Origin of the sequence: Rhizobium sp. K102, assembly GCF_022385315.1 — a bacterium.
Classification (GTDB): Bacteria; Pseudomonadota; Alphaproteobacteria; order Rhizobiales; family Rhizobiaceae; genus Rhizobium; species Rhizobium croatiense.
This window is the reverse complement of sequence record NZ_CP092437.1, coordinates 516112-571431: the sequence shown is the minus strand read 5'-3', so window position 1 is coordinate 571431 and position 55320 is coordinate 516112. Positions and strand designations below refer to the sequence as shown.

The following is a 55320-nucleotide window of genomic DNA, read 5'->3' as shown; positions in this document are numbered from 1 at the left end:
GAGCGACGAGCGGTTTCACCGGGCGTTCGCTTTGGCGACGAAGAAGACGCCGGCGCCGAAGCCGGCGGCGGCCAAATCCGAAGTCAGCGGCGTGCCTGTGATGATCAAGAAGACAGCATCCGGCGCCACTTTCGTCTTCGACGGCAAGACCGCGCCCGGCTTCGATCAATTCGTCCAGGAAAGGCTGCAGGGCCTGTTCCTGGAGTTCAAAAAGCACAGAGGAGCGTAGCGCGCAAAAGAAAAAGGCCCCCAACGACGCCGTCGTGGAAGCCCTTCTCAGATCTTAAGCACATTGAGAATCGCATTTCCACGAATCACAGTCAAGCGTCTTAGGCACCAAATTGGTGGATGGTTTTCTTTTGCCTGAACGAAGGTGAAGGCAAATGGAGAGTGGATATGTGACGACGCCCTTTGGGCGGCGGCCGATGTCGCTTGGCATGCTGGCAAGCCAGCAGCTGGCCGAGACGATCGAGCCGGGGATGAAGCGCAGCAAGTGGAAGCTGTTTCGGGCGATCTGCGAGGCGCGCCCGGCGCTCGGCGTGACCGATCGGGCGCTGACGGTGCTCGACGCGCTGCTGACCTTCTATCCCGATGATGAAATCTCCGAGGAGAAAGGCCTGATCGTCTTTCCCTCGAATGCACAGCTTTCGCTGCGCGCCCGCGGCATGACGCCGGCGACGCTGCGACGTCACCTTGCCGTCCTGGTCGAGGCCGGTCTGATTGTGCGCAAGGACAGCCCGAATGGAAAGCGCTATGCCCGCCGCGACAGGGCAGGGGCGATCGGCGAGGCCTTCGGTTTCAGTGTCGCGCCGCTTCTCGCCCGCGCCGTCGAAATTGAAAACCTCGCGGCCCAGGCGATCGCGGATCGGGAACTGTTGCGAGCGACCCGGGAACGGCTGACGGTCTGCCGGCGCGATATCTCCAAGCTGATCTCGGCGGCCATCGACGAAGCGGTTCCCGGCGACTGGGAGCAGATGACGATGATGTTTCGCGATCTTGTCGCCAGGATTCCGCGGGTGGCGGGCATCGAAGAACTGACCGCGGTGCTCGACGAGATGGAGCTGCTGCGCGACGAAGCCGTCAACCTGCTGGAAAGACATATTAAAAGAGAAAAAATAGACGCCAATGAGTCTCAAATTGAGCGTCACAAACAGAATTCAAACCCCGACTCCACTTATGAACTTGAACCAAGCTTCGAGACGAAGCGGGGCGAAAAGGCAGTGACAACCAATGACGGGATGGCCGAGCCGTCAGATGAGCCAAGGCTGAAACCGCCGAGGCCTTCCGCCCGACCTGGTGGCAATACGCCGGGTGCGGCCAATCCTGTTGCCGGCCACAGCTTGAAATCCTTCCCGCTCGGCCTTGTCCTGCAGGCCTGCCCCGCCATTCTTGACTACGGTCCCGGCGGAATGATCGGCAATTGGCGCGACCTGATGTCGGCCGCCGTCGTCGTGCGCTCGATGCTCGGCGTCAGCCCCTCGGCTTATGAGGAAGCCTGTGCCGGCATGGGGCCGGAAAACGCCGCCACTGTGATCGCCTGCATCCTGGAACGAGGAGGCCATATCAACTCGCCCGGCGGTTATCTTCGCGATCTCACCCGCAGGACCGAAAGGGGCGAATTTGCGATCGGCCCGATGTTGATGGCGCTCGTCAGGGCGAATGGCGGGGTAAGGCGAAATGCCGGCTAATGGACTTCGGCGACAACGCAGTCGGTTGGCCCGTCCGGCAAACCTTACTCTAATCGCCGGCTTGTTCGCAGATCTGGTGCGAGAGGTGCCGCGCGCGTTGCCATCTCCCGCTGAAGCGGAGTTCCGTATCTGTCAGCGCGGGGCCGCAGTGCTTTCTCGCAGGATCAGCTCGACCGGCCATAATTCGTGGATCTCCTCGGCGGCGCGTCCCGCAATAAGCTGCAGCGTCAGCTCGGCGCAACGTGTGCCCGCAGCACGCATGGAGGATCGCGTTGTCGAGAGTGACGGCACCATATTTTCGGCCGTCAGATAAGGGAAGACGTCGTCATGGGCGATAACGGAGACGTCCCGCCCGACCGTCATCCCAAGCGAGCGGATGGCGCGGTAAACGCCAAGCGCCGTCATCGTGGAGCCGGCGACGATGGCGGTCGGCGCATTCGCTCTCTCGAGGAAGGAGCGGGCATGGCGAAAGCCGCTCTCGTCGGAGAATTTATCGCAGACCATCATGTTGGGATCGGCGATGAGTCCACGCTCCTGATGGGCAATCCGAAAACCCTGTTCGCGATGGATGGAATAGGTCTTGCCCCTGAGGCCATTGATCATGGCGATGCGGCGGTGCCCGAGATCGAGCAGGTGTTCGGTGGACCTGCGCACGGCACCTTCATTATCGATGTCGAGCCAAGCATGAACGTGCTCGGTCTCCGAGCGGCCGTGAACCAGGAAAGGCACGCCGAGGCTGTTCAGCATCTCGATCCGAGGGTCCTGGGGGCGTGGCGAATGAATGATCACTGCATCCACCCGGCGGCTTTCGACCAGGCGTCGATAGGCCTGGATCTCGTCGTCATCATTGTGTGCGGTGATGGGTGTGATGAGAATATCCGTATCGGCCGTTTCCAGGCGCTGCGCCATTCCCGACACGAATTCAGCGAAATGAATTTCTCCAGAACGTCCCATCATAACGCCTATCGCTCCGGCTCGTCCGGTCTTCAGGCGCACGGCATTGATGTCGGGACGATAGCCGAGCCGCATTGCTTCGCTTGCAACCCGGGCGCGCGTGGCTTCGCTCACCTCCGGGTAGCCGCTGAGCGCACGGCTGACCGTCGTCGGAGAAAGCCCAAGCTGCTTTGCGAATTCACGAAGTTTCATCGGTGTCTTCTTTATCTGGGCAATCAATGGACGATGTGTTGGCGGTACGCAACGGGCAAATATCCAATTCAACTATGATTGAAATCGATTTCAAATTTGGCGGCTGGATGCGTCGCGTGCAAAGGCCATAGGTGTTCTTTTAAAGTGTATATAGTGTTTGAATTCGCGTAATCTGCAACTGAAAAGTGTTCAATTGGCGTATTGACGCGGCCAAGGCCTTCTGCAATGTTCTGCGAGCCAAATCGATTTCAATTTCTGGGAGGAGATCATGAAACAGTTTGCATTAGGCTTTTCCGCGCTCGCAGTCGCCATCGCAGTCGCCGGCCCGATCCGGGCCGCCGAGATTTCATTTGCCGCCAACACGACGGGGAAAAACGTCGAATTCCTCAACAAGCAACTGGCAATTTTCGAGAAGGAGACCGGCAATCAGGTCAAGCTCGTCACGATGCCGTCCTCGAGCAGCGAGCAGTTCTCCCAATATCGCCTGTGGCTTGCCGCCGGAAACAAGGACATCGACGTTTATCAGACCGACGTCATCTGGGCGCCGCAGCTTGCCGATCAGTTCATCGATCTCAAGGAGGCCACCAAGGATGTGGCCGGCCAGTTTTTCCCGTCGATTATCGCGTCGCAGACCGTCAATGGCCGGCTCGTGGCCCTGCCGTTGTTTACCGATGCTCCGGCGCTGTTTTACCGAAAGGACCTGCTGGAGAAATACGGCAAGCAGCCGCCGAAGACCTGGGACGAGATGGCCGCAACCGCCAAAGAGGTTCAGGACAAGGAACGCCAGGCCGGACAGAAGGACCTCTGGGGCTACGTCTTCCAGGGCAATTCCTATGAAGGGCTGACCTGCAACGCGCTGGAATGGGTAAAGTCGTCGGGTGGCGGCCAGATCGTCGAGCCGGACGGGACGATCTCGATCAACAACGAGAAGGCGGCAGCAGCGCTTGACCGCGCCAAGAGCTGGATCGGCACGATCTCACCGCCCGGCGTGCTCGCCTATCAGGAAGAAGAATCGCGCGGCGTCTGGCAGACAGGCAACGCCGTCTTCATGCGCAACTGGCCCTATGCCTATTCCCTCGGCAATGGCGCCGACAGCGCCGTGAAGGGTAAGTTCGACGTCATGACGCTGCCGGTCGCGGCCGCCGGCGACAAGCCGTCCTCGACGCTTGGCGGCTGGAACCTTGCGGTTTCGAAATATTCCGAAAAGCAGGACGCAGCCATTGCGCTCGTAAAATTCCTGGCGTCGAAAGAGGTTCAGAAGGCGCGCGCCGTCGAGCTGTCCAATCTGCCGACATTGACCGACCTTTATGACGACAAGGATGTTGCCGCCGCACAGCCCTTCATGCCGAACTGGAAACCGATATTCCAGGACGCGGTGCCGCGTCCTTCGGCGACGGCCAAGGTGAAGTACAACGAGGTGTCTTCGAAGTTCTGGACGGCGGCGCATAACACGCTGTCCGGCAGCGGCTCGGCTGCCGAGAACCTCGAGCTTCTCGAAGCCGACCTGACGACCCTCAAGGGCGAGGCCTGGTGAGGTTTCCGACCGGCGGCCTCAAGCCGCCGGTCCAGTCTTCGGACGAGCGAACGGGGATAGGCGTTTCATGACCGAAATCGTAGTTCCGCAAGCAGTTGAACCAAGGGTTTCCATTCTCAGAGCCTCTACGGAGCTGCGATCGGAGCGCATTCGATCGGCCTGGGTGTTTCTGGCGCCGACGCTGCTGATCCTGGCAATCGTCGCCGGATGGCCGCTGTTCAGAACGATCTATTTCAGCTTTACGAATGCATCGCTCAACGAGCTCGGCAATGCTCGGTTCGTCGGTTTTGACAACTATCTGTCGTGGGTGACGCTGAAGAGCGGCAAGACCGTCTATCGCGGGCTGCTCGCCGATCCGGTGTGGTGGAAAGCCGTCTGGAACACTGCCAAATTCACCCTCCTCTCGGTCGTGATCGAGACCGTGCTCGGGCTGATCGTCGCCCTGGTGCTGAACGCACGGTTCGCCGGGCGCGGCATTGTTCGAGCCGCAATCCTCATTCCCTGGGCGATCCCGACGATCGTCTCGGCCAAGATGTGGGCCTGGATGCTCAACGACCAGTTCGGTATCCTGAACGATATCCTGCTCGGCTTCGGCCTTATCACTGAGAAGATTGCCTGGACCGCCAATCCTGAAACGGCGATGGTCGCGGTGCTGATCGTCGACGTCTGGAAGACGACGCCCTTCATGGCACTGCTGATCCTCGCCGGCCTGCAGATGGTTCCGGTAGACATTTATGAAGCTGCCAAGATCGACGGCGTCAATCCGGTCAAGGTTTTCTGGCGTCTGACGCTGCCGCTGATCCGGCCGGCCATCATGGTAGCCGTGATCTTCCGGATGCTGGATGCGATGCGCATCTTCGATTTGATCTATGTGCTGACGCCGAACAATGCACAGACGAAGACCATGTCGGTCATGGCGCGCGAGAACCTGTTCGACTTCGACAAGTTCGCCTATGGCGCCACCGCATCGACGGTGCTCTTCCTGATCATTGCCTCCGTCACCGTCTTCTATATCTGGCTCGGCCGCGTCAGGCTCGGCGGGGAGGAACGCTGATGCTGCTGTCGATCGCCAAGAATACGCTCTTCTACCTGCTCGTCACGGTCATCGTCATCATTGCGGTCTTTCCGTTCTACTATGCCATCCTCACGAGCCTGAAGACCGGCACGGCCCTCTTCAAAGTCGATTATTGGCCGACCTCGATCTCGTTCGGCAACTATACTTCTGTGATGGGTCAGGGCGGGTTCGTCCGCAGTCTTGCGAATTCCGCGATGATCGCCTGCGTCGTGGTTTCAGCGTCGCTCCTGCTTTCGGTCACCGCCTCGTTCGCCTTGGCACGGGTGCACTTCCGCGGACGCGCGCTGTTGATGCTGACCATCCTCTCGGTGTCGATGTTTCCGCAGATTGCCGTCCTTGCCGGCCTCTTCGAGCTCATTCGCTGGATCGGCATCTTCAACACGCCCTTCGCGCTGATCTTTTCCTACATGATCTTCACGCTGCCCTTCACTGTCTGGGTGCTGACGACTTTCATGCGCGAATTGCCGATCGAGATCGAGGAGGCGGCGATCGTCGATGGCGCGTCGCCATGGGTCATTGTTACCCAGGTGTTCATGCCGTTGATGTGGCCGGCGCTGGTGACAACAGGGCTGCTCGCCTTCATCACCGCGTGGAACGAGTTCCTTTTTGCGCTGACCTTCACGTCGTCGGATACGCAGCGTACCGTTCCGGTCGCCATCGCCCTGCTTTCGGGCAACAGCGAATTCGAAATCCCCTGGGGCAACATCATGGCGGCGTCGGTGATCGTCACCGTGCCGGTTGTGGTGCTTGTTTTGATATTCCAGCGCCGGATCATTTCCGGGCTGACCGCCGGCGGCGTCAAGGGTTGAAGGAGTAAGACATGGCAGAGATACAACTGGAGAACATCCGCAAGAGCTTCGGCGCTTTCGAGGTGATCAAGGGCGTGACGATGGACATCCGCCGTGGCGAGTTCATGGTCTTCGTGGGGCCGTCGGGATGCGGCAAATCCACGCTGCTCAGGCTTATCTCCGGCCTTGAGGACATTACCTCGGGGACCCTCTCCTTCGATAGCAAGATGGTGAACCAGCACGCGCCGTCGAAGAGAGGGATCGCCATGGTGTTCCAGTCCTACGCGCTCTATCCGCATATGACGGTTTTCGACAATATGGCGTTCGGCATGAAACTGTCAGGACGTACCAGGGACGAGTGCCGTCAGCGCGTCGAACAGGCGGCCGGCATGCTGCAGCTCTCATCATACCTCGAGCGCTTGCCGCGGCAGCTTTCCGGCGGACAGCGTCAGCGCGTTGCAATCGGCCGGGCGATCGTCCGCGACCCCAAGGTCTTTCTCTTCGATGAGCCGCTGTCCAATCTCGATGCGGCGCTCCGCGTCGCAACGAGGCTGGAAATCGCTAAGCTTCATCGCAGCATGCACAACACGACGATGATCTATGTGACGCATGATCAGGTCGAGGCCATGACGCTCGCCGATCGGATCTGCGTGCTGCGGGACGGCGTCGTCGAGCAGATCGGTACGCCGCTGGAGCTTTATGAAAGCCCCAATTCGCTCTTCGTGGCCGGCTTCATCGGCTCGCCGAAAATGAACTTTCTGTCGGGCGAATTGGCGCAGCCCTATGGCAGCCATACGATCGGCGTGCGCGCGGAGCATGTTCGCATCGCGCCCGAGTCGCCGGTTTGGAGCGGCACTGTCATTCATTCGGAAATCCTAGGCTCCGATAGCTTCGTCTATGTGGATATCGGGGCGGACGAGCCGCTCATCGTGCGCGAGGCCGGTGTCTCCCGTCACGAGCCGGGCCAGGTGCTTGGCCTTGCCCCGCTCGCCGGCCAGGTCCACCGTTTCGACCGTTCGGGCCGGGCGCTCGAGCGTCAATCCATGCAGGCTGCCTGACCTTCCCAGGATCGATGTTCCTCCCAAGGCTCGATCCGTTTAACGACAAGGAGAGAATGATGACCATTCGCACCATTGTGTGGGGTGAGAACATCCACGAGAATACCAATGAGATCGTCCGTGGCATTTACCCCGAAGGCATGCACACGGCGATCGCCGATGCGCTGAATAGCGATCCCGCCATCTCCGCGACGACGGCGACGCTGCAGGAGCCGGAACATGGCCTCAGCGAAGCCCGGCTTGCCGAGACCGATGTGCTGACCTGGTGGGGCCATAAGGATCATGGTGCGGTCTCCGACGTCGTCGTTGAACGTGTCGCCAGGCGCGTCTGGGAGGGCATGGGCCTGCTGGTGCTGCATTCCGGCCATTTCTCCAAGATCTTCAAGCGGCTGATGGGCACGCCCTGCGCGCTGAAATGGCGCGAGGCGGGCGAGCGCGAGCGGTTGTGGACGATCAATCCGCGCCATCCGATCGCCGCCGGCATCGGCGAGCATTTCGAGCTGGAGAACGAGGAAATGTACGGCGAGCAGTTCTCGGTGCCGGAGCCGCTCGAAACCGTGTTCATCTCCTGGTTCCAGGGCGGCGAAGTGTTCCGCTCGGGCCTGACCTGGCGGCGCGGCGCCGGCAATATCTTCTATTTCCGCCCCGGCCACGAGACCTATCCGACCTATCACGACGCCAATGTCCAGAAGGTGCTGATCAACGGCGTCAAGTGGGCGTATAACCCTGAAGCGGCGTTGACTGCCATTACCGACGCTCCAAATGTGCCGGTAGAAAAGGCGCTGGAGCCGATCGTCGAACGCGGCCCGAAACTGCACCAGGCCGGCGAAGCCGGTTACCGATAAGAGATGAGACGCCGTGGGCGCGGGCGCCGCGTTCGGCTCCCACAAGACGCCGCGATGATCTCGCTGCCGCTCACGCTTCGCTGGACAACCATGAGGACAAAAGAATGCGCTTGATCATTCTCGGAACCGGAGGATGGGCAAATACCCATGCCATGCATTTTTCCGAAATCGCCGGCGTCAAAATTGTCGCCTCCGTCGATACCGACGAGGTCCGGCTGCGGGCTTTCGCGCTCAGGCACGATATCCCGCTGACTTTCACGTCGCTTGATGACGCCCTTGCCTGGGGCGAGTTTGACGCCGTCACCAATGTGACGCCGGATCGCGCCCATTATTCCACGACGATGAAGTTACTCGGCGCCGGCAAGCATGTGCTCTGCGAGAAGCCGCTGGCGGTCAACTACCGCGAGGCCAAAGAGATGGCCGACGCCGCGGCGGCATCCGGCAAGGTCACCATGGTAAACCTCACCTATCGCAACGTGGCGCCGCTTCAGGCAGCCCGCAAGATGGTGCTGGACGGGCGTCTCGGCGCGATCCGCCACTTCGAAGCGTCCTATCTCCAGAGCTGGCTGGTCTCGAAGGCCTGGGGCGACTGGACCAAGGAATCGCAATGGTTGTGGCGGCTGTCGACCAAGCATGGCTCCAATGGCGTGCTCGGCGATGTCGGTATCCATATTCTCGACTTCGCGGTTTTTGCCGCCGGAAGCGACGTCAAGGCGGCGGCATCGCACCTCAAGGTGTTCGACAAGAGCCCCGGAAACCGGATCGGCGAGTACGACCTCGACGCAAATGACAGTTTCCTGATGATGGCCGAACTCGAAAACGGTGCGGCCGGGGTCATCCATGCGACGCGCTGGGCAACCGGCCATCTGAACGAGCTGCGGCTGCGCCTGCATGGGGACAAGGGCGCCCTTGAGGTGGTGCATACGCCTGAGGGTTCGACTCTCAGGGTCTGCGAAGGTGTCGATGCCGACAAGGCGATCTGGCGCACGATCGAGGTCGAACCGGTTATCACCAATTTCCAGCGATTTGCAAAGGCCGTGCAAAAAGGGCAGCCGGATGAGCCGGGTTTTGCCCACGCGGCCAAGCTGCAATTCGTCCTCGATCACGCCGTGAAAACGGCGGGCGCTTTGGTTGAACTTTAGACGTTGGGAACCGGCGGCGTGGTCTGTTCGAAAGGCCTCGCGCAGCTTCTTCGGTAGGCGAAGCACGACAAGCGGCTCAGATTCTCCGGTTCAGCTCGTCTTCGCTGATGCCGAAATGTTCGAGTATGATACCGACGTTGCGGCGATGCGATTTGAAATAGACGTCGAAGAGATCACCGACCAGCGGGACCGTGCCGCCGGCCGCATCGATGCCGAGATTGACGGCCATGCGGGCGAGCTTGTGGTTGGGAACGCCGAGACGCCGGGCCTCATTGAGGATGTAAAGGCCGATGAGCGACGTGGCGACGTCGCCGACGCCGGGGAGAAGACCGAGCACCGAATCGGCGCCGATCCGTACGCCGATGAAAGGCAGTCGGACTGCGGTGTCCATCAGCCGTGCTATGCCCACAGCACGGCGGATCTTTCCGAGTTCGGCAGGGGTGAGGTATGTCGTCTTGGCGGCCGGCATCAGAGACCTTCTGGCGCGACCGGCGGCTTCGCCCCCCTCAAGGCGGCAGAGACGCCCAGATTCCCTGGCGCAACGAATGGCCGATGTGATCGCAACGATTGTCCATGGCCGTGAAACGCCGATACGCCGATAAGGTTCGCCAGCGGCGCGATCGGAACCTCGCCTTATCCTCGGTCGGGCACCACGACCAATTTGCCCACGAAATTCTTCGCCATGAACTCGGTCTGGGCGCGATGGAATTCAGACAGCGGATAGACACCGCCGACGAGAGGCCGGATCTTCCGGCTTTCGATATAGCCGACGAGGCGGCGGAAGTCGACGCGGCTTCCCTGGCTCGATCCGTGCAGCTCCAATTGCTTCAGATACATGGTCCTGAGATCGAGCTGGACGACCGGGCCGGCAATGGCGCCGGCCGTTGTATAGCGGCCTTCGGGGCGTAGGATCTTCAGGAGATCGTTGAACAGCGGCCCGCCGACGAGGTCGGCAACGACATTGATCGGTTGTCCGCGGCTGGCGGAATGAACGGCTTCGACCAGATCGCTCCTGCCGCGCGTTACGACCGCTTCGGCGCCGATATCGAGCATCGCCGCCTCCTTGCCAGGTCCGGCGACGGCGATCGGCATGGCGCCGCGGGCGCGGGCGAGCTGGATGATCGCCGAGCCGACACCGCCTGAGGCCCCGGTGACGAGGACGCGTTCGCCGGCGGCAAGCCGCGCCCGTTCCAGCATGCGCTCGCCGGTCAGATAGGCGCAGCAGAAGGTGGCGAGCTCGATATCGGTCAGATCGGTTGCAACGACATGGGCGTTTTCGGCCGGCAGCGCCATATATTCGGCGTAGCCGCCGTCGCGGCCATGACCCATGTAGTCGATGTCGGCGAGACTGTCGTCGTCGCGATTATAGATCGAGAAGTCGACCATGACGCGTTCGCCGATGCGCGCGGGGTCGATACCGCGGCCAACGCCGACAATGTGGCCAACCGTATCGGTGCCCTGAATGCGCGGAAATGTCAGCGTATTGCCCTGCCTGCGCCAGGTCGAGACGGCGGAGGGGTCGTCCTCGGTGCCATAGGCGCCTTCACGGACCCAGACGTCGGTGTTGTTCATGCCGCAGGCGGTGACGCGGATCAGCACCTCGCCCTCCGCCGGCGCCGGAACGGGGACGTCGGTGCGGTAGACGAGCTTCTCCAATCCGCCATGGCCGGTGAGCAAAACGGCTGCCATCTTTTCCGGGATCGTCATGCGGCCTCTCCTCAGATGTCCTTGAAGACGCTTTCGATCGCATCCGCTGTCGCCTTGACGACAATGTCCGCCTCCTCACGCGTCAGGCAGAGCGGCGGCGCAAAGCCGAGGATGTCGCCCTGTGGCATGGCGCGGCCGATGACGCCGCGTTCGAGAAGGGCGGAAGCGACCTGCGGACCGATTTTGCGGCCGGGATCGAAAAATTTCCGATCATCCCTGTCCTCGACGAATTCGACGGCTGCCATCAGGCCGTCGCCGCGAACGTCACCGACGTTGCGATGGCTGCCCACTGCCTTCTCCAGTTCCGAGCGGAAATAGGCGCCGGTCTCACCGGCATTTTCGACGATCTCCATTTCGTCGATCAGTTCGAGGTTGGCGATGCCGGCGGCGGCGCAGATCGGATGGGCGGAATAGGTCCAGCCGTGGCCGATCGCTCCCAATTCATCGGAACCCTGCACCAGCACCCGCCACATCTTGCTCGAAACGATGCTGCCGGAAAGCGGGGCATAGGCGGAGGTCAGGCCCTTGGCGATGGTGATCAGATCCGGCTTCATCCCATAGTGATCCGAGCCGAACATCGTGCCGAGACGGCCGAAGCCGGTGACGACTTCGTCGGCAACAAGCAGGATGTCGTATTTGTCGAGCACGGCCTGGATCTTCTGCCAGTAACCTTGCGGCGGCGGCACGATGCCGCCGGTGCCGAGGATCGGTTCGCCGATGAAGGCGGCGATGGTATCGGGGCCTTCGGCGAGGATCATCTCCTCCAGTCTGTCGGCGCAATATTGCGAGAACTGTTCCTCGTTCATCGAGCGGTCGGGGCGACGGAAATAATAGGGCGCCTCGGTGTGAAGGATGGGCGCACGCGGCAGGTCGAAGGCATTGTGGAAGAGAGCAAGACCGGTGAGGCTGCCGGTCATGACGCCGGAACCGTGATAACCGCGCCAGCGCGAGATGATCTTCTTCTTCTCCGGCCGGCCGAGGATGTTGTTGTAATACCAGATAAGCTTGATGTTGGTCTCGTTGGCATCCGAGCCGGAAAGGCCGAAATAGACGCGGCTCATGCCATCGGGCGCGCGGTCGATGATCATCTTCGACAGCGTGATCGAGGCTTCCGTGCCGTGGCCGACATAGGCGTGGTAATAGGCGAGGTTCTTCGCCTGTTCGGCGATCGCATCGGTGATCTTCTGGCGGCCGTAGCCGACATTGACGCAATAGAGCCCGGCAAAGGCATCGAGGCTTTTGCGGCCGCTCGTGTCGGTGATGTAGACGCCTTCGCCGCCGGCGACGACGCGGGTCGGCGTCTCGCCGCGGGCATGCATGCCCATATGGGTCGAGGGGTGGAAGAAGTGATCGCGGTCCCAGGCGGTGAGTTCGTTGCTTTTGTCGAGCATGTCCTGTCCTCTTCTTGAAATTGGGTGCTCAGGCGGCGGTGTCGATGCAGAGATATTTGAGCTCGGTGAAGGCCTCGAGTCCGTGGCGGGAACCCTCGCGCCCAAGGCCGGACTGCTTCCAGCCGCCGAAGGGAATGGGGCCGCCGGTGATCTTCACGCGGTTGACCGCCACCATGCCATATTCCAGCGCGCGGCCGAGACGCATCTGACGGGCGCCGTTCTCGGTAACCACATAGGCGACGAGGCCGTATTCGCTATCATTGGCGCGGGCAACGACCTCTTCTTCGGTGTCGAAGGTGGTCAGCGCCGCCAGAGGCCCGAAAGTTTCCTCGCGCATGATCAGCGCATTCGCCGGCACATCCGTCAAAAGCGTCGGCTGATAGAAGAGCCGGCCGGCCTTGTGGCGGCTGCCGCCGATGACGAGCCGGGCGCCCTGCGCCAGCGCGTCGGCGACCTGCTGCTCGACCTTGACGACGGCCCGTTCATGCATCAGCGGCCCGATCTCGCTTCCATCCTCAAGCCCTGCGCCGACCTTCAGCTCGCCGATGCGGGCGGCAAAGGCCTTGGCGAAGGCATCGGCGATGCGCCGCTGGACGAAGATGCGGTTGGCGGCAAGGCAATCCTGGCCGGATGTGGCGAACTTGGCGTCGACGGCGATCTCGACCGCTTTTGCGACATCGGCATCGTCGAAGACGATCAGCGGCGCGTGGCCGCCGAGCTCCATCACCAGCCGCTTCATCGTTGGCGCGCATTGCGCGGCGATTAGGCGGCCGACCTCGGTGGAGCCGGTGAAGCTCATCGCGCGCAGGCGGACATCGCTGCACATGCGTCCGACGATCGTTGCAGCATGGCCGGTGACGACGTTGAAGACACCGGCGGGAATGCCGGCGCGTTCACCGAGTTCGGCAAGCGTGAGCGCAGAAAGCGGCGTTTCCGAGGAGGGGTGGGCGACGACGGTGCAGCCGGCAGCAAGTGCCGCGGCCGCCTTTCGGGTGAGCATGGCGGAAGGAAAGTTCCACGGCGTGACGATGCCGACGACGCCGAGCGCCTCGCGCCGGACGATCATTTCCGCCCCGGCCAGATGGCTGGTGACGCTTTCGGCGTTCAGCCGCTTGCCTTCCTCGGCATACCACTCGATGAAGGAGGCGGCGTAGTCGATCTCGCCGCGCGCTTCGGCAAGCGGTTTGCCCTGTTCCAGCGTCATGATCAGCGCCAGATCCTCTTTCGCCGCAAGCATCAGCGCGTGCCATCTGCGCAGGATCGCCGCACGGTTCTGCGGCAGCATCGCGCGCCAGGCGGCAAGGGCCTCCGACGCCGCATCGATCGCCATTGCCGTCTCTTCGGCACCGAGGCTCGCAACCCAGGTGAGCGTCGCCGAAGAAGCCGGATCGGTGACGGCGAAGCTCTTGCCCGTGGTCCCGGCGATCCACCGGCCGCCGACATAGGCGAGATCGCGCAGGAGATGACGATCGGCGAGCCGCGACAGCGCGTCGTGATAGGCGGGGCGGGCAAAAACGGCAGTCATGTCCAATCTCCTCGTTGCGGTGACATGCAGTCTCCCACAGGAGCGGACGAGAGATTGTCCTTTGGCGATGGCGAAAAGAGAGAAACGGGCTAAAGCACAGCCGCCGGATAGAGAGATTGTCTAGAGCATGATGCCGAAAAGTGTGAGCGGTTTTCGGACGACATCATGCTCTAACTCTTTAACTTAGAACAGGATTCAGATTTTAGACCGGGTCGGCCTAAAATCTGAATCCTGTTCTGAGGAAGCGCTTTCCTCATCGCCGGACGCGGCGAAGGAAGAGACCGGAACGACTATTTCCTCCTTCACCGTCTTGGTGACGATATAGGTGAAGTAGCGGTCGATGCCGAGTTCGCGGTCGAGAAGCCCATCGACCAGTCGCTGGTAGGCGTCGATATCGGCCGTCATGATCTTCAGAATGTAATCGACGCCGCCACCCACCGACCAGCAGGCGACGACCTCGGGGATTGCGGCAATGGTACGTTCGAAGCGCTCGAAATCGGCCTGGCGATGATTGGCGAGCGTCACTTCCATCATCACGCTGGCAACCGGCGCGATGCGCCGCGGGGCGAGGCGGGCGTGGTAGCCGGTGATCACGCCGGCCTTTTCGAGCTTGCGCAGCCGCATCCAGCACGGCGTCGGCGACAGTCCGGCCTTTTCGGCCAGCGCCAGCTTGGTGATGCGGCCGTCGCGCTGGACGGCGTCGAGAATGCGCAGGTCGATGGCGTCGAGCTTCATGGTGCTTTCTTCAGAAAGAAATCATTTCAAACGCAGCGAAAAGACAATGAAAGCGCATTTTGGCATTGTCAATTGAACTGATTTTCAGCACTGTTGAAATCATGACAAATTGGCGCCCCGATCCCTCGCAACTCCGCCGGCCGGCCTATCTTTCACTCGCCGAGCAGATCGCCAACGCGATCACCGACGGCAAGCTCTCCGACGGGGCGCAATTGCCGCCGCATCGCAAGCTGGCGGATGATCTGCATCTTTCCGTGCAGACGGTCAGCCGCGCCTATGACGAGCTGAGCCGCCGCGGGCTGATCTCAGGCGAGATCGGCCGCGGCAGTTTCGTGCAGACGCGGCCGCCTGAGCCGGAGCCGCCCTATCTGCCGGAACGGCTGGGCGAGGTGATCGATCTGTCGATCCTGAAGCCGGTCTGCGAGCAGATCCATCTGGAAAAAATGCGCCAGGCCTTCGGCTGGCTTTCCGAAAACCTGCCTTCCAGCTCGGCCCTGTCGTTCCGGCCGAATATGGTGTTTCCGCGTCACCGCGTTGTCGCCACCGAATGGCTGGCGCGCTGCGGGCTCGACGTGTCGCCGCTGAACATCAGCCTGACGAATGGCGCGACCTCCGGCATGACGGTGGCGCTGATGAGCGTCGCACCGCCCGGCTCGACGATTGCGACCGAAGCGGTCAGCCACCATACGCTGGTGCCGCTCTGCGGCTATCTCGGCCTGCACCTCGAAGGGTTGGCGATCGACGAGGAAGGCATGATCCCCGAAGCGCTGGACGAGGCCTGCCGGACCGGGCCGATCCGGGCAATTTTCCTGCAGCCCTCGGTGATCAATCCGATGGCGGCGCTGATGAGCGCCGAACGCCGGCAGGCGCTTGCTGCCGTCGCCGCCAAGCATGACATAGCGATCATCGAAAACGACATTCTCGGGCCGATGATCGAGGACCGGGCGCCGCCGATGGCGGCCTTCGCGCCGGAGCGCACGCTCTACGTCACGAGCTTTACGAAGATCACCGTTCCAGGCCTCAGGATCGGCTACCTCGTCGCGCCCGACCGCTATGTCGCCGCCGTCGCCAACCGGCATCTCGTCTCCAGCTGGATGGCGACGCCTGCCATGGCCGAGATCGCCAGCCGCTGGGTCAGCGACGGTACGGCGATGGAACTCGTCAACTGGCAGCGCCGCGCCCTTGTCGGACGCCACGCGATCGCGGCGGAGATGCTGGCCGGCCTGTCCTATCGAACGCACCCGCAAAGCCTGCATATATGGCTGCCGCTGTCCGGCAGCCATACGGAGGATGGTTTCGTGTCGCAGGCAAGGCTGCGCGGCGTAGCGATCGCGCCGGGCAAATCCTTCCACACCACCGATCACGGCTGGACGCCGGCGGTGCGCATCTCGCTCGGCTCGACGACGGAAGGCGAGCTGCGGACAGGGCTCGGGATCGTTGCCTCGCTGGCGCAGGGAAATCCGGAGGAACTGCTGCTTGCGATTTGACGCTGCCGCCGCATTTGCCGGCAGGCGCAGAATAATTGTCATGATATTATTTTACGAATTGACATGATTTTCGTGGGCCGTCATCGTTAGGTCATTGCTTGTCTCAACAAGGAGAGACATGAATGCCTGCGCCCATCATCCGCATCGACAACATCGTCAAGAGATACGGTCCGCTGACCGTGCTCGACGGCCTGTCGATGAATGTCATGCCGGGCGAGAAACTGGCGCTGATCGGGCCGTCCGGCTCCGGCAAGACGACGATCCTGCGCATCCTGATGACGCTGGAGACGATCAGCGGCGGCCATATCGAGGTCGACGGCGAGCAGCTCTACCACATGCCTGGTGGCAGCGGGCTGGTGGCGGCCGATGAGCGGCACCTGCATCGCATGCGGGAAAAGATCGGCATGGTCTTCCAGCACTTCAACCTGTTCCCGCATAAATGCGTCCTCGACAACGTGACGCTGGCACCGATGCTGACCAAGGGCATCAAGCGGCCGCAAGCCGAGAAGCGGGCGATGGAGCTTCTCGATATGGTCGGCCTTGCCGACAAGGCGAAAAGCGTGCCGGCGCAGCTTTCCGGCGGGCAGAAGCAGCGCGTCGCCATTGCCCGGGCCTTAGCGCTGTCGCCGAAGATCATGCTGTTCGACGAGGTGACCTCGGCGCTCGACCCGGAGCTGGTCGAGGAGGTGCTGAACGTCATGCGGAAGCTCGCCTCCGAGACCGATATGACGATGCTTCTCGTCACCCACGAAATGGGCTTTGCCCACGACTTTGCCGACCGCGTGCTGTTTTTCGATCGCGGCAGGATCGTCGAGGAAGGCAGGCCCGGCGACATCTTCCGCAATCCGACGCAGGAAAGGACGCAGACCTTCCTGCGCAAGATCATCGCGGCAGGGCACCGCGTCTGACCTCAGACATTGCCCGCAAAGAACAAAACGCAAAGAGAAAACCAGAGGAGTTGGGAACGATGAAAGCAGGATATGTTTTGAGCGCCGTCAGCCTGTCGGTGCTTCTGGTTACGGCGGCCGCTCCGGCATCCGCCGCCGATGACAAGCTCGAACAGCTGAAGGAACAGGGTTTTGCCCGCATCGCCATCGCCAACGAGCCGCCATTCACCGCCGTCGGTGCCGACGGCAAGGTTTCGGGCGCTGCCCCCGACGTGGCCCGCGTGATCTTCGAAAAGCTCGGCGTCAAGGAAGTGGTCGCCTCGATCTCGGAATACGGCGCGATGATCCCCGGCCTGCAGGCCGGCCGCCATGACGCGATTACGGCGGGCCTTTTCATGAAACCGGAACGTTGCAGCGCCGTTGCCTATTCCGAACCGATCCTGTGCGATGCCGAAGCCTTCGCTCTCAAGAAGGGCAACCCGCTGAAGCTGACGAGCTACAAGGATATCGCCGACAATCCGAACGCCAAGATCGGCGCGCCGGGCGGCGGCACGGAGGAGAAGCTGGCGCTGGAAGCCGGCGTGCCGCGTGACCGCGTCATCGTGGTTCCGGATGGGCAGAGCGGCATCAAGATGCTGCAGGACGGCCGCATCGACGTCTATTCGCTGCCGGTCCTGTCGATCCACGATCTGATGGCGAAGGCGAAGGATCCGAACCTCGAAACCGTCGCCCCCGTCGTCAATGCACCGGTCTATTGCGACGGTGCCGCTTTCCGCAAGCAGGACGTCGCGCTGCGTGACGCCTTCGACGTCGAGCTGAAGAAGCTGAAGGAATCGGGCGAATTCGCCAAGATCATCGAGCCCTACGGCTTCTCGGCCAAGGCGGCGATGTCGACGAGCCGCGAAAAGCTCTGCGCCGCAGCCAAGTAACCTGATGCGAGCACACCGGCCATGCGCCCTGCCATGGCCGGTCCGCCCCGCACGATCTCCAGAGAAGTGAGTTGCCGATGTCGGTATGGTCCGGCTATCTGACACTGATCCTTCAGGGCGCCCTGGTGACGCTCGAACTGACGGTCATGGGCTCGGCGCTGGCGCTCGTCATGGCCTTCATGGCCGGCCTCGGCCGCCTGTCGCGCTTCTTTGCCGTCCGGGCTCTGGCGACCGCCTATATCGAATTCTTTCGCGGCACCTCGATCTTCGTCCAGCTCTTCTGGGTCTATTTCGTCCTGCCTTTTGCCGGTCTGACGCTGACGCCGTTGCAGGCCGGCGTGCTGGCGCTCGGGCTGAATGTCGGTGCCTATGGCGCGGAGGTGGTGCGCGGCGCCGTCAAGGCCGTCGGGCGCGAACAGTCGGAAGCCTGCATCGCGCTCAACCTGTCGCGCTACCAGCGCATGCGCCACGTCATCCTGCCGCAGGCGCTGCCGCTGATGCTGCCGACCTTCTGCAACAACGCGATCGAGCTCTTGAAGGGCACGGCCGTCGTGTCGTTGATCTCGCTGACGGACATGACCTTCCAGGCGCAGGTGGTGCGGGCGCAGACGGGCAATACGCTGGTGCCTTTTGCGGCGATCCTCATCCTCTATTTCCTCATGGCTTCCGCCATCTCGGCGGCGATGCGCCTGCTGGAGCGGCGGATGACACGCGGCCTCGACGGCATGAGGACCTGATCATATGGAATGGGATTGGGAGTTCGTCTGGCAGATCATGCCGACCCTTCTCGAAGGGTTCAAGATCACTATTCTTGCCACCATCCTCGGCGCTGCGGTCGCCATGGTCGCCGGGCTGGGACTTGCCATCGCGCGGCGATCCCCGGTTGTCGCCATTTCCCGGACGGTCGGCTTCGTCTCGGAATTCATTCGCGGGACGCCGCTGCTCGTACAGCTCTACTTCATCTTCTATGTGCTGCCCGATATCGGCATCCGGCTGTCGCCGCTCACCGCCGGCGTCATCGGCATCGGCATTCACTACGCCACCTATACCGCGGAGGTCTATCGCGCCGGCATCGAGAACGTCTCGCGCGGACAATGGGAAGCGGCCAAGGCGACCAATCTGACGACGCGCCAGGCCTGGATCCACGTAATCTTGCCGCAGGCGATCCCGCCGATGATCCCGGCACTCGCCAATTATTTCATCGCCATGTTCAAGGAAACGCCGCTGCTTTCGGCGATCACCGTGCTGGAATTGATGAACCAGGCCAAAAGCATCGCCAACAGCAACTATCGCTACATCGAACCGATGACGCTCGTCGGCGTCTTCTTCCTCGTCATCAGCCTGGTCTCGGTTGTCGGATTGCGCTGGCTCGAGGAGCGTTATGCCAGGATGGATGATTGATATGACCGCAGGAATCGAGATCATTCCCGCCGGCCGGCGGCCGCGACTGGACGACCGGCCGTTGGAAAAGCGCATTGGCCTCGTCATCCTGGCGACCGACCACACGAGCGAAGTCGATTTCCAGCGTATGGTCGCCGGCGACCGCATCGGCGTCTATGTCAGCCGCATCCGCTATGCCAATCCGGTGACACCGGAAAACCTCTTGAAGATGCAGCCGTCGCTGACGGAAGGCGCCGGGCTGATCCTGCCGGATGAGGCGCTGGATGCGATCATGTATTCCTGCACCTCCGCTTCGGTCGTCATTGGCGACCGCAATATCGAGGCGGCGATCCACGCGGCCAAGCCGGGTGTTTCAGTGGTGACGCCGACGGCGGCGGCGGTGAAGGGCCTGAAGGCGCTCGGCGCCCGCCGGATTTCGGTGCTGACGCCCTATACGATCGAGACCAGCCGGCCGATGGCGGATTATTTCACGGATCTCGGCTTTGCGATCGACCGCTTCACCTGCCTCGGCCTGAGCGACGACCGCGAGATGGCCCGGATCGCGCCGGATGAGATCGCCCTCTTCGCGCGTGAGGCGCTGGCGCCGCAGTCCGACGCGCTGTTCATCTCCTGCACGGCTCTGCGCGCCGCACAGGTCGCCGCCCGCATCGAAGGCGAGACCGGCAAGCCGGTGGTGACCAGCAATCTCGCAACCGCCTGGGCCTGCCTCAGGCTTTGCGGCGATGATCGGGTGCGGCCCGAGCTCGGCCGGCTGATGACCATGCCCTATGGGGAAGGCTGAGATCATGGTCAGCGCCTTGCCGGTTTCGCTGGAGGATATTCGCGCAGCGGCGCGGCGGATCGCCGGCCGGGTCGTCGAAACACCGATGGTGCAGTCGGCATCGCTTGCCGAGATTGCCGGCGTTCCGGTCTGGCTGAAGCTCGAACATCACCAGACGACGGGCAGCTTCAAGCTGCGCGGGGCGACCAACGCGGTGCTGTCATTGTCACCGGCAGAACGCGCGCGCGGCGTCGTCGCCGCCTCGACCGGAAATCACGGCCGGGCGCTTGCCCACGCGGCGAGGGCGCAAGGCGCGGTCGCGACGATCTGCATGTCGCAGCTGGTACCGGAGAACAAGGTTGCGGAAATCCGCCGCCTCGGCGCCGATGTGCGCATCGTCGGCCGATCGCAGGACGAGGCGCAGCAGGAAGTCGACCGGCTGGTGCGAGAGGAGGGGCTGGTGATGATCCCGCCTTTTGACCATCCCGACGTCGTCGCCGGGCAGGGGACACTCGGGCTCGAAATCGTCGACGCCGTGCCTGCGGTGGCGACGGTGCTGGTGCCGCTTTCGGGCGGCGGCCTTGCGGCGGGCGTCGCCGCCGCGGTCAAGGGCGTCAATCCGAAGACGAAGGTGATCGGCCTGACGATGGAACGGGGCGCGGCGATGAAGGCGAGCCTCGATGTCGGACGGCCGGTGCAGGTCGAGGAGGTGAGGAGCCTTGCCGACTCTCTCGGCGGCGGCATCGGTCTCGACAATCGCGTGACCTTCGCCATGTGCCGCGAGCTTCTCGACGGCGTCGTCCTGCTGACGGAGACGGAGATCGCCGCCGGCATGCGCCATGCCTATGCCTGTGAGGGCGAGATTATCGAGGGGGCGGGCGCAGTCGGCATCGCAGCACTGCTGGCCGGAAAGATCCGCTCCGGCGGCCCGGTTGTTGTGATCCTTTCGGGGCGGAATGTCCATATGGAACAGCACCGCCGCGTGATCAACGGCGAGGATGCGGCGTTCGCAGAGGATAACCCATGAGCGGCATGATCATTCTGACGGAAGCGGAATTGCGCAAGGTTGTGGGGCTCGATGCCGACGCGGTCGCTTGCGTCGAGCAGGCCTTCGCCGCGCTTGCGACGAAGGCGGTCGCCATGCCGCCAATCCTGCGGCTCGACATTCCCGAGTATCGGGGTGAGGTCGATGTGAAGACCGCCTACGTGCCCGGCATCGAGGGTTTCGCGATCAAGATCAGCCCCGGTTTCTTCGACAATCCAAAAATCGGCCTGCCGAGTACCAATGGCATGATGGTGCTGCTGTCGAGTCGGACCGGCCTGGTGCAGGCGCTGCTCCTCGACAACGGCTATCTCACCGACGTGCGCACCGCCGCGGCCGGCGCCGTCGCGGCAAAATATCTGTCGCGGCAAAATTCCAGCGTGGCGGCGATCTTCGGCGCCGGCATGCAGGCGCGGCTGCAGCTCGAAGCGCTGACGCTGGTGCGGCCGATCGGTGAAGCCAGGATATGGGCGCGGGATGCGGCCAAGGCTAAGGGCGTGGCTGCGGAACTGGCGGCTAGGCTCGGCTTTCCCGTCAAGGCGATATCCGACCCGCGGCAAGCAATGTCCGGCGCCGACATCATCGTGACCACCACGCCGGCGGAAAAACCGATCATCGACGCCGGCTGGCTCGAACCCGGGCAGCATCTGACGGCCATGGGATCGGATGCCGAGCACAAGAACGAGATCGATCCCGCGGCCATCGCCGGCGCCGGCCTCTATGTCGCCGACAGCCTGAAGCAGACGCGCCGGCTGGGCGAGTTGCACCATGCGATCGAAGCAGGCCTCGTCGAAAGGGAGGCCGATTTCGCCGAACTCGGCCGGATCGTCGCCGGGCGGATGCCGGGCAGGACGAGCCGCGACCAGATCACCATCGCCGACCTCACGGGAACCGGCATTCAGGACACCGCCATCGCCACGCTCGCCTTTGCCCGCGCCGGCGCGGCGAATGCCGGCACCACATTCGAAAGCTGACCGGCGCGGCGCCGGACAAGAAGGGAAGAGATATGACCCAGCCCCATCTGAAGTTCTCGCTCGGCGAATATGCCGCGCGCCTGGAAAAGACACGGCGTGCCATGGAGGCGAAAGGCGTCGATCTGCTTATTGTCAGCGACCCCTCGAACATGGCCTGGCTGACCGGTTATGACGGCTGGTCCTTCTACGTGCATCAGGCGGTGATCGTGCCGCCGCAGGGCGAGCCGATCTGGTTCGGCCGCGGCCAGGACGCCAACGGCGCCAAGCTCACCGCCTATCTCAGCCACGACAACATCGTCGGTTATCCCGATCACTACGTGCAGTCGACCGAGCGCCATCCGATGGACTACCTCTCCGGCGTCCTGACGGAGCGCGGCTTCGGCAAGCTGACGATCGGTGTCGAGATGGACAATTACTGGTTTTCAGCGGCCGCCTTCGCCGCGCTGCAAAAGCACCTGCCGAATGCGCGCTTCGTCGACGCGACCGCGCTGGTGAACTGGCAGCGCGCGGTCAAGAGCGACACCGAAATCCAGTACATGCGCAATGCCGCCCGCATCGTCGAAGCGATGCATGCCCGCATCTTCGACAAGATCGAGGTCGGCATGCGCAAGTGCGACCTGGTGGCGGAAATCTATGACGCCGGCACCCGTGGCGTCGACGGCATCGGCGGCGACTATCCGGCGATCGTGCCGCTGCTGCCGTCCGGCGTCGAAGCATCGGCACCGCATCTGACCTGGGACGACCGGCCGTTGAAGAAGGGCGAGGGTACCTTTTTCGAAATCGCCGGCTGCTACAATCGCTATCACCTGCCGCTGTCGCGCACCGTCTTCCTCGGCAAGCCGACGCAGGCGTTTCTCGATGCCGAAAAAGCGACGCTGGAAGGCATGGCAGCCGGTCTTGCGGTCGCCAAGCCCGGCAACACCTGCGAGGATATTGCCAACGCCTTCTTCGCGGTCTTGAAGAAATACGGCATCGTCAAGGACAACCGCACGGGTTACCCGATCGGCCTTTCCTATCCGCCGGACTGGGGCGAGCGCACCATGAGCCTGCGGCCGGGCGACCGGACGGAATTGAAGCCCGGCATGACCTTCCATTTCATGACCGGCCTCTGGCTCGACGACATGGGGTTCGAGACGACGGAAAGCATCCTCATCACCGACAGCGGTGTCGAGTGCCTCGCCAACGTGCCGCGCAAGCTGATGGTCAAGGATTGAGGCTGTCATGACAGAGACCCGTTTGCGGCCGTCGCCGATCAGCGCGACGGTGGATTTCGCCGCCGAGGGCGTCCAGCACGGTTTCCTCAGGCTGCCCTACAGCCGCGACGATTCCGCCTGGGGATCGGTGATGATCCCGATAACGGTCGTCAGGAACGGCAAGGGGCCGACGGCGCTTCTGACCGGCGGCAACCACGGCGACGAGTATGAGGGACCGATCGCGCTCTTCGATCTCGCCCGCTCGCTGAAGCCTGGTCAGGTGAGCGGCGCCGTCATCATCGTGCCGGCGATGAATTATCCGGCGTTCCTGGCGGGCACCAGGACGTCGCCGATCGACAGGGGCAACATGAACCGCAGTTTCCCCGGCCGGCCGGACGGCACGGTGACCGAGAAGATCGCCGACTATTTCAGCCGTGTGCTTCTGCCGATGGCGGATATCGTCCTCGACTTCCATTCCGGCGGCAAGACGCTCGATTTTCTGCCCTTCTGCGCCGCGCACATTCTGCCCAACAAGCAGCAGGAGCAAAAAGCCTTCGACTTCGTCACGGCGTTTGCCGCGCCCTATTCGATGAAGATGCTGGAGATCGATGCGATCGGCATGTACGACACGGCGGCCGAGGAAATGGGCAAGATCTTCATCACCACCGAACTCGGCGGCGGCGGCACCGCGACCGCCAAAAGTGCGGCGATCGCCAAACGCGGCGTGATAAACGTGCTGCGACATGCGGGGATCGTCGCCGGCGCCGTCGATACCGGTCCGACGACCTGGCTGGACATGCCGGATGGCCGTTGTTTCTCCTTCGCGGAGGAGGGTGGATTGATCGAAGCCGTCATCGAGCTCGGTGACGTCGTCACCGAGGGTGCGGTCATTGCTCGCATCTATCCGACCGGGCGGACGGGTGAGGCGCCGCGCGAGATCCGCGCCGCCATGGACGGTATTCTCTGCGCCCGGCATTTTCCGGGGCTTGTCAAACCAGGCGACTGCGTTGCAGTGATGGCGACCGTGACGAGCTGAGATGACGGGCAGGCGCGGCGAGATGCGTTTCGCCGGCCGGCCATCTCAAGCCGCTTTCGGCGATCTCGACCCGGCAGCTGCCGCATCGATCTGGAAGCGGCTGACAACGCCTTCCAGCGTCTGCGTCTGGCCGCCGAGCGCGCGGCAGGCCGAGACGGTTTCCGCAGCCATGGCGGCGTTGCGCTGCGTGACCTCATCGAGCGCATTGACGGAGGCGTTGATTTCCCCGATCGCCACGGCCTGCTCGGAAGAGACCGAAACGATGCGGGCGATCAGGCCGGCGACCTGCTCGACCTGGCCTTCGATTTCCATAAGCGCCTTGCCGGTGCGGTTGACGAGTTCCACGCCGGTGGAAACTTCAGACGATGACGTGGAAATCAGAGATCTGATCTCCTTGGCGGCGTTGGCCGAACGGAGGGCGAGCTCACGCACTTCCTGCGCCACGACGGCGAAACCCTTGCCGGCTTCGCCGGCGCGGGCGGCCTCGACGCCGGCATTGAGCGCCAAGAGGTTGGTCTGGAAGGCGATCTCGTCGATGACGTTGACGATCGCGCCGATCTGGGCGGACGAGCCTTCGATCTTTTGCATGGCGGCGATCGCATCGCGCACGACGGCGGCCGAATGTTCGGCGCTGCTGCGGGTCTCGGCCATCATGCCGGTCGCCTTGCCGGCATGATTGGAAGCGTCCTTGGCCTTGGCATTCATTTCGCCGAGCGCGGCGGTCGCCTCTTCGAGCATTGCGGCCTGCTGTTCGGTGCGTAGTGCCAGGCTGTCGGCGGCATTGGTGATGCCGGCAGAGGAACTGCCCACCTGTCTGGACGTGTGGGCAATCTGCGCCATCGAGGCGCCAAGCGCATTCATGCTGTCGTTGAACTTGGCCCGCAACATTTCGTAGGCAGGGGCGAAGGCGGTCGTGATCCGGCAATCGAGATTGCCGTGCGACAGCTGGTCCAGGCCGTAAGTCAGCTGATCGATGACCGTCTCGCGTGTCTGTTCCTCGGCCGCCTTTTCGGCCATCTGGCTGCGTTCACGTTCGAATTCGGCATCGCGAAGCGCGGTCTCGCGCTTCTGCGCGTCTTGCCGTTCCAGCGCGTTGCGGCGGAACACCGCCACCGCCTTGGACATGGCGCCGATCTCGTCGGAGCGGTCGGAATAGGGAACCTCGGTCGAAAAATCGCCTTCGGCGAGGTTGCCCATATAGGCCTTCATGCCATCCAGCGGCACGATGGCCCGGCGGCGCAGAAGATAAAGCCCAACCAGCAGCAGGGCCAAGGAGCCGAAGCCTGCGGCGCCGGCATAGATCGTCCACGTGACAATCTCCGAGGCTGCATTGCTCTCTTCGCCCTTCAGGAAAGCGTCGGAATTTGCGACGAGCTTCTCGACCGCATCCTGATGTGCTTGGAAGGCGATGCGCAATTGCCCGATCGCACCATGCGCCTTGTCTTCGTCCTTGGCATTCAGGGCTGGGATAATCGCTCGGTTCATCACCTCCCAGAAGACATCGCCCTTGGCAAGCACATCGTTCTCGAGCTCGTCTTTCAAAGCCTGCGGCAGCCGCGTCGATTTCCAATAGGCGCGCCGGTCGTCGTAGGCGGCCTTGAGATTTGCGATTTTGGCAAGATTGGTCTCGGTCAGTTCGGGAAATTTACTGGCTTCGAAAGAGAGCATGTAGGATTCGACCACGAACAGCGGCGGCGGCAGAATATCGGCGATCAGATCCTTGCCGTAAACCACCTGCTCGTAAACCGGACCGTTGACCTTCAGCCGTTCGAGCGCCGATTGCTGCAACCCGATCGATACGAGAAGGCCGGTCGAAACAGCAACGCCGAAGGCCACCAAACTGCGGGCAATAGTAAATGCCAAGATCGTCTCCAAATAACTTTGCGGCGTCTCTTCTTCGAGATGCCTGATGTACGTGGATCATTATTTCGCAAGAACGCTGCGATATGGTTAATTCTTTTAGATCTCAGTTGCCCGGCGAACTATTTACAGGCCCTGTCAACTGTCCAAAATTGGGTCCATTTCCCGCATTGCGGTGGCAAGCCATCACCTGCCATCTTGATGGCTGAGACCCCGGGGTTTATATTGATTGCGAAGGAGATCTGAGCCATGGCCGAACCACAGCTTTCTGTACGAAGCGCAAAGGCGCGGGATCTCGCACACCGGCTTGCCCGCCGTGAAAATCGCTCGATAGCCGACATTGTCGAGCGGGCTCTTGAATCCTATGAAATACGCGAAGCCGGGCGAGAGCCGGCTGCGTCCTTCTATAACAGGCTGACGCAGCAAAGCGGGACGGACATCGACCTTGAAGCCGTCATCAAGGAGGGTAGGCAGGTTCATAAGGGCATCGAGCTTTGATTTTTCTCGATACCAACGTCGTTTCGGAAACTTTGAGAAAATCTCCCAGCGAAGCCGTAATCGCCTGGCTCATCCGTCATGATTCCGAATTGGCGCTGCCGACGGTGACGATTGCCGAGATCGCTTTTGGTATCCAGAAGATCCGGCCCGATCAGCGCGCCGAACGCCTGGAGCAGGCACTCTCCGACTGGCGGCGCCGCTTCGCGGACCGAATTTTTGGTCTGACCGAAGAAGCCGCTCTTGCCTATGGCGACATCATGGGCGCCGCGGCGCGTCAGGGACGCGGAATGTCGGCGCCGGATGGCATGATCGCGGCAATTGCGCGGGTCAATGGCGGTCGGCTGGCAACGCGAAATCTGGGCGACTTTGCCGTGACAGGCCTTGATTTGATCTCCCCTTGGGAATTCTGACGTCCTTCATCAGCCGGTTTGCAGCATCGGCGCCTTTCAGGCCAATCGCATCAGCATTTCATTCAGGTCGCCGATGTCCCGAAGCAGTTCGACCAGCTTGTCCGTATCGTCCTGGCTGAGCCGGCCCATTCCGCCGCTCTTGTTCCAGAGATCCTGAAGTTCCTGGCTCATGCCGCGGGCGCTACGCATAATGTCGATGATTTGCGCGCGGTTTTCCCAGGTTGCAACGACGGCCGATCCGTCCGTCTCCATCGATATGCGTTCCAGCAAAAGCAATGTCTGTTTCCTCTTGGGCGAAGCGAGTTTTGGTTCGGATGGCGACATCGAGCAGACGAGGGGCCTTCACGGCGCGGTCCTCTGCAGTGCGGTATTGACGGTCGCAAGCGACGGGAAATCAAACGATTGGCTAGCGGGTGTGGGGCGAACCCGTTAGCCAGTCGGCAAGCCCTTCGTCGGAATCACCCGAAGCAGGGATCGCAACAGCAATAAATGGGAAATTTTCCCATATGTCAATTGGGTTTGATGACGCGCTCAGGGCTGGCCGGGAAAATCCGGCGGCGGCCCGGGCGGTGGGCCGTCGTTCGGTGGCGGGCCGCCGGGCCGGTTCGGACCTGGAGAATCTCCGCCATGCCCACCTCTGCCGAACGGCGAGTGGTCCGGCCGCGGCCCATCTCCGCGACCGTCCGGCGAGCGAAGGCCGAAGCCATCGGGACCGCGCCCTCCGGGAAATCCCGTCATGCGGCTCGAATCCCGAACGCCGAAATCGACGAAGCCATGACCATCCGGAGATGGTGGCGCCGATCCGTAACGTCCCGAACCTGTCCCGTCTCTGTCCGTCGGCCGGAAGGTCTCGACGTTGACGACGCCGCGTTTCAGGCCCGGCACCACGGGCTCGGCCTGGATGCGCGTAATGACCAATCGATCGGCGGTCGCCTTCAGGCGCACGAGCGTCTGCTTGCCGGCGAGATACCCGTGCGTGGTGCCAAGCGAAAGGCCGCCGATCAGAACGCGGTTGCCGCGCTTGGCGGGCACGCCGCGGACGTGGGCGCCATCGGAAACGGAGCGGGGTTCGATGCGCCGGGCAAGGATTGTACCGTCAGGCTTGCGGATGCCGAACACGGCGACCCGCTTGCCCTTCCGCAGGCCTTTCGTCGCCAAGCCCGATGTGTCGACGGTTTGCGACAGGATTCTTATCCCGCCCTTGGCAATCTGGTCGATGCGGCCCTGGACCTCGCTGACGATCGTTATGCGGGCGGCGCGCTTTCCTGTGAGCAGCACCCGGGCGACATGGCCGACCTTCATTGCGCTCGCCGGGACGCGGCGCCCGTCGATCTCGACCGGCGTCGTCTGGCTGAACGGAATGTGGATGTTGTTGACGATAATGCTGCCGAAACCCTGGATGGTCCCGACGATGCCGGTGCCGCCGATGCCGTGATCCTCGTTCTCTCCACCTCCCTGAATGGAAAGACCGGACCCGCCGATGCCGTGATCGCTCGTCCCGGTCGGTTGGGCGGCGGCAAACTCCGGTCTCAAGACCTGAAGCGCTATGCCGCCCAGCAGAAACTGCCTTCTGGAGATCATCGACGGGCTCATTCGTCCGTCTCCGTCTCGGGAGCGGCGTCTGCCTCCTCGGTCATGACATACAGTCCCGCGATCCAGCGGCTGTCGCCGCCGGGATCGTCCTTAAGGGTTTGATGGGCGATCTTGTTGAGCTTGAGAAGCAACGCCATGCCTTCCTCGCGAGCGATCTCGTCGAGGCGGTTGGCCAGCGCTTGTGAGATCCCGTCATAATGAACGGCGCGTTCGAAGTAGGGCGGAGGGTCGTTCATCAGGTTCACGACCGACGCCTGCACATGGTCGCGAAGGTTGCGGGTAAAATAATGTCGGCGGGCGTCGTCGCCGGCATTCGGGACGATCGAGGAAAGATTGAGCCGGACCCAGCCATTGTCGTCGACAACGACGAGACCCCTGTCCAGCCACTCGTCGAGGATGGAACGGGGATGAACATCCTTGGTGATCTCAGTCACCAGGCTCTCAAACGACGGGCCGCCATCGCCGGACGTCCGGGGCAGGGCGCTCGGCTTGTCCTCGGCATCGCAATACAGCGGATCGGCAAGCCATCGAGCGAGAATGCGGCTTGTCTGCGAGACGCTCACGGTCAGGAATGATGGATCGAGCGCCTGCCCGCGCAGCCGGTTGACGTCCTTGCGGTGGATGCCGGTCAGAAGCGAGATGCGGCTATCGGTCTGGTGCTTGTTCGGCAGCGCGAATTCTTTCTCGGCGACTTCGATATAAAGCCGGCGAAGAACGGCCGAAAAAGCGGTGAAGTTGAAACCGGAGGCAAGAGCGAGCCTGACCAGCGGGCGCAGCACGCGGATCAGCATGGCCTGCAAGGTCTCTTCGGAGAAGGGTAGCTTCGCGCGCGGCTTCGACATCAAGAACACTCGGTCTCTGAAGACCATTGCCGGCAGACCTTCGACGATCGCCTTCGATCTCCCTATGGCAAAGTCCAGGTTGGCGCAACGCGATGGCTACATGCAAGACCGGTCTATGCCGTGCCCCCGCCGGTGCGGCCGTGGCCGCACTGCGATTGGAAAGATATTTTACGCGGTCTGTCAATGCGTTACCGGATGCGGCTCGGGTGACAGCACCGCGCCATGGCTCCAGTCGATCAGCCGGTCGATGCGCGCAATCTTGTGGAAAACCTCGAAGACGTCGAATGACGAGCCCCTCTCGATATGGCCTGCCAGGAGCTCGCAAAGCTCGAATATCTCAGGCGGCGTGCCGGTCATCTCGATGCCGTCGTCGGTGAAGACGCCGGATCGCGGCCAGGCCCGCGCCTGCTGCTCGTCAAGCTTGCAGCCGATGAAGGGGATGGTGTCGATAATGCCGGAGGCCAGCGCGAAGGCTGCCTCCGCGACGATTTCGGAGCACGACGTGTTGGGCTCTCTGGTTAAGGCCGGTATTTGCAGCTTGAATTCCCGCATTTTCAATCCGTCAGAGGTAGTTGACCAGGCTCAGGCTCTGGAGTTTCGAGACGAGCGTGTAGGCCGTTTCCAGCTGGGTCTGCAGCTGGTTGACGAGCGTCGACGCCTCGTAGGTGTCGACCCCCTGGAGATCGACGAGCTTTCCCTGCAGCAGGCTCGATTGGGCATCGAGGGCGTCATCGGCCTTTTCGAGCCGCTCTTGCGAGAGGCCGAGCTGGCTCTGCTGCGTGACGATGCCGGACGTCGCCTGGGCGGCATAACCGATCGCCGTTGATGCGACCGTACTCTTCGCGTCGTCGCTGAGATCCTGGCCGAAGAGGGCCGAGACGACGACGGAGGCAAGTGCGAGATAACGCATGCCGTCGGAATTGGCGTTGGTCGAGGAGGTAATGGTCTCCGATCCGCTGATCCGGCTGGTCATATCGGTACTGGATGCCGTCGACCAACCTGACGAAGCATCGGTCCAGGCGCTCTCCGAGAACATCGGCTCGACGGTGTCGGTGATGAAGCTGCCGATCTCCTCGCCGGTCAACTCATTCACGTCTTTTCCGAGGCCGGTTGCGTAATCGGTGAGCGCTGTCACGATCGTATCCGAAACCGTGGCGGATTGATCGGTCAGCGGCTGGTTGTCGAGATTGGTGCCGCCAAACAGAAACTCGCCGTTGACAGAGGTATTGGCCGTCGAGATCAGTTGCGAAATCGTGGCACTTGCCGTCTGCAGCGCGACGGCAATGCTCGTGGTATCCTGGCTCGCCTGGAGCGCGGTCAGGTTCGAGACTAGGCTGTCGCCGGCATCCTTGAGGCTCGATAGGGCAGTTTGCGATGCTTCCATGCGCAATGCGACCACGGCGTTGCCCGCTTTGAACGAGGCGGCCTGGTCGATGGCGCTGGTGAGATTGATCGATTTGGCGGCGCCGGCACCGAGCGACACGCCGATATCGGCGTAGGTTCCGGTCGTCGCCTCGGTCGAGGCCTGCTGCAGCTTGGTCTGTGACTGGCTGATGGTGAGCCTGAGGACGTTCTGCATCGCCGAGGATGAGACAAAAGAGGCTTTCATGACTAGCTCGCTATGTCGAGGAGCGACTGAAACATCTCGTCGATGACGTTCAGGATCTTCGTCGCCGCTTTGTAGGATTGTTCGATGTCGAGAAGGAGCGTCAGCTCCTCATCGAGGTTGACGCCGGCTTCGTTGGAATAGGCCTCGTCGGAGCGTGACAAGGCGGCGGCCGTGGTTTCGGAGGCCGACGTCGCGTCGCTGCGATATTGTTCGAGCCAGCCGATGGAGGCGCTGGCATAGTCCGTCAGGCTCTGGTTCGTGGACAGACCCGCCTCGGAGGAGAACGCGCGCTGTTCCGTCAGTGCCGTATAGAGAGCATCGAGGTTGTCGGAGAAGCCGCTGTCGCCTGAGGTGTTGAGATCGGTGATGCCGCTGATCGTTCCGTCGCGCAGCTTCGTCGCATCGCCGCCTTCGCTGGTGACAACGGCAAGATTGACCGAGATGGTGGACGCGATGCCGGTAATGTCGTCGGATTCCGACGGTGTACCTCCTGATGTCCCCGACGCCGTCGTCCAGACGAAAAACCCCGGTGCGCTGGTGCTGCCGTCGGTTTCCGAGAAGACCTGAACGAGGGCCTTGGCGATCTGATCGAGCTGGTCCTGGAATGTCGGAGCGATCTCGTCGCGCAGCTGCAGCAGCCCCTGCAGGCTGCCGGTGGCAGTTGTCGTCGATCCCTCGCCGGCATCAAGCCCAACGCCATCGATATAGATGGCGTTGCCCTCCGTTCCCGCGACGTAAGTTGCCGTCGAAGCGAATGTGACGGTGCGCGGTACGGTCTCGAACAGCACAGTGCCATCCGAAGTGTAGAGCGCCATGTCGTTATTGTCGCGCACGACGGAGGTGACCCCGGCGATCGACGAGATCTGCTTCAAGAGCTTTTCACGTTCGTCGAGCGCCGAGGACGTATCCGCGCCGGTCGCTGTCGCCAGCTTGACGGCATTGTTGGCCGTTTCGAACTGCGACAGCAGCGTATTCAGCGAAGAGACCTGAGTGGCGATCTCGGCATCGGCCTCGGCTCTGATCGACTGGACGCCGTCGCTCGCCGTATTCAGCGAATTGGCGAGATCCTGTGCGGCGGTCACGGCCGATTGCGCGGCGGTCGTGCTGATCGGGGAGGTGGCGAAAGTCTGCAGCGCCTGCTGAAATGCCGAGAGATAGGTGCTTGGCGAGGTCTCGTAGTCGTTGCCGCCGACCAGCGACTTGAGGCTTTCGAGGCCGGTGACCAGCGTCTGCTGGGCACTGTCCTTGGCATTCGATTGCAGATATTGGGCCAGAAGCGCAGTTTCCTGCGCCCGGCTGATGCTGACGACCTGCGCTCCGGAAAGCGACGTCGTGATCGACGCTTCCCGTCTGACATAGTCGGAATTGCCGACATTGGCGATGTTTGTCGAGATGACGCTGCTTTGCTGGCCGGTGTTGTTGAAAATACTTTGGACGCTGTTCAAGGCGGAGGTGAGCGACATTCAGCTGCTCCCTCTATCGCTTCAGATTGACGAGGACATCCATGATATCGGAGCCGGTCTGAAACACCTTGGAATTGGCGGTATAGCTGCGTTGCGCTTCGATCATCTCCGTCAGTTCGCCGGCGAGATCGACGTTCGAGCTTTCGAGAGCGCCGGACTGGATGGAGCCCAGCCCGTTGGTCTGCGGGAAGCCGGTGACGGTAACGCCGGACCTGCCATTGGCGGTATAGACGTTGCCGCTGAGCAGCGTCAGATTGTCGGGACTTGCGACGGTCGCAAGCGGAATCTGATAGAGAGCCTTCGTCGTCCCGTTGGCATAGGAGACCGACACCACTCCGTCGGTGTCGATGGAGACCGAGCTGACCGAGCTTGCCGCCTGACCATCCGCCGAGCCCGTCGCCGAGAAGTCGGAGGCGAGCTGGGTGAAGCTCGAATAGTCCATGCTGATCGTCTGCGCGGTGGTCGGATCGACAATGTCGGTATCCGTCGCAGATGTCAGCTGGCCATCGGCGTCGAAGGAGAGCGTCGCGACGCTGACGGCGTCGGAGGAATAGGGGAAGGACGTCGTGCCGCCGGTGGCTGCATCGGCATTGCGGTAGACCGCAACCTCCCAGGTGCTTCCGGTGACGGCGCCGTTGGCATCCGTCGTCACGCCCGTCTTGGTGAAATAATAGTCGTATTGAACGGTAGCGCCCAGGCTGTCATAGGCGACCAGCGACATTTTCTGGGTGTCGTCGGTGACACCGGTCGTATTGGTGCTCGGCAGCGTCGTCGTATCGGTGACGACGGTGGCTTCAGAGTTCAGGTTGCCGCTGAAATAGGCGCTGGTCGACGCGATCGCGCTGAGGCCCGATTGGGCGACGTTGACCGGCACCAACCCGTCGAAGCCGTTGACGACGACCGCCGGCACGCCGGAGTCATAGGAATAGCCCATGAGGGTGTATCCGGCGCTGTTGACGAGGTTGCCCTCGCTGTCGACCGAGAAGTCGCCGGCCCGGGTCAGGACCGGCGTACCGTCGGCGCTTTCCACGATGAAGAAGCCGTCTCCGGAGATGGCGAGGTCGTAGGCCGAGGTCGTATAGGAGATGTCGCCCTGTTCGGAAATGGCTTGGCGCACCGATGTCTGGACGCCGCCGGAATTATAGTTGCCCGATGAGGAGGGCAGCACCAGCGATGAAAACGAGGTGGAAACGGCCTTGTAGCCGGTGGTGTTGGCATTGGCGATATTGTCGGAAACCGTGCTCAGCCGGTTTGCCTGGGCGCTCATGCCGGAGACGGCGGTTTTCATGCTTCCAAAAATGCTCATGGCTCGATCCTTTCAGGTTTGGGAACATGCCATGTGAGCTTCCAGGGCCGGATTGCGGGCGCGCGCCATCTCTCGCGCCCGCACGAAGGCCGGCGGTCGATGATTTGCGTGTCTGGATTGCCTCGTGATGGCGATAGGCGCTGCGGCTCATCCGTGCGCTGGCGTCGTGCGCCGGTTACGGCGCACCATTCGTGAAGAAGCGGCCCGGCAGAAAGCTCTGCCGGCTCAACTGCCGGGCCGCTTTCGGACCATCGCCTTGCAGCTTCTCCAGCAACTGCAAGGCGACGAGCCCGTATCGATCGTCAGCGTGCGGCGGACTGGACGGACAACGAACCGGTGCCTGAGCTATCGAGCAGAGCAAAGAGCTGGCTCGCCTGGCTTTCGGTGACGTCATCAGGCTTGCCGGCCATGAACTCTTCCAACGACACCAGCCCGTCCCCGTTCGTGTCGAGATCGGAGAGCAGGGATGCAGACTGATCATCGTCGGCTGACGGGGGCGGGGGCGGTGGTCCGTCGGCACGGTCGGATTGTTGCGCGGACATGGCTTCGGTCAGCCAATCGACCGAGAGCGAGCCTGCGCCTTCGCGGTCGAAGCTGTCGAACAGCGTGCCGGCCTGATCCTCCGTCACATCCGACGGCCGGCCTGCGACGAATTCAGCTTTGCTAATCAGCCCGTCTCCGTCGGTATCGAGATCGGGGAGCATGGACGACAGCTCTTCATCATCGGCAGGCGGCGGCGGTGGCGGTCCGTCGGCACGTTCCGATTGCTGGGCGGACATCGCTTCGGCGAGCGCGTCGACCGAGAGCGAGCCGGTGCCTTCGCTGTCGAAACGGTCGAACAGCGTTCCGGCCTGGTCCTCCGTGACATCGGACGGCCGGGCCGCTACGAATTCGGCCTTGCTGACATAGCCGTCGCCATCGGTATCCAATTGGGAGACATCCATGCCTTCGCCGCCATCCTGCTCCCCGCCGGAGCCGGATTGATCCGAGAAGCGGTTCATCGACAGCGTCATCAGCTGCGACAAAAGTTTGTCGGCGCTGCTGGAGGCGTCTTCGTCGGACTGCTGGGTTGTGGTTGATTTTTTTGCTGAAACCGTATTACACGAAAGGATGTCCTCGGATGCGGACGTCGAGCTCCTGCTATAAGAATAGGAAGAGATTGATGTTGCAGCAGAAATGGTCGTCATAAGCGCTCCATCGCTATGGGGGTGGGGATGTAACGCATTACAGAACTGATGAGTTCTCTAAATCGAAATCGCTAATGCTACAACCGAAGAAATTATCCCTCAGAAATCGTAGTACGTTTTCTCAGGTCGTCGGCATGCGCTTCGACAGGGCGGCTTAGACGATCATGAAAGTTATCGATGAGCCCGCAGACGAGCCGCGCAGACGAGGCCGGCCGAAAGTCTCCACCGACGAAGACAAGCGGCTGCAGATCGTCGAAGTCGCCCGCCGGGTTTTTGTGAAATATGGATATGCCGGAAGCACGACCGCGGTCGTCGCCTCCGAAGCGGGCGTTTCCAAGCAGACGCTCTACCGCCTATTTGAGAGCAAGGAAGAGCTGTTCGCCGCCGTCGTCGCTGCGCATCGGCGCCTGATGCTTGATCTGCCGCGGCCTGCCGAAGATTGTTCGATCGCAGAAAGCCTTGAACGGATCTTCATGATCGACATGGACGAGGACAAAGATGCGGACCGCGCCGGATTCCTGCAGCTCGTCTTCCGTGAAGCCGCGCAATTTCCCGAGCTGGTCGATATCCTGCAACGGGAAGGCATGCTTGCCAGCCGACAGGAACTGGCCGACTGGCTGAGCGATCGCCGGGCCGAGGGCCGGCTCACCCTGGACGATCCGGTGAGCGGAGCCCGGATGCTGATGGACATGATCTTCGGGGGCATGGGACCGCCGGAGGGCCGTGCCCAGGCCTGGCCCGATCGGGCGGCCCTGCTTGCCCATCTTCGCCGCTCAATTGCGATTTTTGCCGCCGGCATAAGCGCCGCCTGAGCGAACCAGAGACATTTCTCACTCCTGGCTTCCAATTCACGATTGGATGAATTATAGAACTCCTTAGTTCTATTAAGTTGATTCGGCCACATGTCAGTGGCTGTGCCTCGCCATGACCGGCGACGATATTCCCGCAGAGATGAGAAATTTCAATCGTGATGGCCGCAGGCTTTCGCGCGGCATCGCCGCGCCAGGCAAGCCAGCGAAACGCGTGGCGGTCTTGCATAAAACAAGTGTGAGAGGGACAGACGTTGGTTTCCACCTATGTAAGCTATCTCGCGGTCGCGCGAAATCTGGGCGCCAGTCTCTCGAACGTCGCTTCCCAGGCAACGGTCGCCCGCGACAGCGCCTATTACAAGGAGAACATCGACCAGGTCACGACGGTCGACGAGCTCATGGTCGATTACAAGCTCTACTCCTATGCCATGAAGGCCTATGGCCTCGAGGACATGACTTATGCAAAGGCCTTCATGAAGAAGGTGCTGGAGAGTGACCTCAGCGATTCATCGAGCTTCGCCAACTCCTTGAGTGACGGCCGTTATGCCGAGTTCGCCGCCGCCTTCAAATTTTCCGGCGAGACGAAGACCGCCCAATCGGATGTGCAGCGCGACAACCTGCTGGATGCCTATGAGGAGTCCTTCGAGACCGAGGCGGACGCCATCGAAGACGAGACCGATTATTTCGAGGAAAACATCGCGTCGATCACCTCGGTCGACGATTTCCTGTCGAGTTCGCGGCTGAAGAACTATGTGCTGACGGCCTTCGGCCTCAGCACCGAATACACGTCGACCAGCTTCCTGAAGGACGTTCTGGCGAGCGACCTCGACGATGCCGACAGTTTTGTCAACCAGCTCGGCGACGACGTCTATGTCAGCCTCGCAAAGGCCTTCAACTTCAACGAGGACGGCTCGGTCGACGGCGATCTGATGTCGGAAGACCAGATTTCGCTCGTGACCAGTGCTTATGCGGTGGCCTCGGCGACAATTGCTTCTTCCGAAACCGGAGAGGCTTACGACACCTATTTCGCCGCGGAAATCGGCAACATCACCTCGGTCGATCAGCTGATGAGCGATGACAAGCTCGTGTCCTATCTGAGGACGGCTTACGGCCTCACTGACGACGAGTCCGACACCTTCATTTCCGCAGCATTGAAAAGCGCCGACATCGCCGATGCGATCGGCCTGTCCGATCTGCACGACGCCTTCAATTTCGACGAGGACGGCGCGCTTGCCGATGGTGACACGGCCCAGACGTCGGACCAGACCGCCGCGACCACGGCGGCCTTCGATGAGAATTATCAGGTGTTGATCGCCAACACCGACACGGAAGATGCCGTCGACAATTATACGACGCGCATCGCCAGCGTCACTTCGATCGACGATTTCCTCGTGTCGAATGCCGATGACGACGATGATGACAACGACGATCTCCCGGAAATGTGGGAGATGGCGTTGCGCGCCTTTGACATGGATCCGGACAGCGTTTCGAGAAGCGAGGTACGAAAAATTCTCGAAAGCGATCCCACGGACTCGAAAAGCTATGTCAACAGCCTGGACGACGATCGCTTCGTCGCCTTTCGCAAAGCATTCAATTTCGACAGCGATGGCGACGTTACCGTTCCCTTGCAGGCCATGTCGGAATCGGTCGTCGACGACTATGCCGCCTATTACAAACAGAACAAAATTCGATACCTCGAGGGCGACGAGTTGACCGAGGCGACCGATGCGGCGGATGACGAGATCACCTATTTTCGCGAGCAAATGGCGACGATCACCACGGCGAGCGAATTTCTGGCCGATGATCGCCTCGTTGCGTTCGTGCTCGAGGCAAAGGGGCTCGACCCGGACGATGTCACGTCGGACCAACTCGAGAAGATGTTTTCGTCCGATCTCGACGATGAAGATAGTTACGTCAACAAGCTCGACGACAATCGTTTCGCCGAACTCGTCGGCGCGTTCAATTTCGACCAGGACGGCAATATATCCGCGGATCCCACCGGTACGGTGCAGCAGCGCGGCGATGTGCTTGAGACGGTCGATGCCTATGTCAGGCTGACGCTCGAGGATGATCAGGGCGACAGCAACACCGGCGTGCGCCTTGCCCTCTATTTCGAACGCAAGGCGCCGGAGATCTCGAGTGCCTACGACATTCTGGGCGACAGCGCGCTTTTCGAATTCTTCACGACGAGCTTCAACCTTTCCAGTTACGTCTCGAACATGGACGTCGAGAAGCAGGCCGAGATGGTCGAAAATTTCATCGACATCGAGGATCTGTCGGATCCCGACAAAGTCGACGACCTGATCAAGCGCTTCACCGCCATGTATGACATGGCCAACGGCACCGGCACCACATCGACTGCGCTTTCGATTCTGACCGGTTCGGCGGCGATCAGCGCCGATACGCTGCTAGCAGTGGCGCAATTAAAAAGCGGGTAAGTGATCCTACTCCGTTCCTGAGGCCGCCTACCACCGCCCAACGTCGTTCGGCAGCCGCCACCCCCGGACTGATCGGGAACACTTCTTGTAGGAGAGTTCTCCAGAAGTCGCTTGGGCGACCTCTTTGGAGTCCACATAATCGCCGCGCATTTTGCTTCGACTATCTTGGCAACCCCGAGCGGTCAGAACGCAGCCAGTGGTCCGCTCGGAAGCGGTCGAAAATGCTGCACTGCCAAAAAAATCACCACGCGCACTGCTGCGCGTTTTTTCGGCATGGGCCATTGACAATTCATCCTTGATGGCACTTGATACATTATTCCAGTAAAACAGACATGCGTCCATTATACTGGAATAATGGGAACCAACCATAAAGGGGAACGCCATGACCATTTCCTTTCGCACCGGCGTGATATCGCTGGTCGCCGCCGCTTTGTTGTCCACGCCTGTGCTCGCCGAGGGCAGCAAGCTCGATGAAGTGCTGGCCCGCGGCCATCTCGTTCTCGGCACGGGCAGCACCAATGCGCCTTGGCACTTCAAGAGCGCGGACGACAAGCTTCAGGGCTTCGATGTCGACATGGGCCATATCATCGCCAAAGCCCTGTTCGGCGATCCGGAGAAGATTGAATATGTCAACCAGTCCTCCGACGCCCGCATCCCGAACATCACCACTGACAAGGTCGATATTACCTGCCAGTTCATGACCGTTACGGGCGAACGCGCCCAGCAGGTGGCCTTTACCATTCCTTACTATCGCGAGGGTGTCGGCCTGATGCTCAAGGCGGACGGAAAATATGCCGACTATGCCGCTCTGAAGGCGGCAGGCTCCTCGGTCACCATCTCGGTTCTGCAGAATGTCTATGCCGAGGCGATGGTGCATGCGGCATTGCCGGAGGCGACCGTCGACCAGTACGAATCCGTCGACCTGATCTATCAGGCACTGGAGTCGGGGCGCGCAGATGCCGTCGCAACGGACCAGTCGTCGCTCGCCTGGTACATGACGCAGAACCCGGGCCGCTACAAGGACGCCGGCTACGGCTGGAACCCGCAGACCTATGCCTGCGCCGTCAAACGCGGTGATCAGGACTGGCTGAACTTCGTCAACACCGCGCTTCACGAAGCCATGACCGGCGTCGAATTCGACTTCTATGCCAAGTCCTTCAAGACCTGGTTCGGCAAAGACTTGACGCCGCCGCAGATCGGCTTTCCCGTCGAATTCAAGTGACGTCATGCGAGGCGGGACTCAAGCCCGCTCCGCTGGAACAGGATGATCTTAGGCCGGGTTCGGCCTAAGATCGGAATCCGGTTCTGAAACGAAGAGTTGGAGCATGACGTCGTCCGGACCGCTCGCGCGTTCGGCATCAGTTCTGGTCTGAAAGGACCCGCATGGGTTACACGCTGAATTTCGCTGCCGTCTGGCGCAACTTCGACTTTCTCTTAAGCGGGCTTGCCCTCAGCCTCGGGCTTGCGGTGATCTCGATTCTGATTGGGGCCGCAATCGGTCTTATCGTAGCCTTCGCGCTGACATCCAAGAGCCGCTTCGCACACGTGCCGGCGCGCGTCTATGTCACTGTCATTCGCAACCTGCCGATTCTCGTCCTGGTGCTTTTCGCCTTTTTCGCGCTGCCGCAGATGGGCTTGCGCCTCGACAAGATGAAAAGCTTCGTTCTGGTCTTATCCCTCTATTCCGGCGCCTATCTGGCCGAAGTTTTCCGTGCCGGCCTGCTGTCGATTCCGAGAGGACTGACCGAAGCGGGTCTCGCCATCGGCCTGACCGGGATGCAGATCCGCAGTTCCATCATTGCTCCGCTGATGCTGCGCAACGTGCTGCCATCGCTCTCCTCGACGATCATCTCGCTCTTCAAGGACACCTCGCTCGCCGCCGCCATCGCCGTGCCTGAGCTGACGTTCGCCGCCCGCAAGATCAATGTCGAGAGCTTCCGCGTCATAGAAACCTGGATGGTCACATCAGCCCTCTATGTCGCCACCTGTTTCCTCATCGCCGCCTTGATGCGCCTTGTCGAGCGCCGTCTGGCCCTGCCGAGATAGTCCGATGTCCCATACTTTTCTCGAACAACTCTGGATCGCTCGCTACGTCATCATGAACGGCGTCGCCATGACGGTGTCGATCTCTCTGCTGGCCATTCTCGCAGGCTCCGTCCTCGGCGTCTTCGTCGGTCTGGCGCTCGTTTACGGCGGCGTGGTTTTACGCCTTCTCGTACGCGCCTATACGGATATCATCCGCGGCACACCGGTGCTCGTGCTCGTGCTGGCAAGCTATTACGTCTCCGCCGCGGTCGGTCTCGATCTCGGGCCGTTTTCCGCCGGCGTGCTCGCTCTTGCGATCTTCTGTTCTTCCCATGTCGGCGAAATCGTGCGCGGAGCGCTTCAAGCGATCCCGAAGGGGCAGACCGAAGCCGCCAAGTCGATCGGCCTGACCTTTACCCAGACCTTCACCTCCGTGCTGTGGCCGCAGGCCATGCGCCAGTGCCTGCCGGCCTGGGTGAATACGGCGGCGGAGATGGTGAAGGCCTCGACGCTGCTCTCCGTCATCGGCGTCGCCGAGCTTCTCCTGCGCACGCAAGAGATCATTTCCCGGAATTTCATGAGCCTCCAGTTCTATTTTCTGGCCGGTGGACTCTATTTCATCGTCAACTACGGCATCGAGCACTTCGGCAAATATGTCGAGCGCAAGACCGCCCTGCCGTCCTGAGGAGACTTCCCGATGGCCAAGATCATTCTCGACATCAAGGGTCTGCGCAAGGCTTACGGCATCCATGAGGTTCTCAAGGGCGTCGATTGCGCGGTAGAGGAGGGCGAGGTCATTTCGATCATCGGCTCGTCCGGCTCCGGCAAGACCACCTTGCTGCGCTGCGTCAACATGCTCGAGGAATTCCAGGGCGGCACGATCAGCCTCGACGGCGAAGAGATCGGCTATCGCGTCGACGGTGCGAGCCGGCGGCGCAAGAGCGAGAAGGAGATTGCCCGCCAGCGCGCGTTGACCGGCATGGCTTTTCAGCAGTTCAATCTCTTCCCGCATATGAGTGCCGCCGAAAACGTCATGCTTGGCCTTATCAAGGTGAAGAAGATGACGAAGCCGGAGGCCCGCACCATCGCCGAAAAATGGCTCGACCGCGTCGGCCTCGCCGCCCGCACCAACCACTATCCCGGTCAGCTCTCCGGCGGCCAGCAGCAGCGCGTCGCAATTGCCCGCGCCATCGCCATGTCGCCGCGGCTGATGCTGTTCGACGAGGTGACCTCGGCGCTCGACCCGGAACTGGTGGGCGAGGTGCTGCAGGTGATCAAGGGGCTTGCCGCCGACGGCATGACCATGCTGCTCGTCACCCACGAGATGCGTTTCGCCTATGAGGTTTCGTCCCGCGTCATCTTCATGAACCAGGGCGTCATCTGCGAGGAGGGCGATCCGAAGGAAATGTTCGTGCGTCCGAAGACCGAACGGTTGGCCGAATTTCTCAAAACCTCGAGCTTCAACTAAGACGGGGCGAAGCGTGCGGCACTCGGCGTCTTCAGGAGCCGGTGCCTTTATCAGGTCGATCGGAGATCGAAAGGTCCATGTCGGCGAGGGGGCCGCGCTCGCTTAAATTACGTTCAGTCTGCATTCCCGGCAGGCATATTTTCCGCAAAGCATCCGAGTCATGCCGAAAATCCTGAGCACAGGATTCTGGCATGCGCTTTGCTTTCTGTCTTGTATGCAAGATAGCCACACATCCGAGACCAACCAGAAGTCCATCGAGGCGACGATCGTCTCCGGCATCCTGTCCGCCAAGATCAGGCCCGGTACGCGGCTTGGCGAAAACCAGCTAGCGGCACTATTCGGTGTGTCCCGAACCCGCGTCCGTGAAGCCATGATGCGCCTGGAGACGCGCGGCATCGTGCATGTCAGCCCCCGGCGGGGCTGGTTTGTCGTCGAGCCGTCCGCCGAAGATGCGATTGCGGTTTATGAGGCAAGGCGTATCGTCGAGGCCGGATTGCTGGGCAGCATGCGCATGCTGACGGAGGAGGGTCGCAAGGCTCTCGACGCCCATCTGAACGAGGAGAGGAATGCGATGGCGGCGGGCGACCGCCAGCGCCTGACCTATCTGATGGGCGATTTCCATATCCGCGTCGCGGAGCTGAGCGGTAACGCCATCATCGTCGATATCCTTCGCGACCTGACCGCGAGGACTATCCTCATTTCGATGCTCTATCAATCCGAATTTCATGCGGCACAATCCCACGAGGGGCACTGCCGCATTTTCGAGGCCATGCAGGCAGGCGATTTCGGCAGAGCTGCGGCCCTTTCCGTCGAGCATCTTGATGAAGTCGAAATGGGCCTCGACCTCACGGCGCGCCCGGATCCGCTTTCGGATCTGCGCAATTCCCTGTCGCTGCCGCCCAAAGCCGCGTCCGCCGTCTCCCGACAGTCAGACTTGAAAACCACAACCTCAAAGGAGCAATGAACACATGCTGACAAGACGAGTCTTCTTCGCAATCGCGGCCCTGGCCGCGACCTTCGGCTTCAACGCGCCGTCGCACGCCGATGCCCTCGCCGATATTACGGCGCGCGGGACGCTGCGCGTCGCTGTCCCGCAGGATTTCCCGCCCTTCGGCAGCGTCGGCACCGATATGGCGCCGATGGGCTATGATATCGACGTGGCCAATCTCATTGCCGAAAAGCTGGGCGTCAAAGCCGAGCTGGTGCCGGTCACGAGTGCCAACCGCGTCCCCTATCTGCAGACGAACAAGGTCGATCTCGTCATATCAAGCCTCGGCAAGAATCCGGAGCGCGAAAAAGTGATCGATTTCTCGGTCGCCTATGCGCCCTTCTTCAACGGCGTTTTCGGACCGGCCGATCTTGCGGTCGCCAAGGCGGAAGATCTCGCGGGCAAGAGCATCGGTGTCACGCGCGGCGCCGTCGAGGATCTCGAGCTGACGAAGATCGCGCCAACCGATGCGACGATCAAGCGTTACGAGGACAATAACGGCACCATCTCGGCGTTCCTCTCCGGCCAGGTCGACATCATTGCCACCGGCAACGTCGTTGCGGCTGCGATCCTCGCCAAGAATCCTCCCAAGCGCCCTGAGCTGAAATTCCTCATCAAGAACTCGCCCTGCTACATCGGCCTCAGCAAGGAACAGTCCGGCCTGCTGGAGAAGGTGAACGGCGTTATCGCCGCCGCCAAGACCGACGGCACGCTGAACGCGATATCGCAGAAGTGGCTCGGCGCCGATCTGCCGTCCGATCTGTAAGCAAACCTGGATCTTGCGCATGTCTCCCGCGCGCCTCGCGGGATGACATGCGCTCCGTCACCGCAAGAGGGGACATTCCTTGAGCTACCATTTCGAATTCGGCTGGCTGCTTCAATATTACCCTGACATCATCGAGGGCATATTCGTCACCTTGGAGCTTATCGCGGTCGGCGGGGTGCTCGGCATTTCGCTCGGCATTTTCTGCGCCTGGGTGCGGGCACTCGGCCCGGCCTGGCTGAAGCCGGTCGTTGCGGCCTATGTCGAGCTGATCCGCAACACGCCCTTCCTGATCCAGCTCTTTTTCATCTTTTTCGGTCTGCCGTCGCTCGGCCTCCATCTTTCCGAACTGACGGCGGCCAACCTTGCAATGGTTGTCAACCTCGGCGCCTATAGCTGCGAGATTATCCGTGCCGGTATCCAGGCAACGCCCAAGGGCCAGTTCGAGGCGGGCGAGAGCCTGGCGATGACGCGCTTCGAGACCTTCCGGCATGTGGTCCTCGTGCCTTCGCTGCAGCGCATCTGGCCAGCGCTGTCGTCGCAAGTCGTCATCGTCATGCTCGGCTCATCGGTCGTGTCGCAGATCGCCGCCGAGGATCTGACCTTTGCCGCAAACTTCATACAGTCGCGAACCTTCCGCGCCTTCGAGGCCTACTTCGTCTCGACGGCCATCTATCTCGCGCTGGCGATCCTGCTCCGGCAGGCCCTGGCGGTCGTCGGCGGGTTGATTTTTTCAAGGAGAGCGGCGCGATGATCGAGTTCACCCTCTGGGATATACTGCGCAACCTGCTGCTCGCCACCCGCTGGACGATCCTTCTTTCGCTCGTCTCCTTCATCGGCGGCGGCGCTGTCGGGCTGGGGTTGCTGTTCCTGCGCATCAGCAAGAACAAGGCGTTCAGGATATTCGCGAAATATTATATCGAGCTCTTCCAGGGCACACCGTTGCTGATGCAGCTCTTCATCGCCTTTTTCGGTCTCGGTCTTTTCGGCATCGATGTGCCGGCCTGGCTTGCCGCGGGCTTGGCGCTCATCCTGTGGACCGCGGCCTTTCTCGCCGAAATATGGCGAGGCTGCGTCGAATCGGTCGCCAGAGGTCAATGGGAGGCCTCCGCCAGCCTTGGTATGGGGCGGTTGCAGCAAATGCGCTACGTCATCCTCCCGCAGGCGCTGAGGGTCGCCATACCGCCCACGGTCGGCTTTTCCGTCCAGATCGTCAAGGGAACGGCGCTGACCTCGATCATCGGCTTCGTCGAACTGTCGAAAGCCGGCACTGTGGTCACCAACGCCACTTTCCAGCCCTTCACCGTCTATGGCCTCGTCGCCCTCATCTACTTCGTCCTTTGCTGGCCCTTGTCGAAAAGCAGCCAGATCCTGGAGAGGAAGCTCAATGTCGCTCATCGAAATCACTGAAGTCCGCAAAAGCTTTGGCGCCACCGAGGTGCTGAAAGGCATCAATCTCGATGTCGAGGCGGGGGAGGTCATCGCCATTATCGGCAAGAGCGGTTCGGGGAAATCGACCCTGCTTCGCTGCATCAACGGACTGGAGACCATCACCAGCGGCTCGATCTCCGTGGCCGGTGCGCAGCTCCTCGACGACGAGGTGCATCTCAAGGCACTGCGTCTCAGGGTCGGCATGATCTTTCAGCAATTCAACCTTTTCCCGCACTTAAGCGCCGGCGGCAATGTCATGCTGTCGCAAACCGTGGTGAAGAAGACCCCGAAGGCCGAGGCAGAAGCTACCGCCCGCAAGATGCTGGAGCGGGTGGGACTGGGCCACAAGTTCGACGCTTATCCGGATGAGCTCTCGGGCGGCCAGCAACAGCGCGTCGCCATCGCCCGCGCGCTCGCCATGCAGCCGACGGCGCTTCTCTGTGACGAGATTACCTCGGCGCTTGATCCGGAACTGGTCGCCGAAGTTCTGGCCGTCGTGCGCGAGCTTGCCGCCGAGGGAATGACGCTGCTGATGGTCACGCATGAGATGAAGTTCGCCCGCGACGTCTGCAGCCGCGTCGTCTTCATGCATCAGGGCAGGGTCCACGAAGCAGGCCGGCCGGAGGATGTCTTCGCCAATCCGCAGACTGCCGAGCTCCGGCAGTTTCTCGGTGTCGGCTAAAGCGTCGCATCAAATTTGATTCATGCGACGCGCTTTAGCTCTTTGTTTTTATGCATGTCGTTGTCCCGGAACCGCTGCACACTTCCGGGCGGCATGCATGAGAGTCGTCATGGTGGCCGCGTGATTGGGCGGCGAACAGCTACCGCCATCTCTTGATGAGAAATCCCGACGGACCTTGAACGGGATCGCTGTGGGGGAGGGGTACGGACGCGATTTTTGCCAGCATGTCGCTCGATGCAGCCGAAGTCTGAATGTCGGCATGCTGTCCCTTGGGATAAGCGCCGACGACCTGGAAGTCCGACGTGCAGCCGAGATTTTGGTGCCCTGTCCCGGCCGGAAGCACCAAACAACCCCCGCCGCGACCTTTATGGCTTGACCGCCGGGACCGCCAATCAGAAGGGTGGCGCTACCCCGTGCAACTCCGAGCACCTCATGTGCGCCGGCATGGTAGTGCTGATAGTCGAAAACCCCGTTTGTCCAGATGCCTGTCCAACCGCTTGCCGCGAAGCGATCTTCGAAATCGCAAGGTCCGTCGTCGTCAACAAGCCCCTTGTAAAGCAGCACAGGAAGGCGCTGATTGTTCGGGACCCAGTCGCTCGGCTCGAAAATTGTCGCTTCGACGTGCATTTGAATTCCCACGTTGTCATCGATTGCCGCGGCGCGAGCAGCGCGAGCCATTGCAGCTGTTCACACCGGTCTTTTGAGGCGCTCTCACCGAAGGCATCCGCGCTGGCGGCTGCAAAAACCAAACTTCGGTGATTGCCAAAGGTTCCTCGACACGCCCGGCGGAAGGTTGCCTGATGCTCCGCGCCGAGCCAAGACAAGAGCGAGGGCGCTCTGCGCGCCCCGAGCCGGCGACGTGCGGTCGCCTCGGCTCGTCAGTGGGCCAGCATCTCTTCGACGATCTGCTTGCCATTCAGGTTCGCGGGGTAGTAGGTCGGCCAGTTGGTGACCTCATTCAACAGCGCGGCGCGGTCATTGCCCCAATAAAGGTGGTAGTGGTCGGCCTTCTCGGGGGCGACGATGTGGTCGCTGAACTGAATGAACCGAGGTGCGGCGTCATCACCGGCGCTTTTCCTGAAGACGAAACGAACCCCTCGATTACCCTTCTTGTAGGTGAGGATTTCGTGCCCATCCGTCTCGTAGTCTCCGGTCACGGAGTCCTTGCCGCGGAAAAACGTAACCTTCTTTCCGTTGACGACGATCCGGTCGACGTCGGTCTTGTATCCCGTGTCATAGTAGGCACGATACTCCCCAGCGCTCTTGTCGCCATGTTTCGCCTTGTCGGCCATCACCGGATCCAAGGTTCCGTCGACAAGATAGGGGTAGACCGACTGCCAGTCGCCTTCCCAGTCCGACAGTTCACGCGCCTTTACCTGATCGTCATCGAAATACCCATCATGCTCCGACCCCTTCTTATCGTGCGAATGGCTGTGGCTGTGATTATTTCCCGAAGATGTCTGGGCGCCTGCCGTTCCCGCAAAAGTCAATGTTGCGGATACAGCCAGGGCGTAGCTGAGTTCTTGTGATCGCCTTGTTCATTCACTGAAACCTTTCGATTGCCGGCACGCCTCGTGCTCGAGCTGTGATGTAATAACATTACAGATGCCAACTAGCGTGATTTGACTGCAAGCGCAAGGGGCTTGGACGGGACCTGCGCATCAACACCGCCAAGGCAGAAGCGATGTCGCAATGGCAGCCGCGCCCTGAGGAGGAAACAATCCGCGCCTGCGGTCAGAGCCTGATAGACAACGACCTGGTGACCGCCGGTCGTCAAAATTGACCTGCTCGGCGAAGAGCAAATGCATCCAGGAGATGAGAATGACAAGCAATGATCAAACTGCAGCAGACCGCATCCGTGAAATCGAGCGCACCCGGCTGCGTGCACTGGTCGCGGCCGATATGTCCGCGGCCAGGCCTCTTCACGCCGATGATTTTCAATTGATCACGCCAATCGGTGTAGCCCTCTCGCGTGAGGAATATCTAGGCGGTATCGCAGCCGGAGGCATCAAGTATCGGGCTTGGGAGCCGGGTGACATTGCGGTCCGCCTCAATGGCTCCGCTGCCGTGATACGTTATCGTGCGCGCCTCGAAGTCATCTTCAACGGGCTCGCCGTGCCGCCCGGGGAGTATTGGCATACAGATACTTATGAACTCCGCGACGGCGAATGGATGGTTGTCTGGTCGCAGGCAACAGCCGTCGGCCGCCAATAGCCGCGAGATCGGCGCCCCGCGACGCAAAGAGATCTTCGCCTTTGCGAGATCCATCGAAGTTCCACGTGCGGCCGCTCCGTCTTCGGGAATAAAAATCCCGACAGGGCGGCCGCTCCGGGAATTATCGGTCCTTGTTGCCGGCAGGGGCGGGCAGGAAGACTGGCTCGGCTGAGCGTGTCGGCGCCATCAGCTGTGCAAGGACGTCGTCGGCCGACTGGCTCGAACTGCCGATGCCGGCCTCGCGCAGCTGGCGGTCGAGATCGCTGCCGTTTTCCAGCGCGGCCAGTTCAGCCCCGGCTTCGATACGGCCGGCGGTGATTTCCTGGCGTTTCTTGATGCGTTCGAGACTTTCCACGGCGCTGCCGAGACGGGTGTTGATGCCCGACTGGTTATGGGCGATCGCCGATTGGGCGCGCAGCAGCGACTCGTTGGCTTTGACGTTCTCTACCTCGCGCTTCATCTGCGCGATGCGCGACTCGGTTTCCTGGATCGTGCGCAGCATCTGCTGCTGGCGGGGAAGCAGCCGATCGAGCTCTTCCTGGTCGCGCTGCACTTCGGCGCGACTATTGGCAATGCGCTGCGCCAGACCCTGCGCGAGATCCGTACGGCCCGCGGAGATCGCAGCGCGGGCGCTGTCGGTATCCTTGGTTTCCTTTGCGCGGTTTTCTTCAAGCCGGCGCATGACGCTCTTGTTCGATGCCATGATGCCGGCCAGATCGGATCGCGCCCGTCGCAGCGACTGTTCGGCGTCGCGAATTTCCTGGTCGAGAATGCGCATGGATTGGCTGTCGGCGGCTGCTTCTGCTGCCTCGTTAATGCCGCCGCGAATGGCGGTAAAAATCTTTCCCCAGGTGCTCACGCTTCAATCTCCCCGCTTTTCCATTCTTCAATCATATGCGCTGCATCGACGGCGTTGGCAGCCAGAATTGCGACTTCCTCGACGACGGTCTCGGCCGGCGAGCGTGCTGAAAGCGAGCCAAACAATTCGTACCATTCCTCACCGTCGATCGTGGTGATGCCGAAACTGGAGAGTGGCACGAACTTGTGCGTCTTCAGAACCATGCGTTCGAAGGCCTCTCGGTTGGGCACCTCCTTGCATGGCGTCAGAACAACGCTGACGAGGATGTCACGCTCGCCGCTCACCGTGACGAAAACGTCAAGATCGCCTCTTTCCTTCAGCGTTACGCACAAGACGTCCCCGTGTTCGGGTACGGCTACATCAACATCGCCCAGCGCCTCCGGATCGGCGGCGAACAGGCGCGTTAAAGTGGTGAGGTTCCAGGTCTCCAAAAAGTCCTCCATCGGTTAGAGCGTCAAAAATATCTGGGTAGTCGGTTTACAACTTAAAGGTCTGGCGCGCGAAATAAATTTCGGTAGGGTGCACGTTAGCAACGGGGGTGAATCGCTTGCCATTTATCGCTTCATTTCTGCGGCGTATATATCTTTCGCTCGGCGAATTGGCATGGTCAGCCGTTTTTCTTATCCTCGTTCTCCATCTGATCGTGTCTTACCTGCTCTTTATGCTGGCGGGCGAGGGCGATCTCGTCGGCAACCCGGTCGACTTCCTTTATTACTATATGGTCACTGCAACGACTGTCGGCTATGGCGATCTTTCTCCAAAGTCGGCGCCCGGCCGGATCATCGCCGTCCTGGTCGTTCTTCCCGGTGGCATTGCCATCTTTACTGCAGTTCTTGGCAAGTTGTTGACAGCTATCGGTACGATCTGGAGGAATCGCATGCGCGGATTGGGTGATTACAGCGAACGCGCCGGCCATATCATCGTTCTAGGCTGGCAAGAGGGGCAGACATACCAGACGCTGCGGCTGCTGCATTCCGAACGCCACGCCAACGAGCCGATGAGCGTTCTGGTCGCCAAGGATCTGCCGGAAAATCCCGCCGCCGACTACGCCGACTATATCAGAAGCGATCGGCTTGCCGATGCCGACGCTCTGATGCGGGCCGGTGTGGCCCAGGCGCGCGCGATCATCGCGCGCGGCGCCAATGACGACGAAACACTGGCCGCAGTCCTGATTGCCGAGGATCATGCGCCCAATGCCCATATCGTGGCCTATTTCGCCGATGACCGCACGGCACAGATGGTCAAACAGCTGCGGCCGCGCGTCGAGGCGGTGGGCTCGCTCGCTGAGGAACTTCTGTCGCGTTCGGCGCGTGACCCGGGCTCCTCGGAAATCGCCGCACGGCTGCTGTCGGCCGCCTCTACAGACACGGCCTTTTCCCTGCCGGTACCGCCTTTGCAAACGCCACTACTCTATGGCGACGTATTTTTAAGGCTCAAGCGTCGGTACAATGTGACACTGGTGGGCATGCTGAGCGAGGGCGTGACCGATCTTAATTGCCGAGACGAGACGCCGATGCGCGGCGGGGAGACTCTTTACTACATCAGCGGAATGCGGCTAGATCCCGGTGCCATCGCCTGGGCTAGAATGGGAGACGAAACATGATCGGCTGGTTCGGCGGAAACAAGGACGAAAAACCCCTGCCAAAAGAGCTCGGTCCCTTGACCGTGGCCATCGGCGGGGCGTTCGAGATCGATTTCCTCTCTCTGAAGCCGATGCTTTGGGCGGCGAGCCGGCCATGCCGCTGCCACGGAGCGGGCCGTTCATCGTTGCCGGCTACGGTGAGGTTTCGCTCGATGCCGCCACGGTTCTGTCGCGCTACTACGATGAAGAGAACCGGATGATTCAGGTGATGTCGGCCTCGGGCAAGCCGGGTGATGCGATCGACGATATCAGCTTTTATCAGCCGTGGGACAGCGTCGTGCCGGCCAGTCAGAGCGAATGGAGCCGCTGGACCGGTCCGGCCGGCCTGATCGGCCAGCCATCCTATGATGCCGACGGGATCCTCTATAACCGATTCTGGGGCGACGGCCCGGAACGCGCCCAACTGGTGGAATTTATCGAAAAGGTCGACGACGGCGAAGCGCATCGCTCCATTCACCAGACCTGCATGTTGTATTACCGCCCACTTGGCTCGACGCGCGAAATGCTTCTGATCAATGTCGAGCGCGACCTCGACCTCGGCCAGAGCCAGGCGGGCAGTTCAGTGGAATTTCTGATCGGTTACGGTCTGGCTCCAGCCGATGTTCGCCGCGTCTGATGGACCCTATCAATTTTAACGGAGGAATTTATCGATGCTCGATTACGTGGCGGGCCTGCCTGCCTTCCTTGGCTATTTCGCCGTCGGTCTAGCCGCATACGCTGTTTTCGCGGTGATCTATACCTGGCTGACGCCGCAGCAGGAGGTTCAGCTCATCCGCGCCGGCAATCTTGCGGCCGTTACGGCATTCTTGGGCGCGCTTGTCGGTTTCAGCCTGCCTCTGGCTTCGGCGGCAGCCAATTCGGTCAGCATCGTCGATTACGTCATCTGGGCGGTGATCGGCACGCTGGCGCAGATTCTGGCTTTTTATATTGCGAACTTCACCATGAAGGATCTGCATGAAAAGATCACCGCCGACAATATCGCCGCCGGCATATGGGGCGGCGGTATCGCCCTCGTCGTCGGTATTCTCAACGCCGCCTGCATGACCTATTGAGGGAGGAAAAGATGCGCAGACGCATGAGCGGGCACAGGCGACCTTTCCTGGCCCTTGGCACCATCGCTGCCTCGACCCTGGCACTGTCCGGCTGCGGCGATGACACTCCTTCGGAGATAATGTTCACGTCCGTCGACCAATGCGTGACCGCCGGGATGGACCGGCAGGTCTGCCAGGCCAGCTATCAGGATGCGATGCGCGCCCACCTCGCCGCCGCGCCGCGTTTCGACGGCATGGCCGCCTGCGAAGCCGAATACGGTAAGGGCCAGTGCACGGAACAGCAGGCCAACGCTCTCCCCAACAATGCCAGTGGGAGCGGCAGCGTCTTCATGCCCTTCCTGGCAGGCTACATGCTGTCTTCGGCATTGAACAACGTCAGCGATTATTACGATTATCGCCGGCGCCAGGAAGCGGCCGGTTACTACTACGGCTCGACGCCGATCTATCGCAATCGCTCGGGGCAGACAGTGACGACCACCGTTCGCTCGGGCGGCAGCGTGACGGCGCCTTCGCGTCAGAGTGTCAAGCCGGTCAATGTCAATACCCGCACCGTCGCCCGGCAGGGCTTCGGTGGCCGTTCGTCCTTCAGTTTCGGCGGCTGACATGAAGCGCATCACTCTTCCCGCGCGTCCTGATTGGCGTGACAAGGCGCGCGCCGTCGGCTTCGGATTTCACGTCATGTATGGCGAGCCCTACTGGCTCGACGATGCCGCCTATACGTTCACGCTCGATGAAATCGAGACGCAGATCGAAGAACCGAGCCAGGAACTGCATGACATGTGCATGGATCTGGTCGGTGATATCGTCGGCAGCGAAGAGTCGCTCGACAGGCTGGCCATCCCGGAGGACCTGCGCGATGTGGTGCAGCGCTCCTGGCAGCGTCGCGACCAGCACCTTTACGGCCGTTTCGATCTTGCTTACGACGGCAGCGGCCCGGCCAAGCTGCTCGAATACAACGCCGATACTCCCACCTCCGTGTTCGAGACCGCCTATTTTCAGTTCAACTGGCTGACCGACCAGATCGCTTTGGGTGTTCTGCCGAAGGAAGCGGACCAGTATAATTTCCTGCAGGAGAGCCTTGTCGAGGCGTTCGACCAGTTTCCCAAGGAATCGATCTTCCACTTCGCGGCGATAACCGACAATGAGGAGGATCGTGGCACGACGGTCTATCTTATGGACTGTGCGGTACAGGCCGGCCATCGCGTCGAGCTTCTCGACATTCGCGAGATTGGTATCGACGCCGAGGGCCGCTACACCGATCTCAAGGATCGGGTGATCGACCGCTGCTTCAAGCTGTATCCATGGGAATTCATGCTGCGCGAGCCGTTTGCCCGCGAACTCGCGCGCTCGGGCGATGTTTTCGTCGAGCCCGCCTGGAAGGCCGTGCTTTCCAACAAGGGGCTTCTGCCTTTGCTCTGGCAGCGCCACCCCAATCACCCCAATCTTTTGCCGAGCTATTTCACCGATGACCCGGCGGCTTCCACCCTGACCGACTATGTGCGCAAACCGCTGTTGTCGCGAGAGGGTGAGAACGTCACGATATTTCGACAGCGACGGGAACTGGTTTCTGCTCCGGGCGATTACGGCGACGAAGGTTTCATCATCCAGGCCTACGCCCCGCTTTTCGAAAGCGACGGCGGCTTCGCCGTGCTCGGCAGCTGGGTCGCCGGGGATCGCGCCTGCGGTCTTGCGGTTCGCGAAGATCGGACGCGGATAACGGCCAATCTATCGCGCTTCGTGCCGCACGTTATAATGGAATAAGATGTAGTTATTTCCCGCAGTGAGAGCGGAAGTGGCGTAAGATAGCTTATGGAACTCGGGCCAGCGGCTACCTTGTACCAACTGCTAACATGCCGCATGGAAGTGGCTATTCTCGATGAAATAGCAGCGCACACTGGTGATGATGAGACTACTAAGTCCATGTCGAACAAATACGCAAACTCCGAGACGCCTGGCGTTCCGCAGACCTCGGTCTGCCTAACTGGCGGGATCTTCTGAAACCGCGCGCTTTGTCGAAGCGCCGCGCATTGGGAAGCCGGGCTGTGCCCGGCACTTGAAGATCAAGCCGGCAGAGCGCCGCTCCTTTTCGCCGTCCAAGTGGCGATATAATCCATCAGCCCGGGAGCCAGGCAATCGTAAGGTTCGAGGCCCAGTTGGTGAAGACGGGCACGGACACCGTCCATTTGAGCCGGCTCGAAACCGTTCTCGATGATCGAGGACACGAAAGCCGCAAAACCGGGCTCTGCCCAGCCGTCCTCCTCGAAGCGCTCCGGATGCAGGAACGAGAGCCCCTGGAACGGGTGATCGCGCTCGACGGGTCCGTGCATGTGGACGCCGCATTCCTTGCAGGCATGCCGCTGGATGAGAGCATTGGCATCGACGACGACAAGCTTGTCGCCATTCTCGATCACCTCAACGCTTTCAGAGGGAGCAACGGCAACGATCGAGAAGGCTGCGCCCTCCGGCTTCCAGCACTTTGTGCAGCCGCAGGCGTGATTATGGGCGATATCACTTTTGATCTTCACTTTCACCGGATTCGTGGTGCATTCGCAGACCAGCGTTCCGCCCGCAAAGGTCGCCGCACCCTTCTTCAATCCCCCATCGAGATGGGGATGTATGCCGATATCTGCCATTGCTTCTTCCTTCGATTTTGCCGGGCACCATGCCCGGCCTTCTGACGGCATTGCGACAGATCAGCGGTTGAGCCGCTCAGCGTGCCACTTCAAATGGTCTTCCATGAAAGTCGAAATGAAATAGTAGGAGTGGCCATAGCCCTCCTGCATCCGAAGGTTCAGCCGGATACCGGCTTTTTCGCAGGCTCTCTGCAGTTCAGAGGGATGCAGTCCGTCCTCGATGAACGCGTCGGCCGTTCCCTGGTCGACAAGGAGTTCGGGGAATCGGAAGCCGTCTTCTATGAGCGCACAACTGTCAAATTGCCGCCAGGCGCCTTCGTCGATGCCAAGATACCGTTCGAAAGCCGGGCGGGACCAACCAGCCACCGTGGGCCGCGAGATCGGCGCGAATGCAGAGCAGCTGCGGAAGCGATCGGGGTGCTTCAGGGCAAGCGTGATCGCGCCGTGGCCGCCCATGGAATGTCCGAACACGCCCTGGCGTGCCATGTCCGCCGGGAATTCCGAGGCAATAAGACGGGGAAGCTCCTCCGAGACATAGGAATACATGCGGTAGTTCACATCGAACGGTGAGCAGGTCGCGTCGAGGTAAAAGCCAGCGCCGCTTCCAAACTGCCAGTTATCGGAATCGTCCGGCACATCGGCGCCTCTGGGGCTTGTATCGGGACACACGACAATCAACCCCAAGAGTGCGGCGGCCCGCCGATACTCACCCTTTTCCATGACATTGACATGGGAGCAGGTCAGTCCCGACAGATACCAGACCACTGGGCACGGACGTTCTTGCGCTTGCGGCGGCAGATAGACGGCGAAAGTCATGTCGCAGTTGCAGATGTTGGAGCGGTGGGCGTAGACACCTTGGGTTCCGCCATACGACCGTTCGAACGAAATTGTCTTCATCTCATTATCCTCGATTGCCTCCGGTTGCGCCGCAGTCGGAACGGCTGCGGCGTCAGCGTTTCAGGGACTTCATGAAGCTGCCGATATGCGGGAACAGTTCTTTGAAAGGCGTATCCGCTCGGTGTCTCATGAGAACCTCTGTGAAGAGCTTCAATCCAACGGTGAACTCTGCTGCCTCATCGTCGGGCAACAGCTGCTTTTGGCGAACTGCCGAGAGGATTTTGAACAGATCGTCGTGGTTGGTGGTTTGGAAAATGAGAGCTTCGTCGGCAGCCGAAGGGACGTCGCCCTCCAGCCGCTCCACCGTG

58 protein-coding genes and 2 pseudogenes (2 of these 60 cut by a window edge) are annotated in these 55320 nt (G+C 61.3%); 37 read left to right on the top strand and 23 right to left on the bottom strand.

The window, feature by feature from the left end:
• Together repB and repC are read left to right on the top strand one after the other, a co-directional pair.
• Positions 1-229: the end of a plasmid partitioning protein RepB gene (gene repB / locus MHI61_RS30240; protein ID WP_239793122.1), read on the top strand. The gene continues 773 nt to the left of window position 1, outside the view; the window shows 229 of its 1002 coding nt (coding positions 774-1002); the start codon falls outside the window, past its left edge; it ends in the stop codon at positions 227-229.
• 154 nt (positions 230-383) lie between these two features.
• Entirely contained in the window at positions 384-1688 is a 1305-nt protein-coding gene (repC, locus tag MHI61_RS30235) for a plasmid replication protein RepC (protein ID WP_239793121.1), read from the top strand.
• A 132-nt stretch (positions 1689-1820) separates the two neighbouring features.
• On the opposite strand, the gene MHI61_RS30230 is transcribed toward repC, so the two are convergent.
• Positions 1821-2834 (bottom strand): substrate-binding domain-containing protein, encoded by a 1014-nt coding sequence (locus tag MHI61_RS30230; protein WP_239793120.1) that lies wholly within the window; start codon positions 2832-2834, stop codon positions 1821-1823.
• Between the two features lie 268 nt (positions 2835-3102).
• On the opposite strand from MHI61_RS30230, the gene MHI61_RS30225 reads away from it, so the two are divergent.
• The 6 genes from MHI61_RS30225 to MHI61_RS30200 all read left to right on the top strand — a co-directional run bounded on the left by MHI61_RS30225 (position 3103) and on the right by MHI61_RS30200 (position 9276).
• On the top strand, positions 3103-4368 hold the full coding sequence (locus MHI61_RS30225; protein ID WP_239793119.1) for an ABC transporter substrate-binding protein: 1266 nt from the start codon (positions 3103-3105) through the stop codon (positions 4366-4368).
• A gap of 67 nt (positions 4369-4435) precedes the next feature.
• Positions 4436-5422, top strand: a complete 987-nt coding sequence (locus tag MHI61_RS30220) for a sugar ABC transporter permease (RefSeq protein ID WP_239793118.1) — start codon at positions 4436-4438, stop codon at positions 5420-5422.
• Complete coding sequence (locus MHI61_RS30215; RefSeq protein ID WP_239793117.1) at positions 5422-6252, top strand: carbohydrate ABC transporter permease; 831 nt, start codon at positions 5422-5424, stop codon at positions 6250-6252. The genes MHI61_RS30220 and MHI61_RS30215 overlap by 1 nt, the downstream gene beginning before the upstream one ends.
• A gap of 11 nt (positions 6253-6263) precedes the next feature.
• Positions 6264-7289 carry an ATP-binding cassette domain-containing protein gene (locus MHI61_RS30210; RefSeq protein WP_239793116.1) on the top strand — a complete coding sequence of 342 codons (1026 nt, stop codon included), beginning with the start codon at positions 6264-6266 and terminating at the stop codon, positions 7287-7289.
• A gap of 59 nt (positions 7290-7348) precedes the next feature.
• Positions 7349-8134, top strand: coding sequence for a ThuA domain-containing protein (locus MHI61_RS30205; RefSeq protein WP_239793115.1), 786 nt, complete (start codon positions 7349-7351; stop codon positions 8132-8134).
• Between the two features lie 104 nt (positions 8135-8238).
• Positions 8239-9276, top strand: a complete 1038-nt coding sequence (locus MHI61_RS30200; protein WP_239793114.1) for a Gfo/Idh/MocA family oxidoreductase — start codon at positions 8239-8241, stop codon at positions 9274-9276.
• Between the two features lie 76 nt (positions 9277-9352).
• Here the strand turns inward: MHI61_RS30200 and MHI61_RS30195 are convergent, their stop codons facing one another.
• The 5 genes from MHI61_RS30195 to MHI61_RS30175 form a co-directional block, all read right to left on the bottom strand.
• The gene (locus MHI61_RS30195; RefSeq protein WP_239793113.1) at positions 9353-9745 is read right to left on the bottom strand and encodes a DUF4112 domain-containing protein; all 393 of its coding nucleotides are present in this window, start codon (positions 9743-9745) and stop codon (positions 9353-9355) included.
• A gap of 164 nt (positions 9746-9909) precedes the next feature.
• The gene (locus MHI61_RS30190) at positions 9910-10983 is read right to left on the bottom strand and encodes an alcohol dehydrogenase family protein (RefSeq protein WP_239793112.1); all 1074 of its coding nucleotides are present in this window, start codon (positions 10981-10983) and stop codon (positions 9910-9912) included.
• An 11-nt stretch (positions 10984-10994) separates the two neighbouring features.
• Positions 10995-12374 (bottom strand): aspartate aminotransferase family protein, encoded by a 1380-nt coding sequence (locus MHI61_RS30185; RefSeq protein WP_239793111.1) that lies wholly within the window; start codon positions 12372-12374, stop codon positions 10995-10997.
• A gap of 28 nt (positions 12375-12402) precedes the next feature.
• Entirely contained in the window at positions 12403-13899 is a 1497-nt protein-coding gene (locus MHI61_RS30180; protein ID WP_239793110.1) for an NAD-dependent succinate-semialdehyde dehydrogenase, read from the bottom strand.
• 195 nt (positions 13900-14094) lie between these two features.
• The gene (locus MHI61_RS30175; RefSeq protein WP_239793109.1) at positions 14095-14634 is read right to left on the bottom strand and encodes an Lrp/AsnC family transcriptional regulator; all 540 of its coding nucleotides are present in this window, start codon (positions 14632-14634) and stop codon (positions 14095-14097) included.
• A 101-nt stretch (positions 14635-14735) separates the two neighbouring features.
• Here MHI61_RS30175 and MHI61_RS30170 point away from each other — a divergent pair, with 101 nt between their 5' ends.
• The 10 genes from MHI61_RS30170 (at position 14736) to doeB (ending at position 24343) form a co-directional block, all read left to right on the top strand.
• Positions 14736-16121 carry a PLP-dependent aminotransferase family protein gene (locus tag MHI61_RS30170; RefSeq protein ID WP_239793108.1) on the top strand — a complete coding sequence of 462 codons (1386 nt, stop codon included), beginning with the start codon at positions 14736-14738 and terminating at the stop codon, positions 16119-16121.
• Positions 16122-16243: 122 nt separating this feature from the next.
• Complete coding sequence (ehuA, locus tag MHI61_RS30165) at positions 16244-17029, top strand: ectoine/hydroxyectoine ABC transporter ATP-binding protein EhuA (RefSeq protein ID WP_020919732.1); 786 nt, start codon at positions 16244-16246, stop codon at positions 17027-17029.
• 59 nt (positions 17030-17088) lie between these two features.
• Positions 17089-17937: an ectoine/hydroxyectoine ABC transporter substrate-binding protein EhuB gene (gene ehuB / locus MHI61_RS30160; RefSeq protein WP_097607685.1), complete on the top strand. Its 849-nt coding sequence runs from the start codon at positions 17089-17091 to the stop codon at positions 17935-17937.
• Positions 17938-18014: 77 nt separating this feature from the next.
• The gene (ehuC, locus tag MHI61_RS30155) at positions 18015-18674 is read left to right on the top strand and encodes an ectoine/hydroxyectoine ABC transporter permease subunit EhuC (protein ID WP_239793107.1); all 660 of its coding nucleotides are present in this window, start codon (positions 18015-18017) and stop codon (positions 18672-18674) included.
• Between the two features lie 4 nt (positions 18675-18678).
• On the top strand, positions 18679-19338 hold the full coding sequence (ehuD, locus tag MHI61_RS30150; RefSeq protein ID WP_097607683.1) for an ectoine/hydroxyectoine ABC transporter permease subunit EhuD: 660 nt from the start codon (positions 18679-18681) through the stop codon (positions 19336-19338).
• Position 19339: 1 nt separating this feature from the next.
• Positions 19340-20119, top strand: a complete 780-nt coding sequence (gene eutA / locus MHI61_RS30145) for an ectoine utilization protein EutA (protein WP_239793106.1) — start codon at positions 19340-19342, stop codon at positions 20117-20119.
• 4 nt (positions 20120-20123) lie between these two features.
• On the top strand, positions 20124-21125 hold the full coding sequence (gene eutB / locus MHI61_RS30140) for a hydroxyectoine utilization dehydratase EutB (RefSeq protein WP_239793105.1): 1002 nt from the start codon (positions 20124-20126) through the stop codon (positions 21123-21125).
• Positions 21122-22114, top strand: a complete 993-nt coding sequence (eutC, locus tag MHI61_RS30135) for an ectoine utilization protein EutC (protein ID WP_239793104.1) — start codon at positions 21122-21124, stop codon at positions 22112-22114. The genes eutB and eutC overlap by 4 nt, the downstream gene beginning before the upstream one ends.
• Before the next feature lie 32 nt (positions 22115-22146).
• Entirely contained in the window at positions 22147-23328 is a 1182-nt protein-coding gene (gene doeA / locus MHI61_RS30130) for an ectoine hydrolase DoeA (RefSeq protein ID WP_239793103.1), read from the top strand.
• Between the two features lie 7 nt (positions 23329-23335).
• Entirely contained in the window at positions 23336-24343 is a 1008-nt protein-coding gene (gene doeB / locus MHI61_RS30125; protein ID WP_239793102.1) for a N(2)-acetyl-L-2,4-diaminobutanoate deacetylase DoeB, read from the top strand.
• Between the two features lie 45 nt (positions 24344-24388).
• Here the strand turns inward: doeB and MHI61_RS30120 are convergent, their stop codons facing one another.
• Positions 24389-26206 (bottom strand): methyl-accepting chemotaxis protein, encoded by a 1818-nt coding sequence (locus MHI61_RS30120; RefSeq protein ID WP_239793101.1) that lies wholly within the window; start codon positions 26204-26206, stop codon positions 24389-24391.
• A gap of 246 nt (positions 26207-26452) precedes the next feature.
• On the opposite strand from MHI61_RS30120, the gene MHI61_RS30115 reads away from it, so the two are divergent.
• Positions 26453-26701: a type II toxin-antitoxin system VapB family antitoxin gene (locus MHI61_RS30115; protein WP_239793100.1), complete on the top strand. Its 249-nt coding sequence runs from the start codon at positions 26453-26455 to the stop codon at positions 26699-26701.
• Positions 26698-27111: a type II toxin-antitoxin system VapC family toxin gene (locus MHI61_RS30110; protein ID WP_010032283.1), complete on the top strand. Its 414-nt coding sequence runs from the start codon at positions 26698-26700 to the stop codon at positions 27109-27111. The genes MHI61_RS30115 and MHI61_RS30110 overlap by 4 nt, the downstream gene beginning before the upstream one ends.
• Before the next feature lie 36 nt (positions 27112-27147).
• Here MHI61_RS30110 and MHI61_RS30105 read toward each other — a convergent pair whose 3' ends face one another.
• The 8 genes from MHI61_RS30105 to MHI61_RS30070 form a co-directional block, all read right to left on the bottom strand.
• Positions 27148-27387 carry a hypothetical protein gene (locus MHI61_RS30105; RefSeq protein ID WP_040112128.1) on the bottom strand — a complete coding sequence of 80 codons (240 nt, stop codon included), beginning with the start codon at positions 27385-27387 and terminating at the stop codon, positions 27148-27150.
• A 255-nt stretch (positions 27388-27642) separates the two neighbouring features.
• Entirely contained in the window at positions 27643-28704 is a 1062-nt protein-coding gene (locus MHI61_RS30100) for a DUF5666 domain-containing protein (protein ID WP_239793099.1), read from the bottom strand.
• Positions 28701-29573 (bottom strand): DUF6502 family protein, encoded by an 873-nt coding sequence (locus tag MHI61_RS30095; RefSeq protein WP_239793098.1) that lies wholly within the window; start codon positions 29571-29573, stop codon positions 28701-28703. The genes MHI61_RS30100 and MHI61_RS30095 overlap by 4 nt, the downstream gene beginning before the upstream one ends.
• 153 nt (positions 29574-29726) lie before the next feature.
• On the bottom strand, positions 29727-30098 hold the full coding sequence (locus tag MHI61_RS30090; RefSeq protein WP_239793097.1) for a hypothetical protein: 372 nt from the start codon (positions 30096-30098) through the stop codon (positions 29727-29729).
• 10 nt (positions 30099-30108) lie between these two features.
• On the bottom strand, positions 30109-31155 hold the full coding sequence (locus MHI61_RS30085) for a flagellar hook-associated family protein (protein ID WP_239793096.1): 1047 nt from the start codon (positions 31153-31155) through the stop codon (positions 30109-30111).
• Positions 31156-31157: 2 nt separating this feature from the next.
• Entirely contained in the window at positions 31158-32618 is a 1461-nt protein-coding gene (gene flgK / locus MHI61_RS30080; protein WP_239793095.1) for a flagellar hook-associated protein FlgK, read from the bottom strand.
• Between the two features lie 13 nt (positions 32619-32631).
• Positions 32632-33924 carry a flagellar hook protein FlgE gene (locus MHI61_RS30075; protein WP_239793094.1) on the bottom strand — a complete coding sequence of 431 codons (1293 nt, stop codon included), beginning with the start codon at positions 33922-33924 and terminating at the stop codon, positions 32632-32634.
• Between the two features lie 302 nt (positions 33925-34226).
• Positions 34227-35111: an EF-hand domain-containing protein gene (locus tag MHI61_RS30070; RefSeq protein WP_239793093.1), complete on the bottom strand. Its 885-nt coding sequence runs from the start codon at positions 35109-35111 to the stop codon at positions 34227-34229.
• Positions 35112-35275: 164 nt separating this feature from the next.
• On the opposite strand from MHI61_RS30070, the gene MHI61_RS30065 reads away from it, so the two are divergent.
• Complete coding sequence (locus tag MHI61_RS30065) at positions 35276-35923, top strand: TetR/AcrR family transcriptional regulator (protein ID WP_010060450.1); 648 nt, start codon at positions 35276-35278, stop codon at positions 35921-35923.
• Positions 35924-36174: 251 nt separating this feature from the next.
• The gene (locus MHI61_RS30060) at positions 36175-38358 is read left to right on the top strand and encodes a DUF1217 domain-containing protein (RefSeq protein WP_239793092.1); all 2184 of its coding nucleotides are present in this window, start codon (positions 36175-36177) and stop codon (positions 38356-38358) included.
• A gap of 27 nt (positions 38359-38385) precedes the next feature.
• Here the strand turns inward: MHI61_RS30060 and MHI61_RS30055 are convergent, their stop codons facing one another.
• Entirely contained in the window at positions 38386-38742 is a 357-nt protein-coding gene (locus MHI61_RS30055; protein WP_239793091.1) for a hypothetical protein, read from the bottom strand.
• Between MHI61_RS30055 and MHI61_RS30050 the strand changes: the two genes are divergently transcribed.
• The 9 genes from MHI61_RS30050 (at position 38741) to MHI61_RS30010 (ending at position 45715) form a co-directional block, all read left to right on the top strand.
• Entirely contained in the window at positions 38741-39580 is an 840-nt protein-coding gene (locus MHI61_RS30050) for a transporter substrate-binding domain-containing protein (protein WP_239793090.1), read from the top strand. The two genes, MHI61_RS30055 and MHI61_RS30050, sit on opposite strands and share 2 nt — an antisense overlap.
• A gap of 161 nt (positions 39581-39741) precedes the next feature.
• On the top strand, positions 39742-40404 hold the full coding sequence (locus MHI61_RS30045; RefSeq protein WP_239793089.1) for an amino acid ABC transporter permease: 663 nt from the start codon (positions 39742-39744) through the stop codon (positions 40402-40404).
• A gap of 4 nt (positions 40405-40408) precedes the next feature.
• Positions 40409-41068 carry an amino acid ABC transporter permease gene (locus tag MHI61_RS30040; protein ID WP_239793088.1) on the top strand — a complete coding sequence of 220 codons (660 nt, stop codon included), beginning with the start codon at positions 40409-40411 and terminating at the stop codon, positions 41066-41068.
• 12 nt (positions 41069-41080) lie between these two features.
• Entirely contained in the window at positions 41081-41851 is a 771-nt protein-coding gene (locus tag MHI61_RS30035) for an amino acid ABC transporter ATP-binding protein (RefSeq protein WP_239793087.1), read from the top strand.
• Between the two features lie 214 nt (positions 41852-42065).
• Complete coding sequence (locus tag MHI61_RS30030; protein WP_239793086.1) at positions 42066-42815, top strand: GntR family transcriptional regulator; 750 nt, start codon at positions 42066-42068, stop codon at positions 42813-42815.
• Between the two features lie 4 nt (positions 42816-42819).
• Positions 42820-43605, top strand: a complete 786-nt coding sequence (locus MHI61_RS30025; protein ID WP_239793085.1) for a transporter substrate-binding domain-containing protein — start codon at positions 42820-42822, stop codon at positions 43603-43605.
• Between the two features lie 79 nt (positions 43606-43684).
• Positions 43685-44356: an amino acid ABC transporter permease gene (locus MHI61_RS30020; RefSeq protein ID WP_239793084.1), complete on the top strand. Its 672-nt coding sequence runs from the start codon at positions 43685-43687 to the stop codon at positions 44354-44356.
• Entirely contained in the window at positions 44353-45012 is a 660-nt protein-coding gene (locus tag MHI61_RS30015) for an amino acid ABC transporter permease (RefSeq protein ID WP_239793083.1), read from the top strand. The genes MHI61_RS30020 and MHI61_RS30015 overlap by 4 nt, the downstream gene beginning before the upstream one ends.
• Positions 44990-45715 carry an amino acid ABC transporter ATP-binding protein gene (locus MHI61_RS30010; protein WP_239793082.1) on the top strand — a complete coding sequence of 242 codons (726 nt, stop codon included), beginning with the start codon at positions 44990-44992 and terminating at the stop codon, positions 45713-45715. The genes MHI61_RS30015 and MHI61_RS30010 overlap by 23 nt, the downstream gene beginning before the upstream one ends.
• Before the next feature lie 139 nt (positions 45716-45854).
• Here the strand turns inward: MHI61_RS30010 and MHI61_RS30005 are convergent.
• Together MHI61_RS30005 and MHI61_RS30000 are read right to left on the bottom strand one after the other, a co-directional pair.
• Positions 45855-46342: pseudogene (locus tag MHI61_RS30005) on the bottom strand (cupin).
• 251 nt (positions 46343-46593) lie between these two features.
• Positions 46594-47205: a metal-binding protein ZinT gene (locus MHI61_RS30000; protein ID WP_239793081.1), complete on the bottom strand. Its 612-nt coding sequence runs from the start codon at positions 47203-47205 to the stop codon at positions 46594-46596.
• A 331-nt stretch (positions 47206-47536) separates the two neighbouring features.
• On the opposite strand from MHI61_RS30000, the gene MHI61_RS29995 reads away from it, so the two are divergent.
• A complete protein-coding gene (locus tag MHI61_RS29995; protein ID WP_239793080.1) occupies positions 47537-47929 on the top strand; it encodes a nuclear transport factor 2 family protein in 393 nt (130 codons plus the stop codon).
• Positions 47930-48050: 121 nt separating this feature from the next.
• Here MHI61_RS29995 and MHI61_RS29990 read toward each other — a convergent pair whose 3' ends face one another.
• Positions 48051-48788 carry a PspA/IM30 family protein gene (locus tag MHI61_RS29990; protein ID WP_239793079.1) on the bottom strand — a complete coding sequence of 246 codons (738 nt, stop codon included), beginning with the start codon at positions 48786-48788 and terminating at the stop codon, positions 48051-48053.
• Positions 48785-49231, bottom strand: coding sequence for a YjfI family protein (locus MHI61_RS29985; protein ID WP_345774874.1), 447 nt, complete (start codon positions 49229-49231; stop codon positions 48785-48787). The genes MHI61_RS29990 and MHI61_RS29985 overlap by 4 nt, the downstream gene beginning before the upstream one ends.
• Before the next feature lie 104 nt (positions 49232-49335).
• Here MHI61_RS29985 and MHI61_RS29980 point away from each other — a divergent pair, with 104 nt between their 5' ends.
• The 5 genes and pseudogenes from MHI61_RS29980 to MHI61_RS29960 all read left to right on the top strand — a co-directional run bounded on the left by MHI61_RS29980 (position 49336) and on the right by MHI61_RS29960 (position 53243).
• A complete protein-coding gene (locus MHI61_RS29980; RefSeq protein ID WP_239793077.1) occupies positions 49336-50391 on the top strand; it encodes an ion channel in 1056 nt (351 codons plus the stop codon).
• Positions 50388-51046: pseudogene (locus tag MHI61_RS29975) on the top strand (YjfK family protein). Before MHI61_RS29980 ends, MHI61_RS29975 begins: the two are co-directional and overlap by 4 nt.
• 34 nt (positions 51047-51080) lie before the next feature.
• Positions 51081-51482: a DUF350 domain-containing protein gene (locus MHI61_RS29970; protein WP_183843360.1), complete on the top strand. Its 402-nt coding sequence runs from the start codon at positions 51081-51083 to the stop codon at positions 51480-51482.
• A gap of 11 nt (positions 51483-51493) precedes the next feature.
• The gene (locus tag MHI61_RS29965; protein WP_239793076.1) at positions 51494-52084 is read left to right on the top strand and encodes a DUF1190 domain-containing protein; all 591 of its coding nucleotides are present in this window, start codon (positions 51494-51496) and stop codon (positions 52082-52084) included.
• 1 nt (position 52085) lies between these two features.
• Positions 52086-53243: a glutathionylspermidine synthase family protein gene (locus MHI61_RS29960; protein WP_239793075.1), complete on the top strand. Its 1158-nt coding sequence runs from the start codon at positions 52086-52088 to the stop codon at positions 53241-53243.
• 299 nt (positions 53244-53542) lie between these two features.
• Here the strand turns inward: MHI61_RS29960 and gfa are convergent, their stop codons facing one another.
• The 3 genes in view from gfa to MHI61_RS29945 are tightly spaced (at most 60 nt apart) and all read right to left on the bottom strand, a layout consistent with a single transcriptional unit that may run on beyond the window.
• Entirely contained in the window at positions 53543-54115 is a 573-nt protein-coding gene (gene gfa / locus MHI61_RS29955; protein ID WP_239793074.1) for an S-(hydroxymethyl)glutathione synthase, read from the bottom strand.
• Positions 54116-54175: 60 nt separating this feature from the next.
• Entirely contained in the window at positions 54176-55012 is an 837-nt protein-coding gene (fghA, locus tag MHI61_RS29950) for an S-formylglutathione hydrolase (protein ID WP_239793073.1), read from the bottom strand.
• A 52-nt stretch (positions 55013-55064) separates the two neighbouring features.
• A protein-coding gene (locus tag MHI61_RS29945) for a DUF3861 domain-containing protein (protein WP_239793072.1) crosses the window boundary here: on the bottom strand, positions 55065-55320 show its 3' portion. 20 nt of this gene lie beyond the right edge of the window; 256 of the gene's 276 nt are visible here — the last part of the coding sequence; its start codon lies beyond the right edge, outside the window; the stop codon is at positions 55065-55067.

What these genes read in the sequence shown, in the direction of transcription:
- repC (WP_239793121.1), top strand. Translation starts at nt 384, where the DNA reads ATGGAGAGTGGATATGTGACGACGCCCTTTGGGCGGCGGCCGATGTCG.
- MHI61_RS30230 (WP_239793120.1), bottom strand. Translation starts at nt 2,834, where the DNA reads ATGAAACTTCGTGAATTCGCAAAGCAGCTTGGGCTTTCTCCGACGACG.
- MHI61_RS30225 (WP_239793119.1), top strand. Translation starts at nt 3,103, where the DNA reads ATGAAACAGTTTGCATTAGGCTTTTCCGCGCTCGCAGTCGCCATCGCA.
- MHI61_RS30220 (WP_239793118.1), top strand. Translation starts at nt 4,436, where the DNA reads ATGACCGAAATCGTAGTTCCGCAAGCAGTTGAACCAAGGGTTTCCATT.
- MHI61_RS30215 (WP_239793117.1), top strand. Translation starts at nt 5,422, where the DNA reads ATGCTGCTGTCGATCGCCAAGAATACGCTCTTCTACCTGCTCGTCACG.
- MHI61_RS30210 (WP_239793116.1), top strand. Translation starts at nt 6,264, where the DNA reads ATGGCAGAGATACAACTGGAGAACATCCGCAAGAGCTTCGGCGCTTTC.
- MHI61_RS30205 (WP_239793115.1), top strand. Translation starts at nt 7,349, where the DNA reads ATGACCATTCGCACCATTGTGTGGGGTGAGAACATCCACGAGAATACC.
- MHI61_RS30200 (WP_239793114.1), top strand. Translation starts at nt 8,239, where the DNA reads ATGCGCTTGATCATTCTCGGAACCGGAGGATGGGCAAATACCCATGCC.
- MHI61_RS30195 (WP_239793113.1), bottom strand. Translation starts at nt 9,745, where the DNA reads ATGCCGGCCGCCAAGACGACATACCTCACCCCTGCCGAACTCGGAAAG.
- MHI61_RS30190 (WP_239793112.1), bottom strand. Translation starts at nt 10,983, where the DNA reads ATGACGATCCCGGAAAAGATGGCAGCCGTTTTGCTCACCGGCCATGGC.
- MHI61_RS30185 (WP_239793111.1), bottom strand. Translation starts at nt 12,374, where the DNA reads ATGCTCGACAAAAGCAACGAACTCACCGCCTGGGACCGCGATCACTTC.
- MHI61_RS30180 (WP_239793110.1), bottom strand. Translation starts at nt 13,899, where the DNA reads ATGACTGCCGTTTTTGCCCGCCCCGCCTATCACGACGCGCTGTCGCGG.
- MHI61_RS30175 (WP_239793109.1), bottom strand. Translation starts at nt 14,634, where the DNA reads ATGAAGCTCGACGCCATCGACCTGCGCATTCTCGACGCCGTCCAGCGC.
- MHI61_RS30170 (WP_239793108.1), top strand. Translation starts at nt 14,736, where the DNA reads ATGACAAATTGGCGCCCCGATCCCTCGCAACTCCGCCGGCCGGCCTAT.
- ehuA (WP_020919732.1), top strand. Translation starts at nt 16,244, where the DNA reads ATGCCTGCGCCCATCATCCGCATCGACAACATCGTCAAGAGATACGGT.
- ehuB (WP_097607685.1), top strand. Translation starts at nt 17,089, where the DNA reads ATGAAAGCAGGATATGTTTTGAGCGCCGTCAGCCTGTCGGTGCTTCTG.
- ehuC (WP_239793107.1), top strand. Translation starts at nt 18,015, where the DNA reads ATGTCGGTATGGTCCGGCTATCTGACACTGATCCTTCAGGGCGCCCTG.
- ehuD (WP_097607683.1), top strand. Translation starts at nt 18,679, where the DNA reads ATGGAATGGGATTGGGAGTTCGTCTGGCAGATCATGCCGACCCTTCTC.
- eutA (WP_239793106.1), top strand. Translation starts at nt 19,340, where the DNA reads ATGACCGCAGGAATCGAGATCATTCCCGCCGGCCGGCGGCCGCGACTG.
- eutB (WP_239793105.1), top strand. Translation starts at nt 20,124, where the DNA reads ATGGTCAGCGCCTTGCCGGTTTCGCTGGAGGATATTCGCGCAGCGGCG.
- eutC (WP_239793104.1), top strand. Translation starts at nt 21,122, where the DNA reads ATGAGCGGCATGATCATTCTGACGGAAGCGGAATTGCGCAAGGTTGTG.
- doeA (WP_239793103.1), top strand. Translation starts at nt 22,147, where the DNA reads ATGACCCAGCCCCATCTGAAGTTCTCGCTCGGCGAATATGCCGCGCGC.
- doeB (WP_239793102.1), top strand. Translation starts at nt 23,336, where the DNA reads ATGACAGAGACCCGTTTGCGGCCGTCGCCGATCAGCGCGACGGTGGAT.
- MHI61_RS30115 (WP_239793100.1), top strand. Translation starts at nt 26,453, where the DNA reads ATGGCCGAACCACAGCTTTCTGTACGAAGCGCAAAGGCGCGGGATCTC.
- MHI61_RS30100 (WP_239793099.1), bottom strand. Translation starts at nt 28,704, where the DNA reads ATGAGCCCGTCGATGATCTCCAGAAGGCAGTTTCTGCTGGGCGGCATA.
- MHI61_RS30095 (WP_239793098.1), bottom strand. Translation starts at nt 29,573, where the DNA reads ATGGTCTTCAGAGACCGAGTGTTCTTGATGTCGAAGCCGCGCGCGAAG.
- MHI61_RS30090 (WP_239793097.1), bottom strand. Translation starts at nt 30,098, where the DNA reads ATGCGGGAATTCAAGCTGCAAATACCGGCCTTAACCAGAGAGCCCAAC.
- MHI61_RS30085 (WP_239793096.1), bottom strand. Translation starts at nt 31,155, where the DNA reads ATGAAAGCCTCTTTTGTCTCATCCTCGGCGATGCAGAACGTCCTCAGG.
- flgK (WP_239793095.1), bottom strand. Translation starts at nt 32,618, where the DNA reads ATGTCGCTCACCTCCGCCTTGAACAGCGTCCAAAGTATTTTCAACAAC.
- MHI61_RS30075 (WP_239793094.1), bottom strand. Translation starts at nt 33,924, where the DNA reads ATGAGCATTTTTGGAAGCATGAAAACCGCCGTCTCCGGCATGAGCGCC.
- MHI61_RS30070 (WP_239793093.1), bottom strand. Translation starts at nt 35,111, where the DNA reads ATGACGACCATTTCTGCTGCAACATCAATCTCTTCCTATTCTTATAGC.
- MHI61_RS30065 (WP_010060450.1), top strand. Translation starts at nt 35,276, where the DNA reads ATGAAAGTTATCGATGAGCCCGCAGACGAGCCGCGCAGACGAGGCCGG.
- MHI61_RS30050 (WP_239793090.1), top strand. Translation starts at nt 38,741, where the DNA reads ATGACCATTTCCTTTCGCACCGGCGTGATATCGCTGGTCGCCGCCGCT.
- MHI61_RS30055 (WP_239793091.1), bottom strand. Translation starts at nt 38,742, where the DNA reads ATGGCGTTCCCCTTTATGGTTGGTTCCCATTATTCCAGTATAATGGAC.
- MHI61_RS30045 (WP_239793089.1), top strand. Translation starts at nt 39,742, where the DNA reads ATGGGTTACACGCTGAATTTCGCTGCCGTCTGGCGCAACTTCGACTTT.
- MHI61_RS30040 (WP_239793088.1), top strand. Translation starts at nt 40,409, where the DNA reads ATGTCCCATACTTTTCTCGAACAACTCTGGATCGCTCGCTACGTCATC.
- MHI61_RS30035 (WP_239793087.1), top strand. Translation starts at nt 41,081, where the DNA reads ATGGCCAAGATCATTCTCGACATCAAGGGTCTGCGCAAGGCTTACGGC.
- MHI61_RS30030 (WP_239793086.1), top strand. Translation starts at nt 42,066, where the DNA reads ATGCAAGATAGCCACACATCCGAGACCAACCAGAAGTCCATCGAGGCG.
- MHI61_RS30025 (WP_239793085.1), top strand. Translation starts at nt 42,820, where the DNA reads ATGCTGACAAGACGAGTCTTCTTCGCAATCGCGGCCCTGGCCGCGACC.
- MHI61_RS30015 (WP_239793083.1), top strand. Translation starts at nt 44,353, where the DNA reads ATGATCGAGTTCACCCTCTGGGATATACTGCGCAACCTGCTGCTCGCC.
- MHI61_RS30010 (WP_239793082.1), top strand. Translation starts at nt 44,990, where the DNA reads ATGTCGCTCATCGAAATCACTGAAGTCCGCAAAAGCTTTGGCGCCACC.
- MHI61_RS29995 (WP_239793080.1), top strand. Translation starts at nt 47,537, where the DNA reads ATGACAAGCAATGATCAAACTGCAGCAGACCGCATCCGTGAAATCGAG.
- MHI61_RS29985 (WP_345774874.1), bottom strand. Translation starts at nt 49,231, where the DNA reads ATGGAGGACTTTTTGGAGACCTGGAACCTCACCACTTTAACGCGCCTG.
- MHI61_RS29970 (WP_183843360.1), top strand. Translation starts at nt 51,081, where the DNA reads ATGCTCGATTACGTGGCGGGCCTGCCTGCCTTCCTTGGCTATTTCGCC.
- MHI61_RS29965 (WP_239793076.1), top strand. Translation starts at nt 51,494, where the DNA reads ATGCGCAGACGCATGAGCGGGCACAGGCGACCTTTCCTGGCCCTTGGC.
- MHI61_RS29960 (WP_239793075.1), top strand. Translation starts at nt 52,086, where the DNA reads ATGAAGCGCATCACTCTTCCCGCGCGTCCTGATTGGCGTGACAAGGCG.
- gfa (WP_239793074.1), bottom strand. Translation starts at nt 54,115, where the DNA reads ATGGCAGATATCGGCATACATCCCCATCTCGATGGGGGATTGAAGAAG.
- fghA (WP_239793073.1), bottom strand. Translation starts at nt 55,012, where the DNA reads ATGAAGACAATTTCGTTCGAACGGTCGTATGGCGGAACCCAAGGTGTC.